At 37.5% G+C, this 57,671-nt stretch carries 63 protein-coding genes, 2 pseudogenes and 3 riboswitches (1 of these 68 running past the window's edge); of the genes and pseudogenes, 16 read left to right on the top strand and 49 right to left on the bottom strand.

Translation table 11 applies throughout. The features are described 5' to 3' along the window. The first annotated feature begins 229 nt into the window (after nt 1-229). Both deoD and J2S77_RS07295 read left to right on the top strand, forming a co-directional pair. Nucleotides 230-940: a purine-nucleoside phosphorylase gene (gene deoD / locus J2S77_RS07290; RefSeq protein WP_306976017.1), complete on the top strand. Its 711-nt coding sequence runs from the start codon at nt 230-232 to the stop codon at nt 938-940. A gap of 132 nt (nt 941-1,072) precedes the next feature. Then, nucleotides 1,073-1,675, top strand: coding sequence for a biotin transporter BioY (locus tag J2S77_RS07295; protein ID WP_306976019.1), 603 nt, complete (start codon nt 1,073-1,075; stop codon nt 1,673-1,675). A gap of 41 nt (nt 1,676-1,716) precedes the next feature. On the opposite strand, the gene J2S77_RS07300 is transcribed toward J2S77_RS07295, so the two are convergent. After that, nucleotides 1,717-3,195, bottom strand: a complete 1,479-nt coding sequence (locus tag J2S77_RS07300; RefSeq protein WP_306976020.1) for a leucyl aminopeptidase — start codon at nt 3,193-3,195, stop codon at nt 1,717-1,719. Nucleotides 3,196-3,330: 135 nt separating this feature from the next. Between J2S77_RS07300 and J2S77_RS07305 the strand changes: the two genes are divergently transcribed. Further along, the gene (locus tag J2S77_RS07305; protein ID WP_306976021.1) at nt 3,331-3,810 is read left to right on the top strand and encodes a divergent PAP2 family protein; all 480 of its coding nucleotides are present in this window, start codon (nt 3,331-3,333) and stop codon (nt 3,808-3,810) included. Between the two features lie 49 nt (nt 3,811-3,859). Here the strand turns inward: J2S77_RS07305 and J2S77_RS07310 are convergent, their stop codons facing one another. The 3 genes from J2S77_RS07310 to J2S77_RS07320 all read right to left on the bottom strand — a co-directional run bounded on the left by J2S77_RS07310 (nt 3,860) and on the right by J2S77_RS07320 (nt 6,299). Beyond that, the gene (locus J2S77_RS07310; protein WP_306976023.1) at nt 3,860-4,498 is read right to left on the bottom strand and encodes a 3D domain-containing protein; all 639 of its coding nucleotides are present in this window, start codon (nt 4,496-4,498) and stop codon (nt 3,860-3,862) included. A 63-nt stretch (nt 4,499-4,561) separates the two neighbouring features. Beyond that, on the bottom strand, nt 4,562-4,879 hold the full coding sequence (locus J2S77_RS07315) for a YuiB family protein (RefSeq protein WP_306976024.1): 318 nt from the start codon (nt 4,877-4,879) through the stop codon (nt 4,562-4,564). A 199-nt stretch (nt 4,880-5,078) separates the two neighbouring features. Next, the gene (locus J2S77_RS07320; RefSeq protein ID WP_306976026.1) at nt 5,079-6,299 is read right to left on the bottom strand and encodes an NAD(P)/FAD-dependent oxidoreductase; all 1,221 of its coding nucleotides are present in this window, start codon (nt 6,297-6,299) and stop codon (nt 5,079-5,081) included. Nucleotides 6,300-6,600: 301 nt separating this feature from the next. On the opposite strand from J2S77_RS07320, the gene J2S77_RS07325 reads away from it, so the two are divergent. Continuing rightward, complete coding sequence (locus J2S77_RS07325) at nt 6,601-7,587, top strand: NAD(P)/FAD-dependent oxidoreductase (RefSeq protein ID WP_306976027.1); 987 nt, start codon at nt 6,601-6,603, stop codon at nt 7,585-7,587. Between the two features lie 263 nt (nt 7,588-7,850). On the opposite strand, the gene J2S77_RS07330 is transcribed toward J2S77_RS07325, so the two are convergent. The 8 genes and pseudogenes from J2S77_RS07330 to J2S77_RS07365 form a co-directional block, all read right to left on the bottom strand. Beyond that, nucleotides 7,851-8,441, bottom strand: a complete 591-nt coding sequence (locus tag J2S77_RS07330) for a cupin domain-containing protein (RefSeq protein WP_370871806.1) — start codon at nt 8,439-8,441, stop codon at nt 7,851-7,853. A 265-nt stretch (nt 8,442-8,706) separates the two neighbouring features. Then, entirely contained in the window at nt 8,707-9,549 is an 843-nt protein-coding gene (locus tag J2S77_RS07335) for a hypothetical protein (protein ID WP_306976029.1), read from the bottom strand. A 148-nt stretch (nt 9,550-9,697) separates the two neighbouring features. Further along, nucleotides 9,698-9,802: pseudogene (locus J2S77_RS07340) on the bottom strand (iron-sulfur cluster assembly accessory protein); the annotation flags it as partial. A gap of 358 nt (nt 9,803-10,160) precedes the next feature. Further along, nucleotides 10,161-10,316 carry a hypothetical protein gene (locus J2S77_RS07345; protein ID WP_306976031.1) on the bottom strand — a complete coding sequence of 52 codons (156 nt, stop codon included), beginning with the start codon at nt 10,314-10,316 and terminating at the stop codon, nt 10,161-10,163. A gap of 224 nt (nt 10,317-10,540) precedes the next feature. Next, nucleotides 10,541-10,897, bottom strand: coding sequence for a HesB/IscA family protein (locus J2S77_RS07350; protein WP_306976034.1), 357 nt, complete (start codon nt 10,895-10,897; stop codon nt 10,541-10,543). A gap of 60 nt (nt 10,898-10,957) precedes the next feature. Further along, a complete protein-coding gene (gene dapF, locus J2S77_RS07355; RefSeq protein ID WP_306976035.1) occupies nt 10,958-11,821 on the bottom strand; it encodes a diaminopimelate epimerase in 864 nt (287 codons plus the stop codon). A 16-nt stretch (nt 11,822-11,837) separates the two neighbouring features. Beyond that, entirely contained in the window at nt 11,838-12,074 is a 237-nt protein-coding gene (locus tag J2S77_RS07360) for a YuzB family protein (RefSeq protein ID WP_167262283.1), read from the bottom strand. A 48-nt stretch (nt 12,075-12,122) separates the two neighbouring features. Continuing rightward, complete coding sequence (locus tag J2S77_RS07365; RefSeq protein WP_306976038.1) at nt 12,123-12,449, bottom strand: YuzD family protein; 327 nt, start codon at nt 12,447-12,449, stop codon at nt 12,123-12,125. Between the two features lie 179 nt (nt 12,450-12,628). Here J2S77_RS07365 and J2S77_RS07370 point away from each other — a divergent pair, with 179 nt between their 5' ends. Continuing rightward, nucleotides 12,629-12,850 (top strand): NifU family protein, encoded by a 222-nt coding sequence (locus J2S77_RS07370; RefSeq protein WP_167262285.1) that lies wholly within the window; start codon nt 12,629-12,631, stop codon nt 12,848-12,850. A 64-nt stretch (nt 12,851-12,914) separates the two neighbouring features. Here the strand turns inward: J2S77_RS07370 and J2S77_RS07375 are convergent, their stop codons facing one another. Genes J2S77_RS07375 through J2S77_RS07385 form a run of 3 tightly spaced genes read right to left on the bottom strand, consistent with a single transcriptional unit; the run spans nt 12,915 to nt 15,122 of the window. Further along, nucleotides 12,915-13,880, bottom strand: a complete 966-nt coding sequence (locus J2S77_RS07375; RefSeq protein ID WP_306976040.1) for a 2-hydroxyacid dehydrogenase — start codon at nt 13,878-13,880, stop codon at nt 12,915-12,917. A gap of 23 nt (nt 13,881-13,903) precedes the next feature. Beyond that, complete coding sequence (nucF, locus tag J2S77_RS07380) at nt 13,904-14,671, bottom strand: 5' nucleotidase NucF (protein ID WP_306976042.1); 768 nt, start codon at nt 14,669-14,671, stop codon at nt 13,904-13,906. A gap of 1 nt (nt 14,672) precedes the next feature. Beyond that, entirely contained in the window at nt 14,673-15,122 is a 450-nt protein-coding gene (locus tag J2S77_RS07385; protein ID WP_306976044.1) for a DUF86 domain-containing protein, read from the bottom strand. A gap of 105 nt (nt 15,123-15,227) precedes the next feature. Between J2S77_RS07385 and J2S77_RS07390 the strand changes: the two genes are divergently transcribed. Next, nucleotides 15,228-15,512, top strand: coding sequence for an SAV0927 family protein (locus J2S77_RS07390; protein ID WP_306976046.1), 285 nt, complete (start codon nt 15,228-15,230; stop codon nt 15,510-15,512). Nucleotides 15,513-15,527: 15 nt separating this feature from the next. Beyond that, complete coding sequence (locus J2S77_RS07395; protein WP_306976048.1) at nt 15,528-15,800, top strand: cytosolic protein; 273 nt, start codon at nt 15,528-15,530, stop codon at nt 15,798-15,800. Nucleotides 15,801-15,840: 40 nt separating this feature from the next. On the opposite strand, the gene J2S77_RS07400 is transcribed toward J2S77_RS07395, so the two are convergent. Next, on the bottom strand, nt 15,841-16,113 hold the full coding sequence (locus tag J2S77_RS07400) for a YutD family protein (RefSeq protein WP_306976049.1): 273 nt from the start codon (nt 16,111-16,113) through the stop codon (nt 15,841-15,843). A 112-nt stretch (nt 16,114-16,225) separates the two neighbouring features. Here J2S77_RS07400 and J2S77_RS07405 point away from each other — a divergent pair, with 112 nt between their 5' ends. Beyond that, entirely contained in the window at nt 16,226-17,182 is a 957-nt protein-coding gene (locus J2S77_RS07405; RefSeq protein WP_306976051.1) for a M23 family metallopeptidase, read from the top strand. Nucleotides 17,183-17,217: 35 nt separating this feature from the next. On the opposite strand, the gene J2S77_RS07410 is transcribed toward J2S77_RS07405, so the two are convergent. The 6 genes from J2S77_RS07410 to J2S77_RS07435 form a co-directional block, all read right to left on the bottom strand. After that, nucleotides 17,218-18,600: a sodium-dependent transporter gene (locus J2S77_RS07410; RefSeq protein WP_306976053.1), complete on the bottom strand. Its 1,383-nt coding sequence runs from the start codon at nt 18,598-18,600 to the stop codon at nt 17,218-17,220. A gap of 320 nt (nt 18,601-18,920) precedes the next feature. Then, complete coding sequence (locus J2S77_RS07415; RefSeq protein ID WP_306976055.1) at nt 18,921-20,456, bottom strand: Na+/H+ antiporter NhaC family protein; 1,536 nt, start codon at nt 20,454-20,456, stop codon at nt 18,921-18,923. A gap of 132 nt (nt 20,457-20,588) precedes the next feature. Continuing rightward, nucleotides 20,589-20,757, bottom strand: a riboswitch (Lysine riboswitch). Between the two features lie 53 nt (nt 20,758-20,810). Further along, complete coding sequence (yunB, locus tag J2S77_RS07420) at nt 20,811-21,596, bottom strand: sporulation protein YunB (protein ID WP_306976058.1); 786 nt, start codon at nt 21,594-21,596, stop codon at nt 20,811-20,813. A gap of 55 nt (nt 21,597-21,651) precedes the next feature. Continuing rightward, a complete protein-coding gene (locus tag J2S77_RS07425) occupies nt 21,652-21,963 on the bottom strand; it encodes a YunC family protein (RefSeq protein WP_306976060.1) in 312 nt (103 codons plus the stop codon). 62 nt (nt 21,964-22,025) lie between these two features. Next, nucleotides 22,026-23,399: a bifunctional metallophosphatase/5'-nucleotidase gene (locus J2S77_RS07430; protein WP_306976062.1), complete on the bottom strand. Its 1,374-nt coding sequence runs from the start codon at nt 23,397-23,399 to the stop codon at nt 22,026-22,028. 65 nt (nt 23,400-23,464) lie between these two features. Further along, the gene (locus J2S77_RS07435; protein WP_306976064.1) at nt 23,465-24,295 is read right to left on the bottom strand and encodes a sulfite exporter TauE/SafE family protein; all 831 of its coding nucleotides are present in this window, start codon (nt 24,293-24,295) and stop codon (nt 23,465-23,467) included. Nucleotides 24,296-24,471: 176 nt separating this feature from the next. Here J2S77_RS07435 and J2S77_RS07440 point away from each other — a divergent pair, with 176 nt between their 5' ends. Further along, complete coding sequence (locus J2S77_RS07440) at nt 24,472-25,491, top strand: aromatic acid exporter family protein (RefSeq protein ID WP_306976065.1); 1,020 nt, start codon at nt 24,472-24,474, stop codon at nt 25,489-25,491. A 133-nt stretch (nt 25,492-25,624) separates the two neighbouring features. Here the strand turns inward: J2S77_RS07440 and J2S77_RS07445 are convergent, their stop codons facing one another. The 11 genes from J2S77_RS07445 to J2S77_RS07495 all read right to left on the bottom strand — a co-directional run bounded on the left by J2S77_RS07445 (nt 25,625) and on the right by J2S77_RS07495 (nt 36,533). After that, nucleotides 25,625-25,954, bottom strand: coding sequence for a four-helix bundle copper-binding protein (locus J2S77_RS07445; protein ID WP_306976067.1), 330 nt, complete (start codon nt 25,952-25,954; stop codon nt 25,625-25,627). Nucleotides 25,955-26,131: 177 nt separating this feature from the next. Beyond that, nucleotides 26,132-27,385 (bottom strand): aminopeptidase, encoded by a 1,254-nt coding sequence (locus J2S77_RS07450; protein ID WP_306976069.1) that lies wholly within the window; start codon nt 27,383-27,385, stop codon nt 26,132-26,134. A gap of 682 nt (nt 27,386-28,067) precedes the next feature. After that, a complete protein-coding gene (gene sufB, locus J2S77_RS07455) occupies nt 28,068-29,465 on the bottom strand; it encodes a Fe-S cluster assembly protein SufB (protein WP_306976072.1) in 1,398 nt (465 codons plus the stop codon). 45 nt (nt 29,466-29,510) lie between these two features. Continuing rightward, nucleotides 29,511-29,960, bottom strand: a complete 450-nt coding sequence (sufU, locus tag J2S77_RS07460; protein ID WP_306976074.1) for a Fe-S cluster assembly sulfur transfer protein SufU — start codon at nt 29,958-29,960, stop codon at nt 29,511-29,513. Then, nucleotides 29,950-31,173: a cysteine desulfurase gene (locus tag J2S77_RS07465; protein ID WP_306976076.1), complete on the bottom strand. Its 1,224-nt coding sequence runs from the start codon at nt 31,171-31,173 to the stop codon at nt 29,950-29,952. The genes sufU and J2S77_RS07465 overlap by 11 nt, the downstream gene beginning before the upstream one ends. Then, nucleotides 31,173-32,480, bottom strand: a complete 1,308-nt coding sequence (sufD, locus tag J2S77_RS07470) for a Fe-S cluster assembly protein SufD (RefSeq protein ID WP_306976077.1) — start codon at nt 32,478-32,480, stop codon at nt 31,173-31,175. The genes J2S77_RS07465 and sufD overlap by 1 nt, the downstream gene beginning before the upstream one ends. A 19-nt stretch (nt 32,481-32,499) precedes the next feature. Continuing rightward, the gene (gene sufC / locus J2S77_RS07475; protein ID WP_306976079.1) at nt 32,500-33,285 is read right to left on the bottom strand and encodes a Fe-S cluster assembly ATPase SufC; all 786 of its coding nucleotides are present in this window, start codon (nt 33,283-33,285) and stop codon (nt 32,500-32,502) included. 286 nt (nt 33,286-33,571) lie between these two features. Then, nucleotides 33,572-33,712, bottom strand: coding sequence for a YuzK family famiily protein (locus J2S77_RS07480; protein ID WP_306976081.1), 141 nt, complete (start codon nt 33,710-33,712; stop codon nt 33,572-33,574). Nucleotides 33,713-33,948: 236 nt separating this feature from the next. Then, complete coding sequence (locus tag J2S77_RS07485) at nt 33,949-34,788, bottom strand: MetQ/NlpA family ABC transporter substrate-binding protein (protein ID WP_306976083.1); 840 nt, start codon at nt 34,786-34,788, stop codon at nt 33,949-33,951. Between the two features lie 58 nt (nt 34,789-34,846). Next, nucleotides 34,847-35,515 carry a methionine ABC transporter permease gene (locus J2S77_RS07490; protein ID WP_306976085.1) on the bottom strand — a complete coding sequence of 223 codons (669 nt, stop codon included), beginning with the start codon at nt 35,513-35,515 and terminating at the stop codon, nt 34,847-34,849. Further along, nucleotides 35,505-36,533, bottom strand: coding sequence for a methionine ABC transporter ATP-binding protein (locus J2S77_RS07495; RefSeq protein WP_306976086.1), 1,029 nt, complete (start codon nt 36,531-36,533; stop codon nt 35,505-35,507). Before J2S77_RS07495 ends, J2S77_RS07490 begins: the two co-directional genes overlap by 11 nt. Nucleotides 36,534-36,616: 83 nt before the next feature. Beyond that, nucleotides 36,617-36,728: riboswitch (SAM riboswitch) on the bottom strand. 91 nt (nt 36,729-36,819) lie between these two features. Further along, nucleotides 36,820-36,928: riboswitch (SAM riboswitch) on the bottom strand. A gap of 97 nt (nt 36,929-37,025) precedes the next feature. Here J2S77_RS07495 and J2S77_RS07500 point away from each other — a divergent pair. Next, nucleotides 37,026-37,454, top strand: coding sequence for a TlpA family protein disulfide reductase (locus J2S77_RS07500; protein WP_306976087.1), 429 nt, complete (start codon nt 37,026-37,028; stop codon nt 37,452-37,454). Between the two features lie 55 nt (nt 37,455-37,509). Here J2S77_RS07500 and J2S77_RS07505 read toward each other — a convergent pair whose 3' ends face one another. The 10 genes from J2S77_RS07505 to J2S77_RS07550 form a co-directional block, all read right to left on the bottom strand. Beyond that, nucleotides 37,510-37,842, bottom strand: a complete 333-nt coding sequence (locus J2S77_RS07505) for a thioredoxin family protein (protein ID WP_306976089.1) — start codon at nt 37,840-37,842, stop codon at nt 37,510-37,512. Nucleotides 37,843-37,846: 4 nt separating this feature from the next. Then, the gene (locus J2S77_RS07510; protein ID WP_306976091.1) at nt 37,847-38,203 is read right to left on the bottom strand and encodes a toprim domain-containing protein; all 357 of its coding nucleotides are present in this window, start codon (nt 38,201-38,203) and stop codon (nt 37,847-37,849) included. Nucleotides 38,204-38,281: 78 nt separating this feature from the next. Beyond that, complete coding sequence (gcvH, locus tag J2S77_RS07515; RefSeq protein ID WP_306976093.1) at nt 38,282-38,665, bottom strand: glycine cleavage system protein GcvH; 384 nt, start codon at nt 38,663-38,665, stop codon at nt 38,282-38,284. 70 nt (nt 38,666-38,735) lie between these two features. Continuing rightward, nucleotides 38,736-39,095: an arsenate reductase family protein gene (locus tag J2S77_RS07520; RefSeq protein WP_306976095.1), complete on the bottom strand. Its 360-nt coding sequence runs from the start codon at nt 39,093-39,095 to the stop codon at nt 38,736-38,738. A 117-nt stretch (nt 39,096-39,212) separates the two neighbouring features. Then, the gene (locus tag J2S77_RS07525) at nt 39,213-40,991 is read right to left on the bottom strand and encodes an acyl-CoA dehydrogenase FadE (RefSeq protein ID WP_306976097.1); all 1,779 of its coding nucleotides are present in this window, start codon (nt 40,989-40,991) and stop codon (nt 39,213-39,215) included. Between the two features lie 24 nt (nt 40,992-41,015). Beyond that, nucleotides 41,016-42,191, bottom strand: a complete 1,176-nt coding sequence (locus tag J2S77_RS07530; protein ID WP_306976098.1) for an acetyl-CoA C-acetyltransferase — start codon at nt 42,189-42,191, stop codon at nt 41,016-41,018. Nucleotides 42,192-42,224: 33 nt separating this feature from the next. After that, on the bottom strand, nt 42,225-44,609 hold the full coding sequence (locus J2S77_RS07535; protein WP_306976100.1) for a 3-hydroxyacyl-CoA dehydrogenase/enoyl-CoA hydratase family protein: 2,385 nt from the start codon (nt 44,607-44,609) through the stop codon (nt 42,225-42,227). Nucleotides 44,610-44,809: 200 nt separating this feature from the next. Continuing rightward, on the bottom strand, nt 44,810-45,727 hold the full coding sequence (locus J2S77_RS07540; RefSeq protein WP_306976101.1) for a proline dehydrogenase family protein: 918 nt from the start codon (nt 45,725-45,727) through the stop codon (nt 44,810-44,812). 453 nt (nt 45,728-46,180) lie between these two features. Continuing rightward, nucleotides 46,181-46,387, bottom strand: a complete 207-nt coding sequence (gene copZ, locus J2S77_RS07545) for a copper chaperone CopZ (protein ID WP_306976352.1) — start codon at nt 46,385-46,387, stop codon at nt 46,181-46,183. Nucleotides 46,388-46,470: 83 nt separating this feature from the next. Continuing rightward, nucleotides 46,471-46,857, bottom strand: coding sequence for a DUF302 domain-containing protein (locus tag J2S77_RS07550; protein ID WP_306976103.1), 387 nt, complete (start codon nt 46,855-46,857; stop codon nt 46,471-46,473). Between the two features lie 155 nt (nt 46,858-47,012). Between J2S77_RS07550 and J2S77_RS07555 the strand changes: the two genes are divergently transcribed. The 4 genes from J2S77_RS07555 to J2S77_RS07570 are packed head-to-tail and all read left to right on the top strand — an operon-like array spanning nt 47,013 to nt 50,154. Next, nucleotides 47,013-48,098 carry a metal ABC transporter substrate-binding protein gene (locus J2S77_RS07555; protein WP_306976106.1) on the top strand — a complete coding sequence of 362 codons (1,086 nt, stop codon included), beginning with the start codon at nt 47,013-47,015 and terminating at the stop codon, nt 48,096-48,098. A gap of 24 nt (nt 48,099-48,122) precedes the next feature. Further along, nucleotides 48,123-48,875, top strand: coding sequence for a metal ABC transporter ATP-binding protein (locus J2S77_RS07560; protein ID WP_306976107.1), 753 nt, complete (start codon nt 48,123-48,125; stop codon nt 48,873-48,875). Between the two features lie 17 nt (nt 48,876-48,892). After that, complete coding sequence (locus J2S77_RS07565) at nt 48,893-49,738, top strand: metal ABC transporter permease (RefSeq protein ID WP_306976109.1); 846 nt, start codon at nt 48,893-48,895, stop codon at nt 49,736-49,738. 5 nt (nt 49,739-49,743) lie between these two features. Then, nucleotides 49,744-50,154 carry a Fur family transcriptional regulator gene (locus tag J2S77_RS07570; protein ID WP_306976111.1) on the top strand — a complete coding sequence of 137 codons (411 nt, stop codon included), beginning with the start codon at nt 49,744-49,746 and terminating at the stop codon, nt 50,152-50,154. A gap of 45 nt (nt 50,155-50,199) precedes the next feature. Here J2S77_RS07570 and ftsW read toward each other — a convergent pair whose 3' ends face one another. The 3 genes from ftsW to J2S77_RS07585 all read right to left on the bottom strand — a co-directional run bounded on the left by ftsW (nt 50,200) and on the right by J2S77_RS07585 (nt 54,004). After that, entirely contained in the window at nt 50,200-51,339 is a 1,140-nt protein-coding gene (gene ftsW, locus J2S77_RS07575; protein ID WP_306976113.1) for a putative lipid II flippase FtsW, read from the bottom strand. Nucleotides 51,340-51,448: 109 nt separating this feature from the next. Then, entirely contained in the window at nt 51,449-53,059 is a 1,611-nt protein-coding gene (locus tag J2S77_RS07580) for an ABC-F family ATP-binding cassette domain-containing protein (protein WP_306976115.1), read from the bottom strand. Between the two features lie 120 nt (nt 53,060-53,179). Beyond that, nucleotides 53,180-54,004: an alpha/beta fold hydrolase gene (locus J2S77_RS07585; RefSeq protein ID WP_306976117.1), complete on the bottom strand. Its 825-nt coding sequence runs from the start codon at nt 54,002-54,004 to the stop codon at nt 53,180-53,182. 317 nt (nt 54,005-54,321) lie between these two features. Between J2S77_RS07585 and J2S77_RS07590 the strand changes: the two genes are divergently transcribed. Further along, nucleotides 54,322-55,551 carry a mechanosensitive ion channel gene (locus J2S77_RS07590; protein WP_306976119.1) on the top strand — a complete coding sequence of 410 codons (1,230 nt, stop codon included), beginning with the start codon at nt 54,322-54,324 and terminating at the stop codon, nt 55,549-55,551. Between the two features lie 238 nt (nt 55,552-55,789). On the opposite strand, the gene J2S77_RS07595 is transcribed toward J2S77_RS07590, so the two are convergent. The 3 genes from J2S77_RS07595 to J2S77_RS07605 are packed head-to-tail and all read right to left on the bottom strand — an operon-like array spanning nt 55,790 to nt 57,421. Then, nucleotides 55,790-56,401, bottom strand: a complete 612-nt coding sequence (locus J2S77_RS07595) for an FMN-binding negative transcriptional regulator (RefSeq protein ID WP_306976121.1) — start codon at nt 56,399-56,401, stop codon at nt 55,790-55,792. Nucleotides 56,402-56,424: 23 nt separating this feature from the next. After that, a complete protein-coding gene (gene paiA, locus J2S77_RS07600; RefSeq protein ID WP_306976123.1) occupies nt 56,425-56,943 on the bottom strand; it encodes a spermidine/spermine N(1)-acetyltransferase in 519 nt (172 codons plus the stop codon). A 25-nt stretch (nt 56,944-56,968) separates the two neighbouring features. Continuing rightward, a complete protein-coding gene (locus J2S77_RS07605) occupies nt 56,969-57,421 on the bottom strand; it encodes a MarR family winged helix-turn-helix transcriptional regulator (protein WP_306976125.1) in 453 nt (150 codons plus the stop codon). Nucleotides 57,422-57,535: 114 nt separating this feature from the next. Here J2S77_RS07605 and J2S77_RS07610 point away from each other — a divergent pair. Continuing rightward, nucleotides 57,536-57,671, top strand: a pseudogene (locus J2S77_RS07610) (DUF6198 family protein) (its annotated part continues 130 nt past the right edge of the window); the annotation flags it as partial.

Genomic DNA, 57,671 nt, shown 5'->3' on the forward strand with positions numbered 1-57,671 from the left:
AATACTCTCCTCCTGGTAATCGTTTTTGTGGTTGAAAACATTGTACCATGTGGAGAGGAAAATGACCCTTTTTACACAATTATATGGACTCTATCCGCCAATCGATGATAAACCTCCCTAAATCGCACCTCAACTCGTGACAATTCCATAAAATCAACGGCTTTAAATTGTTTATCGTCTGCTTTTATGATAGGTTTAAAACGTAAGAAGAAATAAGGAGGATTCACATATGCCAACAACTCATATTGGTGCAAACAAAGGCGATATCGCCGATAAAATTTTACTTCCGGGTGACCCGCTTCGTGCGAAATATATTGCGGAGAATTTCTTAGAGGATGTTGTCTGCTATAACGAAGTTCGTGGTATGTACGGTTTCACTGGTACATACAAAGGTGAACGTATTTCTGTTCAAGGTACAGGCATGGGTGCACCGAGTATTTCGATTTATGCGAATGAATTAATTCAAGAATACGATGTGCAAAAACTAATCCGTGTTGGTTCTTGCGGTGCTCTTCAGGAAGATGTGCAAGTCCGTGATGTTATTTTAGCACAATCAGCAACAACAGATTCACAAATGAACCGTACTGTTTTTGGTACTATTGATTTCGCTCCAACAGCTGACTTCAATTTATTGAAGAATGCTTATGATGTTGGTAAAGAACAAGGATTAAATCTTCGTGTCGGTAACGTATTCACAAGTGATGCGTTCTACCGTGAGAATGCGATGGAACTATTTAACAAACTTGCTGAATACAATGTGCTTGCTGTTGAAATGGAAACATCAGCACTTTATTCAATCGCTGCTAAATACAACCGTGAAGCACTAACTGTCTTAACAGTAAGTGATCACATCATCACTGGCGAAGAAACAACATCACAAGAACGTCAAACAACATTTAACGACATGATTGAAGTTGCACTAGATGCAGCTATTAAATAATTTCACTTAGTCGTCTACATGAGTAGGCGACTTTTTTTAACATTATTGTTTACCATTTTTAAAATTAAGTTGACAATAAAATCACCCTTCCTGTATATTAAATGTGAACCAAACATAAGAGGAGGGTGAACAATGAAACAAAAAATGAGTGCTCAAGAAATTACATTAGGGTCAGTATTTGTTGTCCTATTAATGATTGGTGCTAATATTGCGATTTGGTTTCCATTCTTAAAAATTACATATGGGGCTGGAACTGTTCCCTTATCACTACAGACATTTTTTGCGATTTTAGCTGGATTAATCTTAGGAAAGCGTCTTGGCGTGTTTGCAGTTATAACTTATATTTTAATTGGCCTTGTCGGCGTGCCAGTCTTTGCTGAAATGTCATCAGGACCTCAAGTCTTAATTATGCCGACAGGAGGATTCTTGCTTTCATTTATTGCTGTTGCTTGGGTTGCAGGCTGGATTGTCGAAAAGAGTCAACAACCGACTGTTAAGACTTATCTAGTGGCTACATTATTTGGTTTGCTGGCAAACTACCTCATTGGTATACCATTCATGGTGGCTTCAACTAATATCGTTATGGAAGTTCCATTATCGATTGGACAAGGTGTCATTGCGATGGTTCCATTTTTCATTAAAGATTTCATCATTACCATGGGAGCTGCGGTTTTATTACCGAAGATTTTAGGTAGACTTGAGTCAGCCAATATCCAATTAACATCTCACACTTAACAAAAATCCCAACTTCTATTAATAGAAGTTGGGATTTATTATTATTGATTCATCATCGCTTTTGCTAATGTACGTGCCATAACGCCTGTTGGACCTTTAGGCCCCAAATCATGCGCGTTTTCTGCCATAGCAGTGCCAGCAATATCTAAGTGAACCCAAGGTGTTTCCTCAGCAAATGCACCGACAAACGCCCCTGCCATAACGGCGTGAGCTTTTCGACCAGGTGAGTTATTTAAATCGGCAATATGACTTGTTGCGACTTGTTTTTGGTAAACTTCTAAATAAGGTAACTGCCACATCAATTCGCCTTCTTGATTAGCTGCTGTTACCACTTCATCATACCAATCCTGATTATTTGTCATGGCACCTGTTACTTGATCGCCTAATGCCACCACAACACCACCAGTCAACGTAGCAATATCAACAATTTTACTCGCACCTTGTTGTTTCGCATACGTCACAGCATCAGCCATGGCTAATCGCCCTTCTGCATCTGTATTACGGATTTCAATTGTTTTTCCACTCATCGATACAATCACATCATCAGGTTTGAATGCTTTGTCACTTACCATATTATCAGTCGCAGGAATTAAGGCCATCACATTAGTTTTCGGCTGAATCTGTCCAATTGCATCCATAGCCCCAATTACTGAAGCAGCACCGCCCATATCCATTTTCATACCGACAATGCCGTCTTTAGGTTTAAGTGAGTAACCTCCTGTATCAAATGTAATTCCTTTACCAACAAGTGCCACAGGGTCTTCCCAAGTATCCAGTCCTTGATAAGACATCACAATAAATCGTGGTGGCTCGTCTGACCCTTGATTGACCGCAAGCAAAGCTCCCATGCCTAATTCTTCGATTTGCTCACGTTCAAAGACATCAATTTTCAATTCATGTTTATCAGCAATATTTTCTGCAAATACAGCTAAATCTTTAGCAGTTAATAAATTACTTGGTAAATTAACTAAATGACGTGCTATATTCGCCCCATTTCCTAAGGCATAACCTTGCTCTGCTGCTTCCACAACTGAATGATCATTTGTTAAAAAGATTAAAGACTCAAGCTCGTAATGATTCTCCTCACGGTCAGTATGGTAAGTTTCCAATTGATAAGGAGCCATAACTGCTGCTTCACCAATTGCCTCTGCGTATGTAGTAGGTTCATCGCTATATAAACTGTCGATTGCTAAACTAGCAGATTGAATAGAGTCTTCAGCTAACTGTTTAAATAATCGTCCAAACGATTGTCGCGCTCGATCAACAGTGAATTGGTCATAGTCACCAAACCCAACAAAATAAATTCTTTTTGCTTCTAATTGTCCTAATGTATGTACCTTGGACACATGTCCTTGTGTCGTTGAAACATCACCTGATTCAACAAGATCATCAAGCTGATTATTAAGAGCTTGATTCAATATTTCATAAGCTGGTTGTGTTTCTTTTGGCGCTTCGAAAAGTCCAACAATTAAAGCGTCCGTATTATGTTTAGTCAAATCTTCTTGTATAATCGTAAACATCTACATCCCTCCCATTATCATATATTTAATCATACCAAAAAGTTTCGAATGGCGAAATAAATATTTCTTAGAAAAACGTTTTTTAAAGCCAAATATTCGGGTATGATGATAATTAAGAGGAAAGGACGTTTAACTATGGTCGAGATTTTTGAAAACACACCACTTTGGATTGCTTTATTCGCAGTCATCTTTGCTCAAGTTGTGAAAATTCCTATTCAATATATTGCAACGCGTGAAATTAACTTAGGCATTGCTTTTAGCACTGGGGGCATGCCAAGTAGCCACACAGCAGCCGTTGCATCACTTACCACAGCTATTGGCATTGAACATGGCTTGAACTCACCTCTCTTTGCCATTGCCTGTGTATTAAGTATTATTGTTATGTATGATGCTACAGGAATTCGTCGTCATGCAGGTGAACATGCAACGATTTTAAATCAGCTTGTTAAAGATGTTCAGCGTATTGTTGATGATGCCATTCAATGGCAACAGAAAGAAGCTCACGAAAAGCAAAAGGAACTTAAAGAATTACTAGGCCATCAACCTATTGAAGTTTTCTTTGGTGCCGTCACAGGTATTTTATTAGCAATCATAACGTATACCTACTTCTTATAAGCCCTTCTCATTAATTAGCCCAAGATGATCTAAGATAAATCATCTTGGGCTAATTTGTTTGAACAACAGGGACTGTTTCAGTACTAATCGCTTGCTCCCATTGATTTAGATCCGCTTCAGTTACTGAGCCATCCCCTTCTTCTATCACATAAACCTCTACTTCTTTCTTACCCCAATTATTATATACATCATCCACATCTTCATAATACAAATCAATCTTATTACCTTTAATGGCACCACCAATATCCATCACGATCCCATATCCATAATCCGGGATATACAATACCGTCCCGAGCGGAAAATGATTTAGATCAGCTGCAATGGTTGAGAGTGAGCCTCTTTGTACCTGTAGTCCGGAATAAGTAATCCCATATTGAGGATGGTCTTTCGTTTTTCCGGTTGATTCGTATCCTGCTGTGTAACCTGTTGCTAGAACAGTACGTGTTGGAAAACGGCGAAAGGCTACTTCAGCACTCTGTTCATCTTGATAACTAGCTAACTCAACTGAATCAGAGCTAGATGTAACCTCGATGCTTTTATTTGTCAATTTAGTTAGTTGCTGTTCTTTTGCTTCTTCTGCTACTTTATAATCGTCTTCATGCCAATAACTCTGAGTTAAAACTGCGGTGCAAACGATAGCAATCAAACAGATTACTAATACAAAAAAGTTTCTTATCGCAGTACGCATGTTAAACACCTCTTTGTCACAAAGCGTTACCACAATAAGAAACTTTTATACATGTTAAACTATTTAGAACATTTGATAGCCTTTAGCCCGCAAGATTCGAATAACAATACCTGAAACAATAGTTCCAATAAAACCAACGATCAATATAAATAGATCCACTACTTGTAAGTTAACTAAATCTTGACCTAAAGCCGGGAATGATTCACCAGGCTGTGTGAAGTAATTCATAAAAGGAACGTCATCTATGATTAAAACGACAATGATTGGAAAAATAATTGCCATGATCCACGTAGAGCGTAGTAACATATTTAAGATAAAGCCTATTCCAAAGAATAATACGAAAAATAATATTGATAGCACGAACACTTGCACAATATTCATGAATGAGTGCCTCCTGTATAATGACCACTGGCTAATTAAGTCCAGTGTTTCTTATAAATTTATTCGACAAAACCATCCTTATTTTATCACAGACAAGTGTTTTCAGTAAGATAAACACGTTAGAGACACAAATTTGTTAAATTATGAAACAGGGTCCTTCTAAATAAACAAAAAAGGCAGCTAGTCGCTGCCTTTTGGTTTAGTGATACATATCGAGTTTACCTTTTTTAAGTAGTAATCCAACGCCACCTAGTTTTAATAAATAACGGTTGTCGATTACTTTCTTCATAATAGATGCTGAACGACCATATAATTTCTTATCGTCAAAAATAACACCAATGGCATCAGTATGACCTAATGAAGCAACTGTACCCTTAATATCTGGTTCGAATCCTTCGAGATCACTTTGTCCATTTACTAACTGTTTTAAATTATGGGCAGCCGTATCTGCCATTTGCATTGCAATTTGAGCTGTTGGTGGGTATGGACGTTCTGTTTCTTCGTTAAAGAATACAGCACAATCACCAACAACAAACACATCATCATAATCTGGAGTACGTAAGTCATCACGTACAGCAACACGACCACGACTTACTTCAAAGCCAGATTCTTCGACGATTGAGTTACCGCGCACACCAGCAGCCCAAATAATATTCTTCGTCGCAATCTCTTCTTGTTCTCCGTCTTTCTCAACAACAATACCGTCTTCTGTACACTTCTTAAGCATTGTGTTCAAACGGAATTCTACGCCTTTCTCTTCAAGACGATTCATAGCATACTCAACTAATTCTTCATCAAAGCCAGCTAATGCTGTAGGACCCGCTTCAACGTTTAATAAACGAACTTTGCTTGGGTCGACATCATATTCTTGGCATAATTCAGGAATACGATTAACTAATTCTCCAACAAACTCAACACCAGTGAAGCCTGCGCCACCAACAACGATCGTTAATAAGTCTTGACGATCCTCTTTAAACATATTGTATTGAGCAAAGTTATACTCAATATGATCACGAATATAGCGAGCACTATTAATATTATTAATCGTGTATGCATGATCGAGAAGACCTTCAATTCCAAATGTTGCTGATTCAAAGCCAAGGCCAATGACAAGATAGTCATATGTAAGCTCGCCATCTTCAAGCTTTACGACTTTGTTATCTGGGTCAATCGATTGCACCGTGTCTTGAACGAAATTAACTTTGTTGAAATCTACAACATCATTAATTTGAATACGAGTCCGATCATGGTGAAGTGTACCCGCAGCATTCTCGTGTAACCATGTCGTTTGATAGTGGTAATCATGCTTGTTCACTAAAGTAATGTCAGCTTCTGTGTCACCGATTATTTTCTGTAGCTTCGTTGTCGTCATAATGCCACCATAACCAGCGCCTAACACAACAATACTTGGTTTGTTCATTTACATCACATCCATCCCAATAATTTTAAAAAGTTGATTGTGAAATTCAACGATACTTTGTGAAAAAATTCACGTACTGACGTAGAAATTGTCATAAAAACGTAAAACTCACCTAAATATAATCTTAGAATTTTTCACGGTGAATTTCAACCCTTACAATGATTTCTAATCATTCAGATAATTCGACGCCTTCTCTTGACCTTAGTTTGCAAAATATTTATCAATTCATGTGTCGAATGTTATAATATTTATCGGTGTATGATCGATTTATTAGGAATTAGATATATGGGGGAATAAAAACATGAACGAAGACGTTAAAGATATAGCGATTATTGGCGCTGGCCCCGTCGGTTTATTCACAGCATTTTACGGAGGATTAAGACAAGCTGATGTACAAATCATTGAAAGCTTACCTCATATTGGGGGACAATTAACAGCGCTTTATCCTGAAAAATATATTTACGATGTGGCTGGTTTTCCAAAAGTAACAGGACAAGGGCTTGTAGATAATCTTTATGAACAAGTAAAACCGTTCAATCCCACGATTACGTTAGACCAAGCTGTCCAATCAATTGATAAATTAGAAGAAAATTTATTCAAAATAACAACGGATAAAGAAGTATTCTACGCTAAAGCTGTCATTATTACAGCTGGAAACGGTGCATTCGAACCACGTAAGTTAAAACTCGATGGCATTGACCAATATGAAGATAAAAACTTACATTATTACATCACAAACCTCGAATCATTCCGTGATCGTCATGTGATGATTTGTGGTGGAGGCGACTCAGCGGTAGATTGGGCCCTAATGTTAGAGCCGATCGCTAAAAAAGTAAGCATTGTTCATCGCCGTGATCAATTCCGCGCCCATGAACACAGTGTTGAACAGTTAACAGACTCATCAGCTGACATTCTAACACCTTATTCACCTGTGGAAATCCATGGTGATGATTCAATTGAACGTGTGACACTTCAAAAAACGAAATCAGAAGATACCATTGACGTCGAAATTGATGATTTAATCGTCAATTATGGATTCATCTCACAACTAGGTCCTATTAAAGATTGGGGCTTAGAGATTGAAAAGAACGATATTGTTGTGAATACGCGTATGGAAACAAACATTGAAGGCATTTATGGTGCAGGTGACATTATTACCTATCCAGGGAAAGTCAAACTCATTGCTTCTGGATTTGGCGAAGGGCCAACAGCTGTCAATAATGCTATGACTCGAATTGATCCAAATGCACGTGTACAACCAAAACATTCAACACATATGTTTAATTAAAAAGTTATGATTCAAGTCATGTCCACTATTATTATGAGCTAATATCTGTTGATGCTTATAACAACTAGGGACTCAGCATGCAAAACATGATCTACACAAAATTTCATTGCAACCCATAAAAAATGCAGCGCTTAAATTAAAAGCGCTGCATTTTTTATGGGTCAACGATTTTCACACCTCTGGTTGACCTTTCATGTTAATGAATAAAATGTAGATTTATGCCCATAAGACATGAAGTCATCTAATACTGTTTATAGTTCAAGTTAACACCAGTTTCCAAAGGGGTGAGGATTATAATCATAATGGTTTTGGTATACATTACCCTGTTGGTAGCAATCCTGATATGGACCTATAAAGGTATCTGGCTTTATCGGCTCTGTTACTTGCTCCCACTCGTTTTCATTAAGACAATATGTTTGTGCCATTATATCTGCAGGAGTGAATTTTAGAATATCAGAACCCAATACCACTTCAGGATTTGGTGCATCAAAAATTGCCAAAAAGTGTGTATGTTCATCGATAGTTACTATATAATGCCACCAACCTTGAGGAATGTTTACTACTTGACCTGGTGTTACCGTAAAATGTAGTAATTCCTTTGTAAATGGATTCAATATCGAAATAACGGCAGCTCCTGATATAGCGTACACTAATTCTGTTGCGTTTTGATGGTAGTGTGGTTCGATGATATGATCAATACTTAGAAAAATATCAAGCAGTGATGTATTTTCAAGTGTGTTCAACTGGTTTTGACCGACTACATTAATAAAGTTCTGATTATCTTCCTTAAACAACGTGCTATTATTCATATCAAAAAAATATTGAGCTGAGGGAGATGTGTAATCAACATTCATACTCACAATTAAAAGCCTCCTTTTTAATCATAAGTATGATATGTGTTTAGTTATTCTGCTGTGATTAGCAATACCAATATTTCTTTCCGAGCACTATTGAGCACCTTACATATTTCTTTATTCTAATAACCTCCCCTATATTACATTCTATCCAGGCCCCAATAAATGGAATATAATAGCCAAAAAATTGACCTCGTTTTTGATTCGAGGTCACCTTTTTTCTACCTAACTTTAATTAACTGTGACCGGTCCATCTCTTCTTAAACTAATCTACGTCTTCTGAAAAATAATCGTTTATATATTTTCTTGCTTCAGCGTAGTTTAATCTTAAAACTTCATCTATTGTCTTATGCTCTAAGAATTGACCAACAATCTTTGCACCGTAATAATAACCTACCCTGTACATGTCCAGTTTTTCAAAATCTTCTATACTAAACAACTTGTTATTAAGTGCATTATCAAATGCTTCTGTATTGATAGCATTCTTTATTTCCTTACCAATTTCACTTTTCATTTTTTCACAATTATTGATCCAATTTTTTACTTTCATAGCGTCAAGAAAACCAAACCAATATATCTGTTCATCTGAATCATTAGTCAATTCGCTACTTAATTTCGTTGCAATTCCTTCAGCAAATATTAATTTGTAGTATTTTTCTTCTATTGATTTGAAATTCCCTCGATAAAAATCTGGATTAATAAAATAATGTATTGAATGTATGAGTTCGTGGGTTATAAACGTATTAAGGTTGTAAATATTGAGTCGCGGTATAATTGCAGATAAGTCAAGAAATACATAGGGCTTTCCATCAAATAATATTCCATGACCGTCATAACTACAATCACCAATAAAAACAACGACTCCTACTTCAAAATCTAACCGTAATGAATCATTAATACTATAAAACATTTCAGCTGTTAATGTTCTTAAAAACTCAATAGATCCATTAATATCATTCGTTGAATAGTTCTTCGTCAGTTCATTAACATTCTTATGAAAATCATCATTTGAATTAAAAACTTTTAAATATTCTCTAAAAAATGGATGATGTATAAAATTTTGTTCATTACAGTTAATTTGACTGTATGCAAAATTAATAAATTCCATATTTATCCCCATTCATAATAACTATTTCACCACTAGAATAATTTTACAGACGATATGATTTTTCAGTTCAACTTAATGATTACTTTACGTTTGGTTTGTGCTAAAGTTTCCGAATTAGTTTACCTTTAATTAGATGTTAATATCACCTTTAAGGTGTTAACTTTTTCTCCGGCTGGCCTTCCACATTCGTTGCTTTAAAGGAAGAACCGCAACCGCATGAGACGATGGCATTCGAATTATCGATCGTAAAGCCACAAAATTATGTATTCACATGTTCAACGACTAGAAAAATTTTTACCTAATTTTTGTTTACCAATCCAAAATTCGTATGCCTATAACCCCTTTAATATTAAGGACTAACCATGACATAATAAATGGAACAATAAAACCATAGTAGTTAAAACTTATAGAGTTAAAATCCTGAACAAAAAACACAACGGTAACACCAACACCAATCATAAAAATGATGACAGCGTCAGTTATTTTCCTTCGTTTCCAACGTTTCTCTCCTTTACGACCCCGCTCAAATTCTTGTAGCCGTTTATCTATTTTCGTTCCAATTTCCTTCCCCGTTATGAGGGTATATAAGGCAAATGCTACAATGATCCATATTAATAAAAAAGCATTCCAATAATGAGGATATGATTACCATTATAAGCAAAATACATTGCAAGTGCGAAAATCAGCAACATTGCGAGGTTCAGTTGAATTAATTCTTTCTTTTTTAATTGCTTTACCTCTTGTATATCCCATTCTTCCCTATCCATTTTATACTCCCTTCACTTGACAATTTCTTCAGCTATATAGTTATTAAATTAATCGCAATTTTCAAAACTTTATTATTAAATTAACATAAATTCCCTTTAACTTAAACGAATTAAAAAAAGGTGATCTCGAATCAATAACGAGATCACCTTTTTGATACCTAACTTTAATTAAACTGTCCAATAATTAAGGTAATATTAAACGTTAATATACCGCCTTATGGATGTTAACAATTCTCCGGCTGGCCTTCCACATTCGGTGCTTTAAAGGAGGAACCACAACCGCATGATACGATGGCGTTCGGATTATCGATCGTAAATCCGCCACCCATCATGTTTTGTTTAAAATCAATTGTCGTACCTTCAATAATTGGGACGTCCATTTCCGCGATTACAATGGGAATGCCACCCTCTTCAAATTGACGGTCTGTTTCTTTAACCTCATAATCAAAACCTAATTTATATGAGAGACCACTGCAGCCTCCACCTTTAACACCAAAACGTAAGTAGACTTCTTCAGCTGTCTCGTCTTTCAACATTTCTTGTACTTGAATCGTTGCCGATTCAGTTAAGTTAATCGCCATGTTTAATACCTCCCTAAATGTCAGTATACTAACATTTAACCCCTACTTCAAACATCTAACTCAGACCCAAAGATTACCTTGAGCAATCGTAACGGCTGGTCCACGCATCGATACACTTCCTGATCCAAGCCAAGTAATCCATAAATCACCACCGTCTAAATGAACGGTTACTTCTTGGTCACGTTCTAAATAACCATTAAGGGATGATGCCACCACTGCTGCACAAGCACCTGTTCCGCAGGCTTGGGTAATGCCTGACCCCCGTTCCCATACACGGAAATTAATTTCATCATGTTTTACTACTTCAACAAATTCAACATTCACACCTTCTGGAAAACGATCATCATTGGTTACTTTAGGGCCTAGTGTATAAAGTGGTGCATCCTTAATCTGCTCTTGAAAAAATATAGCATGTGGATTCCCCATCGAAACCGCAGTGACGTGGTAATCATCACCATCAACACGAAATGGCTCATGAATCACTTCATCAAATAAGCCACCACTTTCTGTTTCCATCGGTATAGTTGACCGAGCTAAAATGGGTTCACCCATATCAACTGTTACACTTTCGACCAACTGATCATCATCAAGATGGACAGTTGCTTGCACGACTCCTGACTTTGCTTCGATATAGAAAGTTTTTTGTTGTACATATCGAGATTCATACGCGAATTTCGCCACGCAACGTAGACCATTTCCACAATTCATCGCTTCAGATCCATCACGATTAAAGATCCGCATACGTACGTCAGCTACCTCTGATGGCAACACCATAATCAATCCATCAGAACCAATACCAGTATGGACGTTCGAGGCTTGTCGGGCAATTTCAGGTAAATCCTGTTCTAATAAATTGACCTTAAACCCATCAATATAAATATAACTATTGCCGAGCCCATGCATTTTAGTGAAAGGAATGTTCATACCACAACCTCATTTCCTATATTAATTGTTCCTCTTCTAAAAATTGATACACTTTCTTAACAAGCTCATCTGGTGTATCAGCCATAATTAGTTCACCATCAGCAATAGCAAATAAACTCATGGCACAAATCGCACAGTTGCTAGTACACCCATACTCTACAACATCTATATCAGGGTCTTTATCTAATTGTTCTAGGGCTTCTTGTGAGCCGCTCATTAAATTATTAACACAAAACTCGACTAACGGGTTCATGACGTCCACTCCTCGCTTGTATTTCTAATGGTGAACCCTTTCACATATCTAAGAAGACGGTGATAAACCGCGTTCCTCAAGTGCTTTATAGACTGTCTTTAATCGTGGGTTCCCTTCACCGACAATTTCATCTTCGACTAAGACGACTGGAAAAATCATATCCTCTTCGACAACTTTTTCAGCAAATTGCTGATAAGGTTCTTCATTCGGGGGATTATAAATATCGACATAACGATATGTCACATAATCATCCCCGTATTTTCTTGAGATCGCGGCTTGTAACCAATCATATTGTTCCTTAGAACTCGGTAAGTTAACACAACTTGCACAAAGAACCTCAGCACCATATACAACTAATTCAATTTGCTGATTCATCAAACTCCCCCTCTTTAACAAATAACTTCACGATTTATTAGCTAATTATATTTTACAAAACTTTCGCTTCGAGTTAAAATGAAAATGGTTCTCAACAACATATTTTTAAATAAAAGCACGATAATAGATTTTTAATTAGAATTTATTTATAATTAAATTAAGAAAGGGGAAAATGTGCGATGTTTGATCAAGTCCAAGAAGTTATAGGTAAATTACGCCCGTTTTTATTACGTGATGGCGGTGACGTTGAACTGGTCGACGTAGATGATGGCATCGTCTTACTTCGACTAAAAGGAGCATGCGGTAATTGCCCAAGCTCTGCAATCACCCTTAAAGCTGGTATCGAGCGTGCATTAATCGCTGAAGTTCCTGGTGTCCAAGAGGTAGAACAAATTTTCTAAATGAATTCATAAAGTAAGCCCTCAATGTCATCACTACATTGAGGGCTTTTTTTCTTTTATGATATTAGTTCACAGGCGTTTTAGCTTTATTGCCATTTAAGACAGCGATTATGTTTTGCGCTGTAAGCCACATCATCTCAGTACGTGTTTCATAACTTGATGATCCAATATGTGGTAATGCGACAACGTTATCAAGTTCTAACAAGGGATGATCTGATTGAATCGGTTCATTTTTGAAGACATCTAATCCTGCCGCATAGAGCTCTTTCGACTTCAGAGCTTCATATAAGTCATCTTCATTTACGACGCCACCACGTGACGAATTAATAAATATAGCTGACGATTTCATTTGCTTAAAAATATTCATATTAAACATGTCTTCAGTCTCTTTAGTTAGTGGTGTCATACATACAACAAAGTCAGACTGTTCAATTACATCATCAAAGGAACGATAATTAACCCCTAATGCTTCTTCTGCCTCTTCTTTTCTAGAACGATTATGATATAGGACAGTCATATCGAAACCTGTCGCTCGTTTAGCAACGGCTTCACCAATACTTCCCATGCCAATTATTCCTAATGTCTTATGGTGAACATCTGCACCTGCCAACATATAAGGTGACCAAGCTTGCCACTGATTGTTTTCAATATATTGAGTCGCTTCTGGAATTCGTCTAGCTGTTGCTAACAACAAACCAAACGTTAAATCAGCTGTTGTATCTGTTAAAACATCCGGTGTGTTCGTAACGACAATTCCTCGATTTTGAGCAGCACTAACGTCAATATTGTCATAACCAACAGCTAAATTGGCGATCACTTTCAAGTTCGACGCTTGATCTAATAAAGCTTCATCAATTGAATCAGTTAGCATCGTTAACAAAGCGTCTGCTTGACGAGCTTTCTCTTCCAAAACATCTCGTGGTACAGGCACTTCATCCGAATCATATACTTCTACTTCATAATCCTCTTCTAACGATTGTATAACCTCATCAGCTATACGACGCGTTACAAAAACAAACGGCTTTGTCATGTTTGCACCCTCCAACATCAAATTTAAAATTGCTTCCAATCAGCAAGTGATTTAACCGAATACGTTGGTTGAATCGACACTTTCTTTAAATCATCGCGTGATGTCACGCCTGTTTCCACGTGCAAAGTATCGATGCCCGCTTCAATACCTGCCATGATATCTGTGTCATAATTATCGCCAACCATAATCACATCACGATGAGGAAGATTTAATTCATCCAACGCTAATTCAATCATTAAAGAATCGGGTTTTCCTACTACAATGGGTTCAGTTTTTGTCACGTGACGGATCAATTCGACGTAAGCACCATTTCCTGGAACAAACCCCTCTTCTGTCGGCACACGTAAATCAGGATTCGTCGCAATAAACTGAGCTCCCTTTTGAATATGAAGGCAAGCTTCTTTCAATTTATGATACGTCACATGCCGATCGATCCCGACTAAAACATAATCTGGTGATTCTTCAGTTATTTTAAGACCCCGTGAATGAAGCGCTTCTTCCACACCATGTTCACCAATCTTAAACACACGAGCATCCTCTTGCTGTGATTTAATATAATCAGCCGCAATAATCGATGGTGTTAAAATATGGGACTCTTCTGCTTGTATTCCATTTTCTTTCAACTTCTCCATGGTTTTATAACGTGTTCTTGAAGAATTATTCGTGACGAAACGAAATGGGATGGATTCTGATTGTAAGGAACGGATAAAATCTGCCGCTTCAGGAATCGGTGCATTCCCCCGATACATCGTTCCATCTAGATCAATTAAGTATGCCTGGTATTTCGCCATATTAGTCCTCTCCTTGCCGTTTCTTAAATGCCGTAATCGGACCCATTTCCTTTTCTAAGTAACGATATACTTGTGTCGTCAATTGATTTAAAACGGGTAGACTATCATCCAAAGTCGCTTGAAGCTTATGATGATCGATTGCCGTATAGTCTTTGACAAGTGGGCCTCTTAATCCAATCACTTGTTTAAATGCATCTTCTTGTTCTGTTGTGATCACCTGTTCATCGACTAAGATATCAATAACATCCTCATAGCTACCAGGGTCTCGCATAATAAAGCCATCAATCATCATATTTCCTATGTCAACGATTGCTTCAATCGTCATATGTACAATACGTTCAAGGCCGAATAGTTCAATGTTTGATTCAAACGTTGCCTGTTCATACGTGCTTAATAAATTATTGAAATATGTTGATGTTTGATCCATTTTTTCTAGGTCCACAAAGTACATAATCATCATTCCTTTCAATTTCTAGTTTATCATAGACAATTAATTCTTATATATAAAAATATTTGCGCCATACTATAACTGATTTTAAATAGTAGGAGCTGAATGATGTTGCCTTTTAAGACGATTAACGATGAAATGACTGATGGCCATGTTCGTTACGTTAGTTTCACAGGTGATGATCGACGTTTTGATTTGGCCATTGTTAAGAGCGATCAAGAACAAGCGAAAAGTTTCGTCATTGATTTACAACGATCACGCTATACTGAGATTCATGATCATGAGCTAGAAGATAGTGATTATTTTTGCCACTTTTTACATCTCAATACGTATGAAGCAGAAGCGATTCACGATTATTTAACTGAATTGTTGCAACAACCACAAGCAACATAAGAAAGGAGCATTTAAATGGGTAAGAAGAAAAAGAACGATGATTTTAAACCTGTTGAAATACAACAAAATATGCAAACACCAGAAGAATTTCCTGAAGGGACGTATGGTGAACCTGTTAATGACGAACCTCTAGAGGCCCGTGAATATGATCCAAAACGCCGTCATTATTCAGGCTATAACTATGAAAATAAAGAACTGCATCACGATCTACCGAGGCAATATCCATTTGCCCATCAACCGAATAATTTTCCAGATGACGAAGACCCAGAACACGATGATCAAGGGTGAATTCAATTAAAAATGACCGGATTAGCGGACATCCGGTCATTTAACTATCTATTTGTTTTAAGACAAAGTAAGCACAACCAAAATTACAGTATTCGTACAAATAATCTTCTAATGCTGAAATTTTTGTGTCAAATGTCGCCTTTTGATTTTGATCATCGTAGAAGCCTTTTAAACGCAGTTGACCAAAGCCCCAATCACCAACTATATAATCATATTTCGTTAAAATATCACTAAAACGCTGTTCTATTACATCTTCTTGAAACCCTTCTCGGTAATCGTGAATGAGCTCATATTGTTGCCCTAATAATTCCATTTGAATCACCTCTATAACTATTAGTGTATCATATAAATCCTTCTTTTCGCTCTTATGATTTCAAAAAAGACGGAAACACTATTAATACTGATTAAGCAAAGGAGTATTTTACATGAAACGCCGTATCATAACTGGCTTATTCATTTTCATAGTCATCCTAACACCTAGTAATAGTTGGGCTGAAGACGAGTCCTTATCTGAAGAAAGAATGAACCTTTATCAAAAAACAGCTTCCCTAACCCAAGTCCCGTGGAGCATCATTGCTGCAATCGATCAATATGAACGGAATATCAATGATGTTGATGAAGATCGAATAACTGGAATTCAAATGGATCCCAATAAATGGTTTGGATTATTAGCTGTTGACGAAAATCCCTCTCACTATGAAGCGACGATTCAAGCTTTTAATGGGATTGGCAAAGATGGTGATGGTGATCAATACGCAAACCCCCAAAATGACGAAGATGTTTTATTTACATTCGCCCATTGGCTTAATGAACAACTGGGTAAAGGCATATCTTACGAAGAAAGTTTAGCTCAATATTATGACCGTGAAAAAGCAGCTCAAATGATCAAGCAATATCAACAGTTATTCAGCCATTACTCAACCGTGGAGTTAGATGAACACGCATTTCCAATTCCGTCTTACAACCAATATTCTTACCGGTCTACATGGGGAGCTGGACGTGGTTATGGAGGCAGACGAATCCATGAAGGTACCGATTTATTCGCAAGTTATGGTACGCCGGTTCGCTCAACATCATATGGTATTGTTGAAATCAAAGGTTGGAATAAATACGGAGGGTGGCGAATTGGCATCAGGGATACAGACAATGTTTATCATTATTACGCTCACTTGAACGGATTCGAAGATGAACTAGAAGAAGGCGATATTGTCGAGCCAGGTGATGTCATTGGTTACGTTGGGGCTTCCGGATATGGACCAGTTGGAACTTCTGGTAAATTCCCTCCTCACCTCCATTATGGTATGTACCGAGATAATGGTGAAAATGAATGGGCATTTGATCCTTATCCACATTTAAAAAGATGGGAAAAGCAATCACAATAATAAAGGGTGTGTCTGGATTCGACACACCCTTTTTATTATTGAGTTAACATACTAATTAAGTTTGTAATCAGAATGTATAAGATACCTGCAGGAGCGACAATACGCAAGAACCAAATCCACAAATTACCTAATGTCGTATCTTGTAGACCTGTTTCACGTAGTGCCTCAACCTTATTCCAACCCCAACCAACAAATAGCGCAGTTACAAAGCCACCTAACGCTAATGTGTATTGAGCAGTAAATAAGTCTAGCGTATCTAAGAACGTGATCGTGTCACCATCTGTGTTAAGGAACGCGAATATTTTCATTTCTGTTAATGCTGGTACAGCACCTTGTGATAACGCTGATAGAAAACCAAATACTGTAATAATCGCACCAGCAATTAGTGTTGTTGGTTTACGTCCAGCATTGAAACGACGCATTGCCCAAGAAACACCAACTTCCAACAATGAAATCGCAGATGATAAAGCTGCAATTCCAACAAATAGGAAGAAGAAAATACCGAAAATCGTTCCACCTAAGCCCCATTGTCCGAATGCCTCAGGTAACGTCATGAATAATAAACCTGGACCTGCACCTGGTTCCATTCCGAATGAGAAAACAATCGGGAAGATCATAAGACCCGCGAACACAGCGAAGAACGTATCAAATACAACAACCGTTCCTGCCGCAGAAGGCAAACGAGATTCTTTCGGTAAGTATGAAGCATACGTAATCATAGCACCCATACCTAGTGATAATGTAAAGAATGCCTGACCAACAGCTGCACCCCATACATTAATATCACCTAAAGCATTAAAATCAGGTGAGAACATAAAGCTAAGTGCTTCGCCTGCACCATCCATTGTTAAACCAAACACGGCTAAAATGATAACAAGAACCGCTAGCATTGGCATAAATGTACGGTTGGCAATTTCGATCCCTTTCTTAATACCGAAATAAACAACGCCGATGACAACAACCATAAATAAGAACTGCCAAACAACTGGACCAAATGAACTAGCAATGAAATCACCGAAGAATCCTTCAAATTCACCAGATTCGACATTTCCTGCCGCGCCTGTAAGATAACTAAATAAATAGTAAAAGACCCAACCAGCAATAACACCGTAGAACGACAGGATTAATGTACCTGATAAGACGCCTAGAAAACCACCGATTTTACCAAATGATTTGGCTTTGATGTTTTCAAATGAATGAATCGCGTCTGATTGTCCACGTCGACCAACTGAAAATTCAGCTAATAAAACAGGTAGACCAATTAAGGCGATACAAATAAAATAAGCGATTAAAAATGCGAATCCTCCGTTTTCCCCTAACATGTAAGGGAAGCGCCAAATATTACCTAAGCCTACTGCTGAACCAACAGCTGCAAAAATAAAACCAAACCTTGTTGCAAACTGCTCTCTTCCTTGCATAATCATATTCCCCTTTCTATTATAATTCAGTACAACGATTAGTCGTTGTACTGGTACTCACTTAAATATATTGATTATTTTGTTTTATTATAATTTTTTGACAACTTTTTTTCAAGACTTTTTCAAAAAGTTTCATTAGTCTTAGCAAAAAAGTCACAAAATTCAATCATTAAGTGAGCAACAACGTATACAATCATACCAAATATCCAAATGTTTTGACAATATGATTTATAAAAAAACTTTGATGCTTTGAAGTATGTAAGTTAATGTCAAAAAAACTCAGGCTATCGATTAACTTCGACAGCCTGAGTTCATGTGAGTTATTTATTTTTTAGCAATAAGACAATCCCTATTAAAATCGCAATCGTTACCACTAAACCAATGATCACTGAACTAGTTAAGGCAAATGCTAAATAGCCAAGAATTGTTGATGTTGCCGCAATTAAGGCATACGGAATTTGCGTGACTATGTGATCAATGTGGTTCGAACCTGCACCAGTTGATGACAGAACTGATGTATCAGAGATTGGTGAACAATGGTCACCAAAGACTGAACCAGCTAAAACGGCTGATAGTGCCGGAACTAATAACGTCGGATCTAATTCAACAGCCATAGAGCCTGCAATTGGTAACATTAAACCAAACGTCCCCCATGAGGTTCCTGTCGCAAATGCAGTGACACCCGCAATTAAGAAAATCATCACGGGTAAGTAGGCAGCATTTAGGCTTGCCTCTTCGACGATTCCTACTAAGTAATCATCTGTTCCAATAGCTTCAATAATCGCAACAATCATCCAAGCTAATATTAAAATGTAGACAGCTGGAAGCATCGCTTTAATACCTTCCCATGTGACAGAGAAGAAATTCGTTTTCTCACCTGGCTGCACCGCATATAAGATCATCGATAATATGACGGCAAGTGTCCCACCTAATACAAGCGATAAATTCACATCGGTATTCGCAAAGGTCGAAACCAGCGTTACCCCATCTTCGCTTCCTTGAATACCTGTAATTACCATCATGGTAATGGTTGTTACCAATAGAACTAACAATGGTAATAGTAGGTGATAAACTCGTCCATGTCCGTTTTCTTTAACGCCACCTTTTAAGTCGCCTGGTACATCAGGATTCTCTGGGTCAATTAATGTTCCAGATGCTTCTGCACGTTGCTCATGTTTTTTCATTGGACCAATTTCAAGTTTAAAGAAAATAGCTAGAAAGACGAGCATGACAGCTGCAATCGCATAAAAGTTATACGGAATCATTTGAACAAACGTCGTTAAAGCTGATAATTCGGTTAACTCATGCGTTGAAATAATCGTTGCAATAATTCCGATAATATAAGCACCCCAACTCGAAATCGGTGTTAATACCGTAACAGGGGCTGACGTTGAATCAATTAAATAAGCTAACTTCGCGCGCGAAACATTTTGACGGTCTGTAATGGGACGGGAAACTTGACCGATCGTTAGACTGTTAAAATAATCATCAATAAAAATGGCTACACCTAAAAGGCCAGTTGTATACTGTGAGCCTTTACGTGTTCGTACTCGATTAACTGCCCACTGACCGAATGCCTGGGCACCTCCAGTAGCTGTTAAGAATGCGATTAAGATACCTAATAGTAATAAAAAGATGATGAGCTGTACACTCCAGATATCCCAAGCACCTTCAGCGTAAAATAAATTTTGAAATGAAAACCAAATTCTTTCCAGTGTTCCTAATATGTCATAACTTTCCACCATAAGCGCACCCACAACAATACCAGCACCTAGTGATAACAAGACTCTTCTTGTTAAGAGCACGAGTAAAATCATGATAAATGGTGGAAGCAATGACCAAAATGTTTCCTCCATGATAATCCTCCTTTATAAATGAGTTCGAGAATGCCGTTCTATGATTTAACACAGTAGTATGTTAATGCTATATATCATAAAAAAAAGTAATGATAGAGAAATCTACCATTACTTTTAGAAGTCGGTTATTTCTCGATCAGTAGCTCCCCGTCTCTTGTACGAGAGTGTATTCTTTATTCAAAAATACACCAATACTTAAAGTCTGACACTCTAAGTACTTCGGCATTCAACCCTTTCACACATGGTCATCGTTGTCATCCTCCCACATGTTACTGATGCTAAATGCACCTCTACCTCATCGATCGATAAGGTTATATATTCAATTTCGCACAAACGTTACTATACCATGCTCATTTATTCTTGTAAATCCCTATATGGAATCGAAATATCTGGTGAACTTCCGCCACCTTGATTATAAAAGTCCGGTACTTCCCCTTGTATAACCCCAATCGAGACTGGAACATGTGTTTCAACTGTCGTCGTTTTCGTGGCAAACGGAATAACAACTTGAACATTAGCTTGAATAAAAATATCTAACTCAATCAACGCATTATTAATCCCGTATTCCGTTACTCTTCGCTCAACATCTGATTGCACGTCACCAATAATTCTAAAATTCACTGGTACTTGTGGCCCTAAGTTAGCCAATAACGCATTATTCGTTGCTTGACCAATCGGAATGCGTACAATAGCACGATGGTCTTCAACTGTATCTTCTTCTAAAACAACATCATGCTCTAAATCAAAATCTAACGACTCCTCAGGTGTTATTTCACCACGTTCAATTCTTTTCAAGAAATTTTGAACTCGAAACGTCGTATTACGTAGAACCCGGTTAATGACAACACTATTCCAGTTCATTGATACAATATTTCCAGACTCATCTGTTTCAATATCTAATATCTCATCAGCTTCCAAGTCATCGACAATTCGGCGGCTTACTGCTTCATTAATAGCCTCTCTTGCAAATTGATTCGTCTTAGTTTCTGCCATTTCGATCAAAGTGGGTTCAATTCCTCGATTAATTAACCATACAGATAAGAGGGTTGCTATAATGAACACCACAACAGTCATCATGAATATTTGCCCGAATGTCTTAGGTTTTCTCTTCGATCGTCGTACTCCTCTGATTCGACGCAAGCCACCACCCCCTCTAATTAATTTATGCACAAAAGTTAGAGGGAATGTGCTTCCTTTATGAAGAGGTTAATGATAATAAGGCGTGCTTCCCAATCATGCCTTCATACCACCCATATTTCTCCTGAGCTGAAGTCGTTACTTTCTGTAATGGGGCATGAATTAATGCATCAACAGTACGAACACCCACTGCCCTAGCCGCAATAATTTCCCGATCTTTTAAATAGTCGTTAAACAAATCAATATCTAACGCCCCGCACATGATATAACCAATATCATTCGAGATAATGAGTAAGTTAGTTTTTGGCAGAGCCACGTGTGTATACGTAAAAGGTTGATCATCAATCCAAATCGGTTCCACATGAATCAATGCCATCGACCTCCTTTAGTATACAATATGTCTTAAAACAAAAAGAAGTGTCTGTCTAACTTTTATACGTTAGACAGACACTCTGTTAAGACATCCCTTAAAAACTCTGGCATATAATATTGTTTATCATCAACTTCTGAAATCGATGGAATAAGCCATGGAAATGAAAAAGTATCAGCTGTTGCTAGTGTGTATTTTTTGTCAGGATCAACACGTTCTCCTGCTATACTAATCGTTTCCAACAATTGACCATCCGCTTTATAATGTAAGGTAATCTGTGAGTACACCATCTTTCCTAAGATTTCACCGCGGAAACCTAATCCCTTAAGTTCATGATTCTTAAAACGTTCGGATTCAAATAATCTTATCGTTTCGATTAATTCTTGCCCTGATAATGTCATTTTGCATGGATTCATCGGATGAGGGCAGCTTTCATGAATATGTTTTTTCGTAACAGGTCCTGAATCAAAACCAGATAATAAAACACCCGAGTTAAGCGCTGCTACATCCGCATTCGTCCAAATTCTTAATTTTTCAACGAACCTCTCCATAAGCTTAGTAGACTGAAACCAGTCAATCGGGAATGGCTCAGAAAGGGATGTCACGACCTGATCTAAATATTGATGCGCTTTATCATCCCATGCCTGAATTTGTTGTATGGTTTCCTCATCTTGAGCACTTGAAATCGGGATTGCTTCTCCTGATAGAGAAGCCACCTGTCCTGATTGATGATCAAAATCTATATTAATATAGCCGTAGTGATAACCTTGCTTACCAACAGCATTAATGATCGTGCCGTGCTCAACTCTCCCCTGGTCAATTAAATGATGAGTATGACCTCCAATAATGACATCAATCGGATATTGTTCAGCCATTTTTTCATCTTCATATAAACCTAAATGTGACAAAACAACCACTATGTCACATTGATTACGGAGCTCAGGTATGTAATGCTCTAAAATAATTTTAGGATCATCGACTGACCATCCTAATAATTCATAGAACTTTCGAAATGGAGCTGTCACACCTAGCACGCCAACTTTAGCTCCTTGCTTTGATTTGAGGATTTGATAGGGCTTTAGCCATTCAGGTGCTTCCCGATTTTGAGGGTGCACATTAGCACAGGCGACTGCAAATGAGGCATCATCATACAAATAATATAATCGATCATTAGATAATGTAATACCTTCATTATTTCCAAATGTGACGACATCATAGCCTGCTTCACTCAATAGCGAAACATTCGCTTGACCCAGTGTCGCTTCTGTGATGGGATGTACACGGTCTAAATGGTCACCATTATCAAGCAATAAACTCGTTTCACCTTCTAACTCATGAATACCCCGGTATTTTTTAATACCAGCCATTATGTTCGGCCAATTGTCGAAATAACTATGCAAATCACTCGTGAAATATATATGAACCTGTTCTTGCATACAGTGACGTCTCCTTCATCTACCAAGGTTACTGATATATTTAGTTTAACACTAACTCGCTTCTCTTATATAGATTGAATAATTAATCTTATGCCGATTATAATCATGATCATGCGTAAAATCCATTCAATTGTTCGACCGTTCAACCGTTGATTCACAACAGCCCCTAAATAACCGCCTAACCACGAACCTGGTATACTCATGAGCGTGTATAGCCACATGACATGCCCTGCAGATATATGAGCCACTGAAGATGTGAAACTTGAGAAGAAAATCATAAACATAGATGTTGGCGCTGCAATATGAGCTGGAAAGCCAAATAATAAGATCATAGCCGGAACCATTAAGGAACCCCCACCAACACCAAACAAGCCAGACATCATCCCTACAAAAAAGGCTATAAATATGCCTAAGACAGCATTATAAGAATAAGTTGTTGCTTGACCTGACAATTCAAATGTACGAACCACCCGAAGTCGGCCATCTTTCACTTTAGGAACATGATTTTCCTTAATAAGCATCTTTTTCACAAAGAACATTGCTGTTACAAGAAGCATTAATAGTCCAAAATAAAACTGAAATGTGTCTACTGCTACAAATTGATTCACATAAACGCCTGTTAAAGCACCTGGGATACTACCACTTAAAAATAACGAACCACTAAATACATCAACGCGTTGACGTTTTAAGAAAGTTAATGTTGAGGAAAGACCCGTAAAAATCATCACAATTAACGACATCGCGACGACATTTTGTGGTGTTACCCAAGAGAAGGCATCAGAGAAGGTAGCTAAAAATAACAATACCGGTACAAATATGACACCACCGCCTAATCCAGCAATACTGCCAACAAATGCACTTAACAAACCAATGATAAACATGATGGTTAATACCATTATCATCATCCAATCTTAAAAATTCCACATACGTATCTATCATAGCATAATTTGTAAAGGAATGATGAGTACAATTGCTGTGGAACTTTTATGTGTTTTCCATTCTGATAAAACCTCTTGCAAACGTTTAGAAGAATTGAAAGAATAGTATTAGACAACAAATAGGAGTGGACGTTATGAAGAAATTCGTTGGCAGTCGTGTGATTAAAACAGGACTAGCTATATTTATCACGGCGTTGATTTGTGATTATCTCGGCTGGCCCCCTGTTTTTGCTGTGATCACAGCGATCGTGACCATCGAGCCAACCGTGTCTCAATCAATTAAAAAAGGGATTGTGCGTTTTCCAGCATCAGCAGTAGGTTCTTTTTATGCGGTCTTATTTATCACCTTATTCGGTCATTCACCACTAACATATGCCTTGGCCGCTGTGTTCACCATTATAACAACATATCGGTTGAAATTATATTCAGGTCTACTCGTTGCCACGTTAACATCTGTTGCCATGATCGATGTTATACACGCCAATGTCATTATGTCATTCTTTATCCGTTTAGGGACAACCACAATCGGTTTGGTCGTTTCAACTTTAATCAATTTATTTATATTACCACCTGACTACTCCAGTAATATTAAACAAAGGCTAAATAAAGTGGCTGAACAAACAGGTAATGCGGTAGAGCAGATTTTCCACCGTTATCTAATCAATCATATTGATCAGTATCATTGTCAGCTAACACTGGATGGTTTAACAGAAGAAGTACAAAATATCGAATCATTAATTGAGTATCAAAAAGATGAGGCGAAATATCATCCCTTAACGACAGATGAACGAGATGAACTAAAACTAGTAGAACGACAGCTAATTAGAATTAAGCTTATGATTTATCACATGGATAATATTTTGAATACACCATTAACCCAATTAGATTTACCTGAAGCAGAAAATGACATGATCCTAGAATCCGTACAAGAACTTGCTTATTCCATGAAAGAAAATACGTACTTTGATTTAGAATCTCATCGACAAAAAGTTAAACAATTGATGGCTCTATATTGGAAAGATAGTGATGAACTTAGTGAGCATAAGGAAGATTATACAACAACTTTCCCCGCTGAAATCATCGCTTTGTATGAATTAGTATCAATTTTTTATTTAGTCGAAAATTATTATAGTCAAAAACCAAAATTGAAATAGCTTTTTAAATTGATTAATTCGAACCGTTATAAACAAACTTCACCCCCTATGTCAGTTTAAGATATAGGGGGTGAAGTTTATTTAAATTTAACTCTACATAACTAATTGGATGATACGGAGTAGTATGAACTGGTTACGCAGCTAATTTCTCACATTCATCTGCACACTTATGGCAAGCTTCAGCACATCTTTGACAATGATCATGCTCATGCTTAGCACATTCATCACCACATTCTCGACAGATCTTCGCACATAGTTGAGCAATCTCATTCACAAACGGTGTATCGCGTGTTAACGCTTGTTCAAAATAAGCACAAATATCTGCACATTCACGGTCTAAACGGATGCATCTCGCCATATCTTGCATATGATCTTCCTGTAAACAGGATGTGAAACAATGATTACATGCTTCCATACATTCATGTAAGGCATCAATGACATTTGAATACTTCTCATGACTCATCATAAAACCTCCTATCGATTTAGTTACTGTGTATATAACCGTATGATTGGATATTTAAACAGGTATTATGATAATTTTTGTTCAAAGATCATAATTGTTATCTTTTTCTAAGTATCCTTAATGCTTTACTAAGATGCATGATTAAAACGCAATCCTTCATAAATTAATCTTATCTGTTTAGAATTGAAAATCGCCATCCTTCATTAGTAAGTATTCAGTTTCGTCCTCTTTAACACCCACAACTTTCGTATCTTCAGAACCAAAGGTCACATTGACTAGCAAAAGTGACGTATTCAGACCTGCTTCCTTCAGCTCTTCCTCAGATTGATCAGTGCTATTTTGAATATTGGAGGGGGATGCATTTCCGATTCCAATGTGACTGGACGTATTTTCATCAAACAAGGTATTGTAAAAAAGAGTATCTGTTTGAGCCAAAGGAGATTGATTAGAAACCAAGGCAATTTCACCAAGATAACATGAACCTTCATCTGTTTCGATGATATTTTGTAACACTTCTTGTCCCTTCTCGGCATAATATTCTGTAATCCGTCCATCTTTAAAAATTAGATAAAAGTTATCTATCATATTTCCCTCATAAATAAGGGGTTTAGTACCTACCAATTTGCCATTCACCTTATTTTTATGAGGTGCAGTAAATATTTCTTCTGTAGGAATGTTCGGAAAGAAAGGTATTCCGTCTTTATCTACGACACTTCCACCGATATAGAGATGATTTTCAGGTAGACCAACTAATAAATCAGTTCCACAGCTATTTGAAAAATGCAAAGCTTCAAATTGACTCTCATTTAGCACTTTTATTCGAGACTCAAAAGCTCTATTGTGATTCTCCCAATCTTCTATAGGGTTTCCGCCATCTGCTCGTGACCCTTTTAAAATTAACTTCCATAGTAATTTTAAAGCTTCTTCTTCACTTAGATTGGGAAATACTTTTGTGGCCCATTCAATGGACGGAACAACTAAAAGACACCACCGTACTTCGTGAGATCTGATTTTCGCATAATGATCCCTTAATTTAGTACGAAAAGCTTTTTGGAACCGACTTATTCTTTCTGGAGAAACCTCCTGAAAAGCACTTAAGTTTTCAGAAACTATATGGATGTAGGCAGCACCTGAATCGTTCCATTCTTTAAATCGTGCAGACTGCCAGTCAGGAAAGTGATCGATGGCACGATCTGTTGCATTTAAGTAAAAATCTTTCGTCGACTGTTCATCTGTCCAATCTATAAATACATTTGAGGCTCCTGTCTCGTAAGCTACCGTTTGGATTAGACGTGCAAATGTAGCATTTTGTATATCACTATGTATAATCAATAATTGATTCTTTTGCAGATTCACACCAGCCCGAACGCCAAGTTCTGCATACTTTTTTAACTGTGAATCATCTATAAATTCATATACTCCGTTATCCATTCCAATATCTCTCCTATGAACGTATTGCATAATTTCATTACAAAACTCTATGCTAGGTCGGGCGATGATGAAAATGCAAACAGCTCCTTAGTTTTGGTGTTATAAAACAAGGATAACAAATAAGGAGTTTGCGTGCTTTTATTTTTTTATCCAAAGCGCTAAGTTGGCATCAGGTGAGAAGCGTAGGTGGTGACGCCTAGTCAACTAAAAGCGGTCACGTCCTGCGCCTGCGAGTACTCGGCGCAGAATAGTCGAAGAAGCCTAGGAAATTAGCTTTTGTGACCAAAGTCGACATTAGACCGTCCAGGTCGTCACGGGAACAGCACGCGTCTCGAGACCCCCAGAGGCCATGTTTTTCGGCCGAGGGATGCACCTGCGTCTGCAAGTCAACGCTTCGAAGTAGGCTTCCTCGGTGCAAGTAGCAGAGAAGCTTATTCGATGTAGCTGCCTGGCTCGAGCCGTGCCCCTGCATAGAAAACACTGCGAAAAAACGAACGTAGTGAGATTGAGCAGATGTTGCACTTGTGCCCTATGGGGGCAAGCATCCACCGTAAGCGGATCACATGATGCCAACGGCCACCATCAAACCTTCACGCAAAATTGTGTATCTACCCCCAACAAATATTTTAGAGCATAAAAATAACCCTTGATTTAATTTTCATTAAATCAAGGGTTAGTATGATTAACCGATTGAGCCTTCCATTTCGAACTTAATCAAACGGTTCATCTCAACGGCATATTCCATTGGTAGTTCTTTCGTGAATGGCTCGATGAAGCCCATGACGATCATTTCTGTTGCTTCTTCTTCAGAAATACCGCGACTCATCAAGTAGAATAGCTGCTCTTCAGATACTTTCGATACTTTCGCTTCGTGCTCAAGTGAGATGTTCTCATTTAGCACTTCATTGTAAGGAATCGTATCTGATGTTGATTCATTATCCATAATGAGCGTGTCACATTCGATGTTCGAACGAGCACCTTCTGCTTTCTTACCGAAGTGAACAATACCACGATACGTTACTTTACCACCTTGTTTTGAAATCGACTTCGATACGATTGTCGATGACGTATTTGGTGCTAAGTGGTGCATTTTTGCACCCGCATCTTGGTGCTGTCCTTTACCAGCAAGAGCGATTGATAATGTGTTACCACGTGCGCCTTCACCTTTTAGAAGGACAGATGGATATTTCATCGTTAACTTAGAACCTAAGTTACCGTCTACCCATTCCATTGTCGCGTTCGCGTCAGCAGATGCACGTTTTGTCACTAAGTTATAAACGTTGTTCGCCCAGTTTTGGATCGTTGTATAACGGCAATACGCATCTTTCTTAACGAAGATTTCAACAATCGCACTGTGTAGTGAGTTCGTTGTATAAACAGGTGCAGTACAACCTTCTACATAGTGAACTGATGCGCCTTCATCAACAATGATTAACGTACGCTCAAACTGACCCATATTCTCTGAGTTAATACGGAAGTAAGCCTGTAGTGGCGTTTCAACTTTCGTATTCTTCGGTACATAAATGAATGAGCCACCAGACCATACAGCTGAGTTAAGCGCTGCGAATTTGTTGTCAGACGGTGGAATCACTTTACCGAAGTATTCACGGAATAACTCTTCGTTTTCTTTAAGTGCTGTATCCGTATCTTTGAAAATAACGCCCATTTCTTCAAGTTCTTTTTCCATGTTGTGGTAAACAACTTCAGATTCATACTGAGCGGATACACCAGCTAAATACTTCTGTTCTGCTTCAGGGATTCCTAGACGATCAAACGTCTGTTTAATCTCTTCTGGAACCTCATCCCATGAGCGTTCTGTTTGGTCAGACGGTTTAACGTAATACGTGATTTCGTCAAAGTCTAACTCATTTAAGTCGCCACCCCATTGCGGCATTGGTTTTTTATGAAATTGTTCGTACGCTTTCAAGCGGTACTCTAACATCCATTCCGGCTCTTCCTTTTGGCGTGAAATTTCACGCACAACGTTTTCTGTAAGTCCACGTTCTGTACGGAAAATTGAAACGTCCTTATCATGGAATCCGTACTTGTAATCGCCGATTTCAGGTGCTTGTTTAGCCATACTTTCACCCTCCTTAAAAGATTATGCGAAGACTTTATTTAGTCCTCACGATTCTTCCTTTTCAACGCCTTGTTCCATTGCCTTCCAAGCTAATGTCGCGCATTTAATACGCGCTGGAAACTTAGCTACACCTTGAAGTGCTTGAATATCTCCAAGTTCATCAAGATTAAATTCATAACCTTCCATTTCTTCACCTAGCATCATATCAGAAAACATTTGCGACATTTTCAAAGCGTCTTCAACGTTTTGGCCAATAATCACTTGTGTCATCATCGAAGCTGAGGAAAGGCTGATTGAACAACCTTCTCCTTCAAACTTCGCATCTTGGACAACTCCATCATCAACCTTCAGTTGTAAATCAATTCGGTCACCACAAGTTGGATTATTTAATTCAACAGATAGGTGGTCACCTTCAATTTGTCCTCTGTTTCGTGGATTTTTATAGTGATCCATAATCACTTGTCTATATAGTGTATCGAGATTGTTAAAAGACATCTCCGAAAAACTCCTTCGCTTTCTTCAGTCCCTCGACAAATACATCGACGTCTTGTTTCGTGTTGTACAGATAGAAACTTGCACGAGCTGTAGCCACAACATTCAACTCTTTCATAAGTGGCTGTGCACAATGGTGACCAGCTCTTACGGCCACACCAATTGAATCCAGCGCTGTAGCTAAATCATGTGGGTGGACATCGTCTAAATTGAATGTGACGAGTCCTGCACGTTCTTGTGGTCCATAAATCGTGATTCCGTCAATTGTATTCATCTGTTCTAATGCATATTGTACCAGTTCATGCTCATGCTTTTCAATTTGTGCCATTCCAACTGATTCTAAATAATCAATTGCTGCACCTAATCCAATCGCACCAGCAATGATTGGTGTCCCGCCTTCAAACTTCCACGGCAACTCTTTCCAAGTTGAATCGTATAAGTTAACGAAGTCAATCATTTCGCCACCGAATTCAACTGGTTCCATATCATTCAAAAAGGACTGTTTACCATATAAGACGCCAATCCCTGTTGGGCCAACCATTTTATGAGCACTGAAAGCGTAGAAGTCAACATCTAAATCTTGCACATCTACTCGCATATGAGGAACACTTTGTGCACCATCAACGACTGTGACTGCACCATATCGGTGAGCTATTTCTGTCACTTCTTTAATCGGATTGATTGTCCCTAATACGTTTGAGACATGCGCCATTGCAACAATTTTTGTCTTATCCGAAATCATGGATTCAACATCAGACAATGAGATTGTTCCATCTTCTTGTAAAGGTAAATAAGTTAATGTTGCGCCTGTTGCCTTAGCAGCTTGTTGCCATGGGATCAAATTACTGTGATGTTCCATTTTAGTTAACAGAATTTCATCACCTTCTGATAAATTAGCTCGAGCATAGCTGTAAGCCACAGTGTTAAGTGCTGTTGTCGTTCCCCGAGTGAATATGACTTCTTTGGTAGAAGGTGCGTTAATAAAGTCTTTTACTTTTTTCCGTGCACCTTCATATCCATCAGTTGCATAAGATCCTAACGTATGCACACCACGGTGAACATTCGAGTTGTATTGTTTGTAATAATTGTCTACTGCATCAATCACTTGCTGTGGTTTTTGAGATGTTGCAGAACTGTCTAAATAAACGAGTGGATGATCATTAACGTGTTGATCTAGAATCGGAAAATCACGACGAACATGATCTAAAATCGCCATTAGTATACTTTCCCTTCGATCACTTCACGCAATTGAGATTGAACTGTTTCAATCGGAATCTCACGTACAACAGGTGCTAAGAAACCATGAATGACTAGACGTTCAGCTTCTTGTTGACTAATACCACGACTCATCAAGTAGTACAATTGAATTGGATCAACACGACCTACTGATGCTGCGTGACCTGCAGTTACGTCATCTTCATCGATTAATAGAATTGGGTTTGCGTCACCACGAGAACCTTCTGAAAGCATTAGGACACGTGATTCTTGCTCAGCATTTGCTTTCGTCGCGCCATTTTCAACTTTACCAATACCATTAAAGATAGATGCTGAATTATCCTTCATAACACCATGCTGTAAGATATAGCCTTCTGAAGCTTGGCCCCAGTGGCGAATATTAGCTGTGAAGTCTTGTTTTTGGTTCCCACGTCCTACACTAACTGCTTTAGCATGTGATAAAGAATTATCACCAACTAAGTTAGTCACGTTTTCAGATAGCGTATGACCGTCATTCATTTGACCTAATGCCCACTCTAATGTTGCATCACGCTCAACATGACCGCGACGGTTCACGTATGACGTTGTGCCTTGAGCAAAGTTATCAACTGCACCATATGAAACTTTGGCACCGTCTAATGCAAATACTTCACTCACAATATTTGCAACGGTTTCTGTTTCATCATTATTAGACACATAGTTTTCAACGTATGTGACTTGGCTATGCTGATCAGCAACAAGTAACACATGATTGAACAAGGCCGCATGGTCATCTTCTTGCCAGAATACGACTTGGATTGGTTCTTCAATCACAACATTCTTTGGCACATATAAGAAGATACCACTGTTCATGAGTGCTGCATGGCGTGCCGTTAGTTTATTTTCATCAACTGAAACACCATCTTGCATGAAGTATTTCTGTACTAAATCACCATGCTCATGCATTGCTGTGAAAATGTCTTCGAAGATAACGCCTTTTTCTTTTAAGTCATCTGATAATTTCTCATAAGCAACGTTGTTATTACGAACAACAATCAGATTACGTTCTTCGACATGATCACCTAATAGTACACGAATTTTTTCTGGAAGTTCATCGAAACTCTTAATATCAGCGCCTGAAACATCATGTTCAAAGTCTGTGAAATTCCAGTTTTTAATACGTGTTTTTTCAGGGTTTGGCATTGGTAAGTCATCTGCCAAATCAACTGCTTTTTGTCTTATATCTTTAAACCAAGCTGGTTCATTACGTTTACCAGAATAATTAGTTACATATTCCTTATCATAAGGTAATTGTGTATCGACTGCCATTCGTTACCCTCCTATCGAATTACGCTTCTTGGCCAACTGTTTCGTCATCGATGCCTAGTTCTTCTTTAATCCAGTCATAACCTTCAGATTCTAGACGGTGAGCTAGCTCTGGACCACCTGATTTTACAATACGACCTTGCATCATAACGTGTACGTGGTCTGGCGTAATGTAATCAAGTAGACGCTGGTAGTGAGTAATGATTAAGCAACCAAAGTCATCGCTACGCATTTCGTTGATCCCTTTTGAAACAACTTTAAGGGCGTCAATGTCTAGACCTGAGTCAATCTCATCTAAGATTGCAATAGCTGGTTGCAACATCATTAATTGTAAGATTTCGTTACGCTTTTTCTCACCACCTGAGAAGCCTTCGTTTAGGTAACGTTGTGCCATATTTTTATCAATTTCTAATGTATCTAACTTACTGTCCATTTCTTTAATGAACTGCATAAGTGGAATTTCATCGCCTTCTTCGCGTTGAGAATTGATTGAAGAACGTAAGAAGTCAGATGTTGTCACACCACTGATTTCACTTGGGTATTGCATTGCTAAGAAAAGACCAGCTTGTGCACGTTCGTCTACTTCCATTTCTAGTACGTCTTCACCATCTAAATAAATTTCACCTTTTGTGATTTCATATTTAGGGTGTCCCATTACTGCACTTGCTAGTGTTGATTTACCTGTTCCGTTTGGTCCCATGACAGCGTGGAATTCGCCACCATTAATAGTAAGGTTTACACCTTTTAAAATTTCTTCACCTTCAATTTCAACGTGAAGATCTTTGATTTCTAAAGTTGATCCTGCCATTTGAATACCTCCAGTTCATTATTTCGAGTCTGGTCATTCTCAATTTATTCTCATTGTTAGTTTATAACATTTCTAAATTATTATCAACTCTCAGATATAGAATAACCTTATAACCACTCACTCTACCATTATAATAAAAAACACATACTTTTTAAACGTATAGCTATTGTGATAATTATCTTATCAACCTTTGATCGAACAAAAAAACACCCACCTTCAATTTATGTAAGGTGGGAATTTCACTAAAGGTCTATTTTGTTATTTCGATCTTGCTTGAGTTGTTATTTTAACGGTGAATCATACGATCCACATCAGATACCATTTTTTGTGATTGTTGATATTCTTGTTCGCGACGACGTTCAACAGCTAACTGATTTTCTAATTTTCGGCTATACTCTTCATAACCTATTCCATGTGACTGCTGCATCGCTTTCTCCATATCACTTGTGTAATTCAAATCACTCTGTAAAATGACTAAATCATCCTTTCAATTTGTTTACATGATTAATCATAACACGCTCATATAGAAAGCAAAAATAGCATTTACCCCCAATATAATACGTAAATAAGAGTGTGAACACATCTGTTGTGTTCACACTCTTATCTTTTAATAAATCGTATTAATAGCTTATGAATAAAGCCAAATGCTTAAAATTTGCTTTTTTATTCGCTAACAGGAACGATTGCTCCATCATATTCTTCTTCCATGAATGATTGAATTTCATCTGAACGAAGAACCTCAACTAATGTTTGTAATGCTTCAGAATCTTCATTTTCTGAACGTGTTGCAATGACATTAGCGTATGGTGACTCAGAACCTTCAAGTATTAACGCGTCTTCAGTTGGGTTTAAATCACCTTCAATCGCGTAGTTCGTATTGATTGCCACTAAGGCGTCGGATTCACGCTCATAGTTTTCGACTAAGAAACCTGCCTCAATGCTTGCATCAAAGTTTAAGTTTTTCGGATTTTCAACGACATCATCCACTTCTGCCGTTACAGGATTGACTTCTGAATCTAACTTAATTAGCCCGTTCTCTTGTAATAATGCAAGAACACGTCCGTGGCTTGCAACTGAACGACTCATAATAACGTCAGTACCTTCTTCAATATTGTCTACGTCATCAATATTTTTCGAATAAATACCGATTGGTTCGATATGGATACCTCCGAGACTAACGAAATCATAACCTGCTTGCTCTTTTTGATCCTCTAAATAAGGAATGTGTTGGAAAAAGTTAGCGTCAATTGAACCGTCTGCTAACGCTTCGTTTGGTAAAATATAATCTTGGAACGTTTCAATCGTTAAATTAATACCTTCTTCTTCTAGTTGTGGCTTAGCTTCTTCTAATATTTCCGCGTGTGGAACTGGTACTGCTCCAACTGTTAATTCAACTGGTTCATCACTGTCACTGTTTCCTCCACCTTCAGCTTCACCTGTACCACAAGCTGCTAATACGGCGACTAATAATAATGACGTTACGAATAAAATACCTTTTTTCATGATTAAACTCCCCTTAAATTTTTTTATTTTATATCTTAACGAGTGAAGCACCCATTAATTATCGATGATCAATACGTTTAGAAATCCAATCACCAATGAATTGGAAAATAAATACAATAACAACAATGAAGATTGTACAAGCTAATACCACATCGTTGTTTCGACGTTGGAACCCTTCCATGTAGGCAAGGTCTCCTAAACCTCCAGCACCAATGACACCAGCCATGGCAGTATAACTGATTAACGCAATCGCCGTTACGGTTATACCTGATATTAACGCTGGCATTGATTCTGGCAATAACACTTTGAAAATAATCGTTCTTGTTTTAGCTCCCATAGCTTTAGCCGCTTCAATCACTCCCTTATCAACTTCTCTTAAGCCAATCTCAACAAGTCGTGCATAGAACGGCGCTGAACCAACAATTAATGCTGGTAATGCAGCGTTAGGACCTCGAATCGTACCAAGTAAAAAGTCCGTAAACGGAAATAAGAGTAAAATTAAAATAATAAACGGAATCGCGCGAGACACGTTCACGATGATTGCGACAATTGAATTCAATGATTTGTTTTCCCATAGATTCCCTTTATTCGTTAAATAAAGTAATAACCCTAGTAGGATTCCAAGAATAAATGTGCCCAATACAGAAATGAATGTCATATATAAGGTTTCATAAGTAGCAACCCACATCTTTTCCATATCAACGTTTGGAAATATATTAGTCAACATGATCAATCACCTCGACTCCCACACCAGTTGTCTTAACGTAATTCATCACGTCTTCAATCGTTTCTGGCTCTCCTTGAAATTCAACATAAAGCGTACCGTAAGCACCTTCTTGAGTCGGTGAGATCGAGCCTTGTAGGATATTAACGTTGATATCGAATTGTTTCGACACATCACTAATTAATGCCCGTTTCGCATTATGTCCTACAAAGTGTAACTTCACTACTTTTGAACGCTCATCTGATGTAATAAAGTCCTTTAACTCTTCTACTGATCCTTCTTGAGGATTTAATTGTTGAACAAATCGTTTCGTGGTTTTCGATTGCGGGTTCATAAATACATCTAAGACATCCCCCTGTTCAACCACATGTCCTTGCTCCATCACGGCTACACGATGACAAATCTTTTGGATCACATGCATTTCATGTGTAATGAGTATAATAGTTAAATCAAGTTTCTCATTAATCGATACAAGTAAATCCAATATGTCATCAGTTGTCTCTGGGTCTAAAGCTGACGTTGCTTCATCACACAACAATACTTTAGGGTCGTTCGCGAGTGATCTCGCAATTCCAACACGTTGCTTTTGACCACCACTTAATTGGGATGGATAGGAATTTTCACGTCCTTTAAGCCCAACTAATTCGATGAGTTCAAGTACTTTTTCCTCACGATTAGCCTTTGGAATACCTGCAATTTCTAATGGAAATGCAATATTCTCATAAACTGTTCTCGACCAAAGTAGATTAAAGTGTTGAAAAATCATTCCGATTTTCTGTCGTTCAAGACGTAATTGCGCCTTACTGAGATCCGTCATATCTTGGCCGTTTAATATGATTTCACCATCTGTCGGATCTTCTAGGCGATTGATTAATCGGACGAACGTACTTTTTCCTGCACCGCTATAACCAATGACACCATATATATCACCTTTCTCGATATCAATGGATACATCATCAACGGCTTGAACAGTATGATCTTTTGTTTTAAAGGTTTTAGATAAATTATTTATCGTTATCACAGTTATGACCTCCTTGCTGCCGAATAAAAAACCTTTCTGCTCCAATAAGAGAACAGAAAGGTTTTACGAATTAACCAATTGTTCTCTTATCTATCAAAGCAAAAAATACTTTGAAGGAATTAGCACCTATCATGCCTCATGCATGACGGTTGCTGGGTTTCGCAGGGCCTGTCCCTCCACCTCTCTGGATAAGAGATTTTATTCCATTATTCATTTTATACGTTAATCTGTTAATGTGTTAATCACAAAAAAACTTTCTTGTAAGAACAAGAAAGAGGTTTACTCAATCTTATCTTACAATGCTTTCACATTGCAGGAATTAGCACCAATCATGTACACTACATGACGGTTGCCGGGCTTCACAGGGCCTTCCCCTCCGCCTCTCTGGATAAGAAGTTCATTATTCAACTTGCGATAAATTGTATGTTAGCATAGGAATAGATAAACGTCAAATCCAATCTCAAAGAAAATTTTAATAAAAGGATGGTTAAGATGAAAGCACCTACATTTGAATTACCTTATTTGGATAAACCTGATCAAATGTTTAACCTTAATGATATAATAGGTGAAAAAGTGATTGTTCTTACTTTTTGGGCATCATGGTGTCCAGACTGTGCGCGTGACCTACCCAAAAAAGAACAGTTTTATAAAACCATGCGACATAATAACATCGAAATGTTGACGATTAATGTGACAGGCCGCGAACGCGATATGTCTGAAGCGCATAAATTCCAAGAACAATTTTTAACTCAGACAGTCCTACAAGATCGTGGTCGAGAAATTTATGATTTATATCAAGCTGACGGTGTTCCGACAACTATTGTCATTGATTTAGATGGTAATATTGTCGGTCAATTCGGTGATAAGGATGACTTTGTTGAAGTCATTAAAATCATTGGTGATTACTTCCCAGCTCAATAAACTGTAAAAGCCCCGAACTCATTAAAGTTCGGGGCTTTTACAGATCATCATTTATTTACGTTTGTTGAGTCCTTTCTTTAACCAAATAAGGTCCCATCTCTTTCAATAAATACGGTACAGAATTAAACGTATAGAGTCGCTCAACTGCTTCTCCATGTTTCACCACAAGCAAACAAGGCACACTCGTTATGTTGAACTCTTGCATAAATTCCGGTGCAAGTGTGGCATTTAATTCATAAAACTTCTCATCTTCTAGCGTGTCTTCAATATAATGCAACATCCGTTTAGCCACTTTACACGTGCCACAAAATGGACTATTCACAAATAACAAATGATGTTGCTTTTTATTAACGATAAACTGGGCCTGTTTGCCATTTACTTCTTGCATAATATTATGACCCCTTTAAATATTTTACCTTAACTTTAAAATTAGCTGCTTGTAAAATAGAGGCTACCACATGTTCAGGTGTATCTTCAACTTGGCGGTATTGAGTTTCAGTAAATAAATTCTCTGCGTGAGATAACTCCTGATTCAACTGCTTCCGTAATTTCCGGCCAGGTTCATCTTCATCAGTAAAAATATAAACGTCACGGTCTAATAAATCATAGTTTTCAATCAGTTCATCTAAAGCATATACACCAATTGTACCAAACGTACACAGAATAGCTTCCTCTTGTTCTAAGACACGATTGAGTTTCTGGCGATCTTGTTTACCTTCTACAATAATTAAACGAGATAATGGTTCCATCTTATTCACCTAAATTTGATCTAAGTTAGAAAAGACTGATCTCTTGATGAAGATCAGTCTTGAGAGTGATTTATTTACTTATTCATCATCTACCATTTGTTGATAAGCATCAGCATCCATTAGCTTGTCCAAGTCGGTTTTATCTGATACTTCAACAACGACCATCCACGCTTGATCATGTGGTGATTCGTTCACAAGTTCTGGACTATCTTCTAACTCTTCATTAACTTCCACCACTTTACCAGAAACAGGTGCGTATAGTTCTGAAACTGTTTTAACTGATTCAACACTACCAAATGGTTGATCTAAAGTTAGTTCATCGCCTTCTTCTGGTAATTCAACAAACACAATATCGCCTAATTCATCTTGTGCGAATTCTGTAATACCAATACGTACACGGTCGCCTTCATCTTTCACCCATTCGTGTTCTTCTGAATATAAGTATTCTTTCGGTAAACTCAAGAGATCCCCTCCAAAATTTCAAAATCATAATTTTATCATACAATAAAGTTAAATGTTATGCATTAACAAGTTACGAATTCCAAATTTCTTCAAATGTATCTTCATTAAATCCGACAGTTACGTGCTCACCATCAGTCACAATTGGTCGCTTAATCAACATGCCATCTGAAGCTAATAACTCAATTTGTTCGTCTTCAGACATAGATGGTAAACGTTCTTTTAAATTAAGTTCACGATATTTCTTACCTGACGTGTTGAAAAATTTCTTTGTTGGCAAGTCACTACGTTCAATAATCTGTTTTAATTCTGTTTGATTTGGTGGATTGTCCACAATATGTACTGAATCGTACTCCAAATTATGTTCATCTAACCATTTCAGAGCTTTTCTGCATGTCCCACATTTGGGATATTGATAAACCGTTAAACTCATGTGATTTCCCTCCTCAATTATTCTCATTCATTTTAACATGAACAGTCGTTAAAATTGATTATTTTGCATAAGTAATCCGCATGGTGATTACCATGCGGATTAGCTTGATCAAACTAATTATACAACATATTTTTCTTCTTCAACTAATTGTGACGCGATTTCACGTTTTATCGCAATCACATTCACATGGTCACGACGAGTTAATTTGCGTAACGCTGATAGCATCATGCGTAGATTGTCGCCTTCTTCAACAGCAATTAACGTTTCTTTTGCATGTGCTTCAATGTCATTCATTGTTTCTTCGACAAAGACTTGTGTGTATAGAAGTTTCTGATGAGCTTGAGCTTCACCATCTTTTTCAATCGCTTTTTCGGTACGCAGCACAGCTGATTCCATATTATAAATATCCGCTGCAATATCAGCAATATTAGAAAGTAACTCTTGCTCATTCTCTAGTTTATCTTGATATTTTTGAGCCGCGATTCCGGCAGCTAATAAGCCGATTTTCTTCGCATTACCAACAAGATATTTTTCCTGAGCTAATGCTTCATCACCTGGTGTTTCAGGCATCATGGACATTAATTCATTTTGTAAATTCGTTGCTTTTTCAAGTAGTGGAAGTTCGCCTTTCATCGCTTTCTTCATGAACGTTCCTGGCACAATCATGCGGTTAATTTCATTTGTCCCTTCGAAAATACGATTGATACGTGAATCACGATAAATACGCTCTACTTCGTATTCTTGCATGAAGCCATAACCACCGTGAATCTGTACCGCTTCATCGGCTGCGAAATCAAGTAATTCAGTTGCTGTATATTTGTTCATTGAGCATTCAATTGCATACTCTGCAATCCCTTTTGCGACTTCTGATCCGTCATTTAACTCTTCTTTTGATAGTTGACCGAGTCGAGATTCGAATAATCCAACTGTACGGTAAACAGCACTTTCATTGGCATATGTTTTAGCCGCGACGCTTGCTAATTTTTCTTGGATTAACGGAAAGCTTGAAATTGGTGTTTGGAACTGTTTACGTTCATTGGCATAACTTGCTGCTAACTCGAGTGCACGTTTCGCACTACCAACGCCACCAATTGCTAATTTATAACGACCGACGTTTAAAATATTAAATGCAATCACATGACCGCGACCAATTTCGCCTAGAACATTTTCGACTGGTACTTCAGCATCTTCTAATACTAATGTACGAGTTGAAGATGATTTGATCCCCATCTTCTTCTCTTCTGGGCCAGTTGAAACACCTGGGAAGTCACGCTCAATAATAAAGGCTGTGAAGTGTTCACCATCAACCTTCGCATATACAACGAAAACGTCAGCAAAAGCTGAGTTGGTGATCCACTGCTTTTCACCATTCAGAACGTAATGAGTACCCGCTTCATTTAATTTTGCTGTAGTCTTTGCACCTAACGCATCTGAACCAGAACCAGGTTCCGTTAATGCGTAAGCAGCAATCTTTTCCCCCGTAGCTAATGATGGCAAATACTTTTGCTTTTGTTCATGGTTCCCGAAGAAAACGATTGGCAGTGAGCCAATTCCAACGTGGGCACCATGAGTGATTGAGAAACCACCAGCAAGTGACATTTTCTCTGTCACAAGTGAAGACGTGATTTTATCAAGTTCTAATCCGCCATATTCTTCCGGGACATCAATACCTAGTAAACCTAATTCCCCTGCTTTTTCAAGTAGTTTAACAGACTTATCAAATTCATGATTTTCTAAATCATCTAATACTGGCCATACATCATTTTTAATATAATCTTCTGTCGTTTTCGCAATCATTTTGTGTTCATCGGTAAAATCTTCTGGTGTTAAGACGTCTTTCGGCTCAACATCTTCGACTAAAAATGATCCACCTTTAAATACTTTTTCCTCTATCATATTAAATCCTCCCCAATTCTAGTATTATAGTAATTCAAACACACCGGCAGCACCCATACCGCCGCCAATACACATTGTACAAACACCATATTTCACACCACGACGTTTCATTTCGTGAATAAGTGATAAGGTTAGTTTCGTACCAGTACAACCAAGTGGGTGTCCAAGCGCAATAGCCCCACCATTAACGTTTACAATCTCTTCATCTAAACCTAATTCACGGCAAACTTGCAGTGCTTGTGATGCAAAGGCTTCGTTTAACTCATATAAACCAATGTCATCCAGCGTTAATCCAGCTAACTCTACAGCTTTAGGGATTGCTTTAACCGGACCAACTCCCATGACTTCTGGTTCAACACCAGCGACTGTAAACGAACGGAATTTCGCCATTGGTGTTAAACCTTCTTGTTCAGCTTTTTCACGGTCCATAACTAATACAGAAGCTGCACCATCACTCATTTGTGAGGCATTACCTGCTGTTACCGACCCTTTAACGTTAAAGGCTGGCTTTAAATTAGCTAAACTTTCGACACTCGTGTCTGGACGGACACCCTCATCTTGTGAAACAGTGAATGTTCGTTCTTGGACTGTGTTATCCGCTCCAACTGAACGGTCAACAACTTCAACAGGTACTATTTCGTCATCGAACTTACCTTCTTTAAGGGCTTGAGCAGCACGTTCATGACTACGAGCAGCAAAAGCGTCCTGATCTTCCCTTGTAACACCATAACGATTGGCTACCTCTTCAGCTGTATGCCCCATATTCATATAATATTCTGGCGCTTCATCAACTAAAGTCGGGTTCGGGCGAATAACATTTCCACCCATTGGGATCATCGACATCGATTCAGCTCCACCTGCAACAATCGTATCCGCATAGCCAAGCATGATTCGTTCAGCTGCGTATGCAATACTTTGTAGCCCTGAAGAACAATAACGGTTGATCGTAATACCAGGAACATCGTGGTCTAAACCTGCTAATCCGGCAATTTGTCTCGCCATATTCATACCTTGTTCGGCTTCTGGCATAGCACATCCGATAATGACATCGTCAATTTTTCCATCGTAATTACTAGCTCGTTTTAAAGTTTCTTTAACCGTTGTAGCGGCTAAATCATCTGGACGCGTATGCGCAAATGAGCCTTTATTTGCTTTTCCGACAGGTGTTCTTGCACCTGACACAATAACTGCTTCTCTCACAATAGAACCTCCTCTTCGGTTGGATTTCACCACTTAGTTACGTAACGGTTTGCCATTTTGAAGCATATGCATCATACGTTCTTGTGTCTTTTGTTCACCGACTAAACTCAAGAATGCTTCACGCTCTAAGTCAAGTAAGTATTGCTCGCTTACTCTCGTTCCATATTTGATCTTGCCACCTGCTAAAACGTGGGCAAGGTGACTGGCAATTTTAATATCGTGATCCGATGCATAGCCACTTAACTGTAATTGTTTGGCGCCAAGCATCATCGTCGCGTAGCCTGGTTCACCAACAACTGGAACCTTCTCCTCTTGTGGTGGTTGATACCCAGCTTTATCAAATGCTAGCACTTTATTCTTAGCGTCATAGATTTGATGATCGCCATTAAAACTAATGGAATCAAAGTCATCTAAAAAGCCATATTCGACGGCTTCAGCAGCTGATGTTGACGTTTTACCAGTTGCAATTTTTTCAAACACATCATTCGCCACTTTTTGTAGGTCTAAATCTACACCTTCTGGTAGGCCGCGTAACTGATTTAAATAAAATTCTTTGTTACCACCGCCACCAGGAATTAAACCAACACCAGCTTCGACTAAGCCCATGTAAGTCTCTGGTGATGCCTGTTGACCTGCTGCTGGAAGGACGAGTTCAGTTCCTCCACCTAATGTCATACCAAATGGCGCTACTACAACAGGCTTTTCATTATATTTAATACGTTGCATGGCTTGCTGGAATTGTTTAATGACCAAATCAATTTCAAAGAAGTTAAATTCTTGAGCTTCCATCAAAATCATCGCTAGGTTAGCACCGACGCAGAAATTCTTACCTTGGTTACCAATCACGAGTCCACGGTAATTCTGATTCACTTCATCGAGTGAGTCATTAATCATTTGAATAACATCCATGCCAATTGAATTATTCTGTGATGTGAATTCAAGTAATGCGACATCATCACCTAAATCAATTAAACTAGCACCACTATTTTGTTTAATGACACCCTTCGCTTGTTTATGAAGTTTCAAATCAATCTCTTTTTCGTTAACCGCTTTTTCGACATACTCACCTTTATGATAGAAATACAGCTTTCCGTTCTCTGTTTTATAGAACGATTCGAATCCTTGTTCGAGCATCGATTTAACCCAAGCTGGTACTGTAGCCCCTTCTTCTTCCATGCGTTCAGTCGCTTTTCTAACACCAATTGCATCCCACATTTCAAACGGGCCGATTTCCCAACCAAAGCCCCACTTCATCGCATCATCGATCTGGGTAATATCGTCAGCAATGTCACCTAGAAGCTCAGCAGAATAGATTAGTGTCGGCTTAGTAATATTCCATACAAGGTCACCAGCTCGGTCACCTTTGGCAGATACAAGCGCTTTCAACTTACGCTTTGGACCTTTTTCTTGTTTCGCAGCTCCAGATGCATCTGTCTTCAGTTTTTGTTGCTCTTGTTCATACTCTAATGTTTCAGGGTTTAGCTCATAAATCGTACTACCATTTTTGTCTTTATGTTTATAGAAAAAGCCTTTACCTGTCTTCGCTCCAAGCATGCCTTTCTCATTCATTTGTTTCATAAATCCTGGCACTTCAAAGACTTTCTTCTCGTCACCTTCTACTTGATCGTACACGTTATTTGCAACGTGAATGAACGTATCAAGTCCAACAACATCTAGTGTTCTAAATGTTGCACTTTTTGGTCGACCAATCATTGGACCTGTGACTGAATCGACTTCACCGATACTGTAACCACCGTTAAGCATTTCTTGCACGGTCACAAGCAAACCATAAGTACCAATACGATTGGCAATAAAGTTCGGTGTATCTTTCGCTTCAACGACACCTTTTCCGAGGACATCTTCCCCAAAACGTTTCATGAAAGCGAGAACGTCTGGATCAGTCTCTTTATTTGGAATCACTTCAAGTAACTTTAAGTAACGCGGTGGATTAAAGAAGTGCGTCCCTAAAAAGTGTTTCTTGAAGTCTTCTGAACGACCTTCTGCCATCGCATTAATGGAAATACCTGACGTATTCGAACTCACAATCGAACCTTCGCGACGGTGTTCATCCACTTGTGCATAGACCTTTTGCTTAATCTCTAAATTCTCAACCACAACTTCAATGATCCAGTCAACATCATTCAACTCTTGCATATGATCCTCAAAGTTACCTACTGAGATTAAATCAAGACTTTTTTGAGTGGTAATTGGTGATGGATTTTGTTTACGAAGTTTCTTTTTGTTTTCGGCAGCAATCTTATTGCGCGCTTTCGGATCTTGTTTTTCCTCTTCTGATAAATCGTTTGGCACGATATCTAGCATTAGCGTCGGAATACCCAAATTGGCTAAATGCGCCGCAATACCAGCTCCCATAACGCCTGAACCTAAGACTGCAGCACGTTTTATGCTTCCGTTCATGAATGCTCCCCCTATCCGTTTTATGTTTTTGAATGAATACTCATTCATTTTAACCTAAAATTTTTTGGATAGCTCTCTATCCAAAATTTAACCTATTTATACTATAAATTATTTTCAGACATTTCGCAAACATTATTTTGTGAAAATAACCAAAGTAAACCCGGCATTTGAAGCTGGTGAACATGCCGGGCTTGGGATGTTTATTTTTTAACTAGACCTTTAAGAACAAAGGCTACATTCGCCGGTCTTTCAGCTAAACGACGCATGTTATAACCGAACCAATCACGACCATACGGAACATAGACTCTGACATTATAACCTTCCTTAACTAGTTCCTCTCGTAATTCTGCACGCATGCCATATAACATTTGAAATTCAAACTGTTCACGTGGAATATTGTGCTCATCCGTATACTGTTTTGTGAACTCGATAATTGCATCATCATGTGAGCCAATCGCTGTGAAATGACCATGATCCAAATGCATAGCAATCACTTTTTTCAAGTTCTCATCAACATCGGTTTTGTTCGGATAAGCGACTTCTTCAGATTCTTTATAAGCTCCTTTGACAAAGCGGATGTTCGGATTGTAAGGGTCTAAACGCTCAACATCACTTACCGTACGATATAGATAGGACTGTAAGACTGTTCCAAGTAAATCATATTCGCGTTTAAGTGTCTCAAAAATCGTTAACGTCTGCTCACAACGCGCATAATCTTCCATATCAATAGTGACGAGCACTTGATGTTTCTCGCCAGCTTCTAGAATGCGTCTCATATTATGTAAGACGAGTTTTTCTGAAATATCAAGTCCCATTGATGTCATCTTGAGTGAGACTTGCGAATCCAAATTTAATTTATCAATCACTTTAATCGTTTTAATCGTTTCAAGTGTACGTTCTTCTGCTTCACTTTCTTCTGTTACATATTCACCAAGGTGATCAAGCGTAACAGCCATGCCTCTATTATTTAGTGTGCGAATATTTTCAGCAGCATGAGCTAAATCTGGACCAGCAACAAAGCGACTCGCACCAAATTTAAAACCGTATTTCATAGCTAATGATTTTAATAGTTGATTATTTGATAGAAACAAGAAAAATTGACGCATTACTTTTTCCATGACGTTTTCCCCCAGTGTGTCTAACATGATTGTGAAACCGTTTACTATTTTATCATTTTTCAGTCAAAATTTTAATTATTTCTTTTGAAATTTCAAAATTTCTTCTATTGATTAGATTAGTTCTTTAAGGTATCTAAAAAATGAGCTTTGTTAAAAGTCCGTTGTTGATATTGTGATCCGCTATCGGTGAACGCTTTCCGCGGGCACGGCTCGAGCCTCCTCGGCCAAAATGCATGGCCTGCGGGGTCTCGAGGCTCGTGCTATTCCCGCAGGAGTCGTCACCTTCGCTTCTCACAATTCAACAACTCAGTGCTGCATCATTTAATAATCAATACTAATCTTTTATCATAACCAAAAAATAAGTAGTATTATTTAATAAATAGGCGAAATGATTTCATAAATTCAAGGAGTATGAAAAAACCTCGGCATCCGCCGAGGTTTTGAACAATTTATTTAGTTCAGAACATCATAACCTTGTTCTTCAATGGCTTCTTCCATTTCTTCTTTACCAACTGTATCTTCATCATATGTGACATCAACATTACCACTATCTAAATTGACTTCAACAGAAGCAATCCCATCTAGTTCTTTCAACGCTCCTTGGACTGCTTGTTTACAATGATCACAAGACATACCTTGGACTTTCAATGTCAATTCCATTCGTTCATTCATTCCTTCCTTAATAGCTTTGTACCTATTATTACGCATATATATAGAATTTTCAAATAAAAAATATCAAAAATTTAGACAGCTTCATCGATCGCCTTGATCATCGTTTCTTCGATGTCTGTTGCAAATTCTTGGACATCTTTTGAATCAATGTGACTCATCAATGCCGTCGGTCTTGGCATACCTATTTTGGTTTCGTTATCACTTTCATAAACAACAACCTTACATGGTAAGAAATAACTTACTTTCTCTTCCATACTTAGAACATCTCTAGCAGCTTTAGGATTACAAACTTCTAAAATTCTGAATGACTGATCAAAATCGTCAAAACCTTTATTATGCAATGTTTCTTTCACATCAAAATCCCACAACACACCGAATTGAACATTTTTAAGTGAGGATGTTAAATCATCAACAGCTGCTTCAATCGTCTTATTTGTTGTCACTGTATAATCAAACATAATAAAGCCCTCCACGTATAAGTATTTCATTCATAATCTACCCAAAAATGCTAGTTAACAAACACGATAATAAATCGTAATCATTACTATTTACAAACCGTAACCATTACGATATAATCTTAGTTAGCTTATTTAAAACGAAGGAGACTGCGATGATGAAACGACTTTTGATTGCATTTATTATACTTATTACTATTACACTCGTAGCCTGTGGTGAGAACGATGAACAAACTACTGAGGACCATTCCGAACCAACGAACGGTGAGCAAGAAGAAACAGCGAGTCAGGAATCTTCTGCTGGCACAGTCGTCACGTCCATCTATCCATTAGAATTCATCATTTCCGAAATTGCAGGTGATGTCGTTGATGTTGAAACGGTTATCCCACCAGGTGCTGATGCTCACACGTATGAGCCATCGACGCGAGACATGATTGATATGTCAAACCATGATGCCTTTTTCTACGTCGGAAATGGTTTAGAAGTATTCGCGGATACATTAGCAAGCACGCTTGAAGGTGAAGGTGTCGAAGCATTTGCACTCGCAGATCACGAAGATCATTTATTTGCTGAAATAACTACAGATAGTCATGCTGAAAATAGTCACGAAGACGAAGATAATCATGATCATGAAAACGAAAACAGCCATGATGACGAACATAATCATGACCACGAAGATGAGCATGAACATGAACACAACCATGCCCATGAAGATGGTGAACTAGATTTGCACTTTTGGTTAGACCCAGCTCGCATGACTCAAGCTGGTGAATTAATTCTTTCACAACTTAAAGAAATGTATCCAGATCATGCTGACACATTTGACACAAACTATGAATCATTTTCCGAGCAAATGAATAATCTCGATCAATCATTCAAATCAACTCTAGGTGATCAACAAGTTGATATTTTAGTCGCTCACGAGGCCTTTGGGTACTGGGAGCAAGAATACGGTATCCAACAACATGGGATCCGTGGATTATCTTCTTCGCAAGACCCTTCACAGAAGGAATTACAAGAGCTATTTAAAACATTGCAAGAGCGCAATCTGAACCATGTTATATTAGAGAAGAATCGGGATGACAGTTTAGCCCAAACGATTGCGGATGAATTCGATCTTACAATCTATGAATTACACAGTCTAGAAACGATTACAGAAGATGATATCGAACAGGGTGCTGATTACGTCGATATTATGAAAAACAACTTAGAAGTCTTGGAAGATACAATCAATCAAGACTAACTGAACATGTGAGGAGGACTCAATATGTCACATTTAATTGAAGTGAATAACGTCACTCATCGCTATGACCATCATAAAGTGTTGGAAGATGTTAGTTTCACGATTACCGAAGGGGACTTTGTAGGTTTAGTTGGTCCTAACGGTTCAGGTAAAACGACAATCATTAAATTAATGCTCGGCTTAGAAAAGGTACAAAAAGGCTCAATTACAGCTTTCAATAAACCTATCGAAAAGTTTCATAATAAAGGTCATATTAGTTTCGTCTCACAGAAGGCAAACTCATTCAGCCGAGACTTTCCAGCTACAGCGAAAGAAGTTGTCAGTATGGGGTTAACTACTAAAGCCAGTGTTTGGCGACCAACAACGAAGAAATATGAATATTTAATTTTTGAAGCACTCGATCGCGTCAATATGTTGAAATACGCTAATCACAATATTGGCGATCTTTCTGGCGGTCAGCAACAACGAATCTTTATTGCTAGAGCCATTGTGAACAATCCAAAACTATTAATCTTAGATGAACCAACTGTTGGTGTCGACACAGAAAACGTCGAGCAATTTTATCAGTTATTATCACAGCTCAACAGAGAACTTGGCATTACACTAATTCTCGTATCACATGATATAGGCACGATTACAACGCATGTTAATGATTTGCTTTGTCTAAATAAATCCGTGCACTATCATGGTAACCCGAATGACTTTGAGAATATGACTGATGAACAACGCTCAATCATTTATGGACATACCATGAATACTATTACACATCACCATTAAAGCTAGGAGGGGCATTCGTGCTTGAAGCATTACTCAACTTTGAAATACTACGCAACACCTTTTACACAGGCTTGATCGTCGGACTACTCGCCCCTTTATTAGGGACATTTATTGTCGTACGCAGACTATCGCTTATTTCGGACGGCTTATCTCACGTTACATTAGCGGGGATCTCATTTGGTTTACTAATGCAAAAAAAATATACCTTACTCATGTTAACACCGTTTCATACAGGAATATTCTTTTCAGTACTTGGAGCGATCGTAATCGAAAATTTACGACACGTCTATAAATCTTTTCAAGAGATTGCAATTCCAATCACCTTGTCAATCGGTGTTGGACTAAGCGTCGTCTTCATCGCCTTAGCTGATGGCATCAACACGGATATTTACGCCTATCTATTCGGTTCGGTTGCAGCAGTTAGTCGTGCTGATCTATATGTTGTTTTAGTGACGGCTGTTTTCGTAATCATTGTCATTACTTTCTTATACAAGGAACTGTTTGCCTTATCGTTTGATGAAGAATTTGCAACTGTTTCAGGTATTCGTGCAAAGATTATTCATTATTTATTTATTATTATGACTGCTCTTGTCATAGCAGCGTCTATCCGCATCGTCGGGGTATTACTTGTGTCTGCTCTCATGACATTACCAGTGGCAACCGCCATGCGTTTAGCGAAAAGCTTTAAACAAACGATTATTTTTAGTATCATTTATGGTGAAACGTCTGTTATTATCGGATTAATTACTGGCTATTATTTTGAAATTCCACCGGGTGGTACAATCGTTATCATAGCAGCGATTCTACTCGCCTTAACATTACTCATTAAAAAATGGTATTCAGCTTACATCTATAGAGGGTGAGAGGCATGCAACTAAATGAAGCGTTAGAAACGTTAAAAAATGAAGGTTACAAATACACGAAAAAACGAGAAGATATTTTGTCGTTTTTCACAGAAGAAGATGGCTATCGTACAGCGAGTGATCTATTAAATTATATGGCCGATAAATACGATGGTCTTAGTTATGACACGGTCTATCGTAACCTTCACTTATTTCGTGATTTGGATATATTAGAATCGACAGACTTAAATGGGGAGAAACATTTCCGTCTATCATGTGGTCATGATGAGCACCACCATCATTTTATCTGTCATTCATGTGGTAAAACCAAAACCATTAAAGCTTGTCCGATGAATTACATTCAGCAAGACTTTCCTGGTTACACGATTGAGAATCATAAATTCGAAATTTACGGAAAATGCCCAGCATGCCAATAAAAAGATCGAATTGAGTCTAACGGCCTCAATTCGATCTTTTTATTTTTATTCTACACGTCGATTAAAATGGCCTTTAATCGCTATATTCATCAAAATACCTAGTAAGCCAAACGTAATGAGTAATGATGAACCACCGTAACTAATAAGAGGTAATGTAATACCAGTGATCGGCATCAACCCTGACACAGCAGCAAAGTTAATCATTGCCTGTGTAATAATCTGGAATGTGATACCAAACGCTAATAATCTACCAAATTGATCTGGGGCTCGTTTGGCTATCAATATACCACGGAACATGAAGAATATGTACAAGCCAATGACAAGTAATACACCAATCATCCCTAATTCCTCAGCAATAACAGACATAATAAAGTCGGTATGAGCCTCTGGTAAGAAACCGGATTTTTGCACACTGTTTGCAAGCCCTTCTCCTGTCAATCCACCGTTCGCTATCGCAATTAACGAATGAATTAACTGATAACCTTCACCAGATGGATCTGCAAACGGATCTAAGAATGAGGTGAAACGATCATACCTATATTCAGATGAAAAAATCAGTCCAAGCATACTAACAATTGCAATAAAACCTAGACCGAATAAATGAAGAAGTCGTATCCCTGCAAATAATAATATCATTCCGCAAGCCATTATAATGGATGCCGCTGTTCCTAGGTCAGGTTGCATTAAAATAAATACAAAAACTAGGCCTAACACTATTAGGGGTGGCAAAACACCTTGACCAAAGTGATTAAGTTTATCTTGTTTATTGGTATAAACTTTGGCAAAGTAAATAATCATCGCCACTTTCGCTAGTTCAGATGGCTGAAATAAAATCGGACCAAAATTTAACCAACGAGTAGCAAAATTTCGTTCAACCCCTACTCCTGGAATTAACACGAGTAACAATAATATGAGCGCCACAATAATCATTGGTTTAACTAAGCGACCAAGATTGCGATAGGAAAACAAGCTAGCTATTATAAAGACACCTATACCAATGATCAACCACATCAGTTGGCGATCAAAGTAATGTGATGAATCATTAATATCAGGATCCATCCCAGCATAAATAAAACTAGCACTATAAACCATCACAATTCCTATTAGACCTAAACTAATAATAGTCGCGAAAAGTGGATAATCTAAATGTTTTAAATGTTGTTTCAACTGCTTCAATTCGAACACGCTCCTATATCTACCATCATAACGGAAAACTTACTTGTATGGATAGTAGATTTTAGGACTATTTTAAGATGAATTTAAAAACCCGCTGATTTTTCAGCGGGTTTTTAAATTAAGATAAAGTTGGTGTTTCGATTTTCTTCACGTCATCTAGATATTCTTCATAGCTCATTTCACGGTCAATGACACCTTCATCCGTGATTTCAATAATACGGTTGGCGATCGTTTGAATAAACTGGTGGTCATGTGATGTGAAGATGACTGAACCTTTGAAATTAATTAAACCTTCGTTTAGAGATTGAATTGATTCTAAATCTAAGTGGTTCGTCGGATTATCTAATAATAATACGTTCGCTTCACTTAACATCATCCGCGAAAGCATAGCACGAACTTTTTCACCACCCGAAAGCACATTAGCTTTCTTAAATACTTCATCACCAGAGAATAACATTCGACCTAAGAAGCTACGTAAGAATTTTTCACTTTCGTCATGAGGTGAGTAATCACGTAACCACTCGATTAACGTTTTATTATTCTCTTCGAAAAACGCAGAATTGTCTTTCGGGAAGTACGATTGAGAAGTGGTCACACCCCACTTGAATGAACCCTCATCTGGCTCTAATTCACCCATTAAAATTTGGATCAATGTTGTTTTAGCCACATCGTCACCAAGTAAAACAACTTTGTCATCTTTATTCATACGGAATGTAACGTTATTTAACACTTTTTCACCATTAACAGTTTTTGACAAGTTATTCACTTCTAAAAGATCATTACCAATTTCGCGATCTGGTTTAAACGCAATGTAAGGGTAGCGCCTGGATGATGGTTTAATATCATCAAGCGTGATTTGATCGAGCAACTTCTTACGAGATGTTGCCTGACGTGATTTAGACGCATTTGCGCTAAATCGGGCAATAAACTCTTTCAACTCTTTAACTTTTTCTTCTTTTTTCTTATTCTCTTCGTGAGCCATTTTTTGTGCTAATTGGCTAGATTCATACCAGAAATCATAGTTACCTACGTATAATGTAATTTTCTCAAAGTCTAAATCTGCAATATGCGTACAAACATTATTTAAGAAGTTACGATCGTGAGAAACAACAATAACTGTATTCTCGAAGTTAATCAAAAACTCTTCTAACCAACGAATCGCTTGAATATCAAGTCCGTTTGTTGGCTCATCGAGTAAAAGAACATCTGGATTACCGAATAATGCTTGCGCTAATAAGACTTTTACTTTTTCACTTTCTGGTAAGTCTTTCATTTGTTTATGGTAGCACTCTTCTTTAACTCCTAAACCAGATAATAAAGATGCTGCGTCACCTTCAGCTTCCCAACCACCTAATTCCGCGAATTCACCTTCAAGCTCAGCTGCACGCATACCGTCTTCTTCAGTGAATTCACCTTTTGCATAAATCGCATCTTTTTCTTGCATGACATTATACAACTGTTCGTGTCCCATCATGACAACTTGTAGTACATTCTCTTCTTCATAAGCAAAGTGGTCCTGTTTAAGCATAGCAATACGTTCATCTTTGCCAATCGAAACTTGACCTTCTTGTTGTTCAATTTCACCGGACAATATTTTAAGAAATGTTGATTTACCAGCACCGTTCGCACCGATTAATCCGTAACAATTTCCTTTAGTAAATTTTATAGAAACATCTTCAAATAGTTTACGATCTGAAAATCGTAACCCGACATTTGTAACTTGTAACATGACTTTTCCTCCACTTCATAGATTACCACGTTAAGTATAACACGGATGAAATTCATTGCCGAATAATTTCTTTAATATAGACAAATAAAACCATCCAGCGATTATACTGAAGGGTACATGTTAAGCAATCGTTATATTTTCGGTATATTTTTCATCTATATTCTTTGCTCCATCATCCATATGCTTTTCGATAAATGAAATTGTATAATCATTGAATTGATTCGCTTGGTCAATATTACAAACATGACCGGAGTCATCAATAATTTGTAATGACGCATTAGGATCACGGTCAGCAGCAAATTGTGCCCCTTTTAAGAATACATGATCTTCATCACCCATTAAATACAACTTGGGTATCTGTTTCGGCATGGATAAAAATCGTTTATATAAACTTTTTGAAACCGTCAGTAGTTCTGTCCACCGAACAAATTCGCGTTGCCCTAATTTTGAAGCCTCATTCACAAATGTCGTACGTGAATCTTTATGGTTCTTTTTTGGCATTAAAATACGTGCAAAAAATTTATATAACACCATATATGGCACGAATGAACGTACTCTATATGCAATTTTGAATAACATGTCCGTCCAAAACTTCCATTTTACAACTGCGCCACCCATCGTCATCGAAGCGACACGATCTGGCATTTTGTGGCCAATTTCTGTCATAACCATCGATCCTAATGAAATCCCGATGAAATGAGCCTTACGTAAATTTAAATGATCTAATACTTCTAAAACTTTATCTGCTATATTGCGTGTCGTATATTTGGCATCCAATGGTTTGCTTTTTCCATGTCCAGGAAAGTTTATGAATAAACAATTATAGTTTTTCTTAAATTGCTTGGCTTGTTTATAAAAAATTGTGTGATTTCCACCAACACCATGTAAAAATACAACCCATTCTTGGCTCGAATCGTGTTGATATATCTTATAATCTAATAACATGAAGTGCCTCCCCAACAACCTAAACATACATTACTCTACTTTATAATTTACCACATATTCACCCAACTGTCATGCAAAGCCGTCTTGGCAATTATGTGACAACCTTCTATATCTTTCCTACCTTAATTATTATCTATTCTTAATTTTTCGAAAAGATTCACCTAATATGATTATTAAGTGGTGTTTACGGGTAGAGATGAAATGAATCGAATTTTGTCACAAAATCGTAAACTTTTTAAGGAGGGCTTATTTCTCTTACTTATTTAATGGTGGTCTCAAAGCAAGACATTAACAAATTTATGAGAGGAGAATGAACAATGTCAAACTTGAATCAATCCATGCAGAACATGATGAATGACTTAATCCAAGCTCTACCTAATGTCATTGGAGCACTATTACTCTTACTACTTGCTTGGATCGTCGCCAGTATTTCCAAAACCATTATTCAAAAGTTACTCGTAAAGGCGAAAGTTGGTTCAGCATTAGAAAAAACACCAATCGCTGAATCTAAAGAATCAGCAGATCATACATTACATTCAGTTGGTAAAATTGTTTATTATCTAGTATTTATTCTGTTTATTCCAGCCATTCTAAATGCCTTAAATATGGATGGTGTCTCAGAGCCAATCACGAATATGATGGACAAGATCCTTGGGTTTATCCCGAATTTATTAGCAGCAGGAATCATATTAATAGTTGGTTATTTTGTCGCTAAATTAGTTAAAGAAATCGTTCTTAAGTTCTTACAAGGTCTAAAAGTTGATGAATGGTTTAACAAAGTGAATCCAAACAAGGATGACCAATCTTTAGAAGAAAACCAAGACAGCTTAGCTAATGTCTTAGCGAACATTCTATTCATCGTTATTCTGATTCCTATCATTACCGTGGCACTTGAAGCACTTGAAATTTCATCTGTATCAGATCCAATTGTGATGGTGTTAGATCAAGTACTTGCTTTAGTACCAAATATTTTAGTTGCGATTATCTTATTGATTGCTGGTTATTACATTGCATCACTCGTTAGTTCATTACTAACAAACTTGTTAAATGGCACGGGTATCAACAATATCTACAGTTCATTCGGCATTGATGAAGCCAATAAACCAAACGTAGATCTTGCCAAGATTATTGGTACAACCGTTAAAGTACTGATTGTTCTATTCTTTACAGTTGAGGCATTTAATGTCCTTCAATTAGAAGTTCTAAATGAAATTGGCTCGGCAATCATTACGTACTTGCCATTCTTAATTAGTGCTTTAGCTATTTTAGGTGTCGGCCTATTCGTCGCAAACCTACTAGCTAATCTCATGATGAAATATTCAAGCAGCAAGCTATCTGCAACACTGGTAAAATATACGGTGATCGTGTTTGCAGTTTTCATGACGCTGGATCAATTACAATTTGCACCTAGCATCGTGAACCTTGCCTTCATGCTTATTCTTGGTTCACTAGCTGTTGCATTCGCCATTTCATTTGGTATTGGCGGTCGCGATTTTGCTAAGAAACAACTTGAGAAGTTAGATGAGAAAATGAATAACAAGCAGTAATGTGCTTAATAAATGACCCGGACTAGGCTTACCTAGTCCGGGTTTCTTTTTTTGTTTATACTTTTGAAATAACTTGATCAAGCTATTTCAAAAGTGAGTAATCTTTTTAGATAAGTAAGCGAAGTTATGAAATAAGTTGGATAACTTATTTCATAACTTCATAAAACATAGAAAAAACGTTTGATGATAAGTCATGTTACTTTAAGCACAATTTTTCACAACTTAATTATATGGAAATTCACTCTCTATTTTTCATCACCTCTGCTAAGTTCTTAGCTTGTAAATCTTTTTCCTCACTTAGATGATCAATGATGTTTTGATAATCTTTTCTATTTCGATTTTGGCTTAATTTATAAGCAGCTTGAACTTCCTGCACTTTAATTTTAAACCCGACAATACCCTTGATTTGCTTCTTCGTTTGTGAAGAAAGATTCTCCCATAGAACTGGATCTTCACACTGTTGTTCATATTTTTGTAATAGTAGTTTAAGGTCTTCTTGTAATTCATGTTCATTCATAATACTCGCTGTTCCATATATATGAACAGATTGATAATTCCATGTGGGTACATCTTCAGACTCATACCAAGAAGAAGAAATATACGCATGAGAACCTTGATACATAATAAGAACGTTTTCATTTTCATCCTCGAGCGTTCTCCATTGAGGGTTCGCATATGCCATATGACCTGTAATAAAGTAATCATCACCTTGCTTATATAACTCCAAAGGCACATGAGTGGCGATTGGCTTCCCTTCTTCAGTCGTTATAATGGTTCCAAAAGAGTTCCTCTGAATAAATTCTCTAATATCTTCAAAATCAGTAACTTTAAAATGTTTGGGGATAAACATAATAATCTACCTTTCCCAAAAAATTATTTAAGTGTTTTTAACATGATTAAGTCGATTTGTTCTTCATCACCCATATAAAAAGAGTGGGTACCAGTTTGAATAAATCCCAATTTTTTATAAAAGGCAATAGCATTTTCATTTTTTTCCCATACGCCTAGCCAGATTTTCTTTTTATTGAGTTCAGTTGCAATCTCCATAGCTTTACTTGTCAGATATTTACCTAGCCCTAGTTTTTGGAATTCGCCCCTTATATAAATCCTTTCAATTTCAAGTGTTTTATCACCCATTTCTTCAGACTGAGCATCATCGGTATTAACCTTTAAATATCCAGCAACCTCATTGTTAGAATAAATAAAAAAGAACTGTGAAAAGCTGTTAGACAACTCCAATTCCAATTGGTTAGAATTAAATGCGTTTTCTATATAGGATTTCAAATTTTCAGGTGAATTTTGTTCTTTAAATGTATCTTTGAAAGTTTCTATACTTATTTCTTGAAGTATATTTAATTCTTCTAAGGTGCACTTTTTAATATTTACAGTCACTTTAATATGTCACTCCTTTATATAATCAATAATTTCTCTTATTTCCTTTTTTTACAAGTTCCCAGTCTTTTTCAATATTTCTTCTTACTCTTTGAAGAAAATTGGATATGGTTTCTATTTCACTTTCGGAAAATCCCTCTAATGCAACGCTATTGGAATATTCATTTTCTCTTATTATAAATGGATAAACTTTTTCCCCTTTCTCGGTTGGAAAGAGTTTTTTAATTTTTTTATTATGTTGATCTGATTTCTTTTCAACAAAGCCGTTTCTTTCTAGATTTTTAATAGCACGAGCTGCTGTTGTTCGATCTACTTTTATCATCTCAGCTAACTTTTCTTGAATGATTCCTGGATTTTCACATATTCGAACAATGTACAAATATTGTCCTTTTACGAGGTCATATTCTTTAAATTCTATATTACTTATAGAATCTAATGCCCTGGATATCATTCCAATTTCACGAAGGATTTCTTTCATAATTAACTCCTTTGATTATTTTTTGTTGCAAATGCAACAAAAATTTTTACATACTAAACTTAACTTAAATTTATCGCATTTGCAACAAAAATTAAGATACAGAGGAAGAATATAATGAAATATATTTATATATAGTAGGTATATTAATAATAAACCTTGGTAATTCCTTCACTATGCAATCTGACCTTGGAACTTCACCTTTCGTTGCGCTTTTGGTAGGACTGTCAATAAATGTGGGACTTACTGTGGG

Origin of the sequence: Alkalibacillus salilacus (genome assembly GCF_030812915.1) — a bacterium.
GTDB lineage: Bacteria > Bacillota > Bacilli > Bacillales > Alkalibacillaceae > Alkalibacillus > Alkalibacillus salilacus.

Bases quoted from the DNA above. Each gene is read 5' to 3' on its own strand.
- sufB (WP_306976072.1), bottom strand. From the start codon at position 29,465: ATGGCTAAACAAGCACCTGAAATCGGCGATTACAAGTACGGATTCCAT.
- J2S77_RS07590 (WP_306976119.1), top strand. From the start codon at position 54,322: ATGTCAAACTTGAATCAATCCATGCAGAACATGATGAATGACTTAATC.
- J2S77_RS07535 (WP_306976100.1), bottom strand. From the start codon at position 44,609: ATGAACGGAAGCATAAAACGTGCTGCAGTCTTAGGTTCAGGCGTTATG.
- J2S77_RS07305 (WP_306976021.1), top strand. From the start codon at position 3,331: ATGGTCGAGATTTTTGAAAACACACCACTTTGGATTGCTTTATTCGCA.
- J2S77_RS07500 (WP_306976087.1), top strand. From the start codon at position 37,026: ATGAAAGCACCTACATTTGAATTACCTTATTTGGATAAACCTGATCAA.
- J2S77_RS07315 (WP_306976024.1), bottom strand. From the start codon at position 4,879: ATGAATATTGTGCAAGTGTTCGTGCTATCAATATTATTTTTCGTATTA.
- J2S77_RS07390 (WP_306976046.1), top strand. From the start codon at position 15,228: ATGTTGCCTTTTAAGACGATTAACGATGAAATGACTGATGGCCATGTT.
- sufD (WP_306976077.1), bottom strand. From the start codon at position 32,480: ATGGCAGTCGATACACAATTACCTTATGATAAGGAATATGTAACTAAT.
- J2S77_RS07385 (WP_306976044.1), bottom strand. From the start codon at position 15,122: ATGTACTTTGTGGACCTAGAAAAAATGGATCAAACATCAACATATTTC.
- nucF (WP_306976042.1), bottom strand. From the start codon at position 14,671: ATGGCGAAATACCAGGCATACTTAATTGATCTAGATGGAACGATGTAT.
- copZ (WP_306976352.1), bottom strand. From the start codon at position 46,387: ATGGAATTGACATTGAAAGTCCAAGGTATGTCTTGTGATCATTGTAAA.
- J2S77_RS07440 (WP_306976065.1), top strand. From the start codon at position 24,472: ATGAAGAAATTCGTTGGCAGTCGTGTGATTAAAACAGGACTAGCTATA.
- J2S77_RS07410 (WP_306976053.1), bottom strand. From the start codon at position 18,600: ATGCAAGGAAGAGAGCAGTTTGCAACAAGGTTTGGTTTTATTTTTGCA.
- J2S77_RS07345 (WP_306976031.1), bottom strand. From the start codon at position 10,316: ATGGATAGGGAAGAATGGGATATACAAGAGGTAAAGCAATTAAAAAAG.
- J2S77_RS07570 (WP_306976111.1), top strand. From the start codon at position 49,744: ATGCAACTAAATGAAGCGTTAGAAACGTTAAAAAATGAAGGTTACAAA.
- J2S77_RS07325 (WP_306976027.1), top strand. From the start codon at position 6,601: ATGAACGAAGACGTTAAAGATATAGCGATTATTGGCGCTGGCCCCGTC.
- J2S77_RS07370 (WP_167262285.1), top strand. From the start codon at position 12,629: ATGTTTGATCAAGTCCAAGAAGTTATAGGTAAATTACGCCCGTTTTTA.
- J2S77_RS07560 (WP_306976107.1), top strand. From the start codon at position 48,123: ATGTCACATTTAATTGAAGTGAATAACGTCACTCATCGCTATGACCAT.
- J2S77_RS07540 (WP_306976101.1), bottom strand. From the start codon at position 45,727: ATGGAAAAAGTAATGCGTCAATTTTTCTTGTTTCTATCAAATAATCAA.
- J2S77_RS07550 (WP_306976103.1), bottom strand. From the start codon at position 46,857: ATGTTTGATTATACAGTGACAACAAATAAGACGATTGAAGCAGCTGTT.
- deoD (WP_306976017.1), top strand. From the start codon at position 230: ATGCCAACAACTCATATTGGTGCAAACAAAGGCGATATCGCCGATAAA.
- sufU (WP_306976074.1), bottom strand. From the start codon at position 29,960: ATGTCTTTTAACAATCTCGATACACTATATAGACAAGTGATTATGGAT.
- dapF (WP_306976035.1), bottom strand. From the start codon at position 11,821: ATGAACATTCCTTTCACTAAAATGCATGGGCTCGGCAATAGTTATATT.
- J2S77_RS07435 (WP_306976064.1), bottom strand. From the start codon at position 24,295: ATGGTATTAACCATCATGTTTATCATTGGTTTGTTAAGTGCATTTGTT.
- J2S77_RS07585 (WP_306976117.1), bottom strand. From the start codon at position 54,004: ATGTTATTAGATTATAAGATATATCAACACGATTCGAGCCAAGAATGG.
- J2S77_RS07510 (WP_306976091.1), bottom strand. From the start codon at position 38,203: ATGGAACCATTATCTCGTTTAATTATTGTAGAAGGTAAACAAGATCGC.
- J2S77_RS07350 (WP_306976034.1), bottom strand. From the start codon at position 10,897: ATGGCGATTAACTTAACTGAATCGGCAACGATTCAAGTACAAGAAATG.
- J2S77_RS07445 (WP_306976067.1), bottom strand. From the start codon at position 25,954: ATGAGTCATGAGAAGTATTCAAATGTCATTGATGCCTTACATGAATGT.
- J2S77_RS07555 (WP_306976106.1), top strand. From the start codon at position 47,013: ATGAAACGACTTTTGATTGCATTTATTATACTTATTACTATTACACTC.
- J2S77_RS07465 (WP_306976076.1), bottom strand. From the start codon at position 31,173: ATGGCGATTTTAGATCATGTTCGTCGTGATTTTCCGATTCTAGATCAA.
- J2S77_RS07405 (WP_306976051.1), top strand. From the start codon at position 16,226: ATGAAACGCCGTATCATAACTGGCTTATTCATTTTCATAGTCATCCTA.
- J2S77_RS07485 (WP_306976083.1), bottom strand. From the start codon at position 34,788: ATGAAAAAAGGTATTTTATTCGTAACGTCATTATTATTAGTCGCCGTA.
- J2S77_RS07505 (WP_306976089.1), bottom strand. From the start codon at position 37,842: ATGCAAGAAGTAAATGGCAAACAGGCCCAGTTTATCGTTAATAAAAAG.
- sufC (WP_306976079.1), bottom strand. From the start codon at position 33,285: ATGGCAGGATCAACTTTAGAAATCAAAGATCTTCACGTTGAAATTGAA.
- J2S77_RS07365 (WP_306976038.1), bottom strand. From the start codon at position 12,449: ATGAATCAGCAAATTGAATTAGTTGTATATGGTGCTGAGGTTCTTTGT.
- J2S77_RS07400 (WP_306976049.1), bottom strand. From the start codon at position 16,113: ATGGAATTATTAGGGCAACAATATGAGCTCATTCACGATTACCGAGAA.
- J2S77_RS07375 (WP_306976040.1), bottom strand. From the start codon at position 13,880: ATGACAAAGCCGTTTGTTTTTGTAACGCGTCGTATAGCTGATGAGGTT.
- J2S77_RS07490 (WP_306976085.1), bottom strand. From the start codon at position 35,515: ATGTTGACTAATATATTTCCAAACGTTGATATGGAAAAGATGTGGGTT.
- J2S77_RS07595 (WP_306976121.1), bottom strand. From the start codon at position 56,401: ATGTTTATCCCCAAACATTTTAAAGTTACTGATTTTGAAGATATTAGA.
- J2S77_RS07450 (WP_306976069.1), bottom strand. From the start codon at position 27,385: ATGGATAACGGAGTATATGAATTTATAGATGATTCACAGTTAAAAAAG.
- J2S77_RS07525 (WP_306976097.1), bottom strand. From the start codon at position 40,991: ATGATAGAGGAAAAAGTATTTAAAGGTGGATCATTTTTAGTCGAAGAT.
- J2S77_RS07395 (WP_306976048.1), top strand. From the start codon at position 15,528: ATGGGTAAGAAGAAAAAGAACGATGATTTTAAACCTGTTGAAATACAA.
- J2S77_RS07295 (WP_306976019.1), top strand. From the start codon at position 1,073: ATGAAACAAAAAATGAGTGCTCAAGAAATTACATTAGGGTCAGTATTT.
- J2S77_RS07360 (WP_167262283.1), bottom strand. From the start codon at position 12,074: ATGAACCCGTTAGTCGAGTTTTGTGTTAATAATTTAATGAGCGGCTCA.
- J2S77_RS07320 (WP_306976026.1), bottom strand. From the start codon at position 6,299: ATGAACAAACCAAGTATTGTTGTGTTAGGCGCTGGTTATGGTGGCATT.
- J2S77_RS07335 (WP_306976029.1), bottom strand. From the start codon at position 9,549: ATGGAATTTATTAATTTTGCATACAGTCAAATTAACTGTAATGAACAA.
- J2S77_RS07520 (WP_306976095.1), bottom strand. From the start codon at position 39,095: ATGAGTTTAACGGTTTATCAATATCCCAAATGTGGGACATGCAGAAAA.
- J2S77_RS07415 (WP_306976055.1), bottom strand. From the start codon at position 20,456: ATGGAGGAAACATTTTGGTCATTGCTTCCACCATTTATCATGATTTTA.
- J2S77_RS07310 (WP_306976023.1), bottom strand. From the start codon at position 4,498: ATGCGTACTGCGATAAGAAACTTTTTTGTATTAGTAATCTGTTTGATT.
- J2S77_RS07605 (WP_306976125.1), bottom strand. From the start codon at position 57,421: ATGAAAGAAATCCTTCGTGAAATTGGAATGATATCCAGGGCATTAGAT.
- J2S77_RS07580 (WP_306976115.1), bottom strand. From the start codon at position 53,059: ATGTTACAAGTTACAAATGTCGGGTTACGATTTTCAGATCGTAAACTA.
- J2S77_RS07480 (WP_306976081.1), bottom strand. From the start codon at position 33,712: ATGCAGCAGTCACATGGAATAGGTTATGAAGAGTATAGCCGAAAATTA.
- J2S77_RS07430 (WP_306976062.1), bottom strand. From the start codon at position 23,399: ATGCAAGAACAGGTTCATATATATTTCACGAGTGATTTGCATAGTTAT.
- J2S77_RS07300 (WP_306976020.1), bottom strand. From the start codon at position 3,195: ATGTTTACGATTATACAAGAAGATTTGACTAAACATAATACGGACGCT.
- J2S77_RS07330 (WP_370871806.1), bottom strand. From the start codon at position 8,441: ATGAATGTTGATTACACATCTCCCTCAGCTCAATATTTTTTTGATATG.